We start from the raw sequence: 57,671 nt of genomic DNA on the forward strand, positions 1-57,671 counted from the left end.
ATCATGAACATCGACAATATGTTTAACAATTGCCAAGCCGAGCCCTGTACCACCCGTGTTGCGGCTTCGTGCCTTATCGACCCGGTAAAATCGTTCAAAAATTCTTGGGATAGCATCTTCAGAAATACCAATTCCATTATCCACTACTTGAATATGCACATTATTATCTTCCTCTGATATAGCCAAACGTACCTCACCTGACTCGGGCGTATAACTGATCGCATTTGAAAGCAAATTAATGAGAATTTGTTTGACTTGCTGAGCTTCAGCCTCAAGCATCACGTCGTCTGCAACATCCGTTTTCAAATCAATTCCTTTTTGTTCCGCTCGCTGTGTAATAATCGGCATCACTTCAGAAACCAAACTATTAACGTCAACTGTCGTTCGAACAAGTTTAAAATCGTCTTTTTCAAGTCGTGACAGTTTCAAGAGATCCTCAATCAGTTCCTGCAGCCGGGTGCTTTCATCATGAATTATCATCAAGAAATCCCGGAGCGTGTCTTTGTCATCCATGGCACCGTTCAGCAATGTTTCAGCAAAGCCGCTAATTGATGTGATCGGTGTTTTAAGCTCGTGCGAAACATTAGCTACGAAATCTTTACGCATCAGTTCCAGCTTCTTTAAATGCGTAATATCATATAATAACAGAACAGCACCCCTCAGCATGTTGCGTTCATTAAAAATTGGTGCCCCGATAATTTCGATATATTTCTTATCAACCCCGATAAACTGGGTGAAAGAATGAATGATATTTCTTTCATATAAGAACGTCTCCTGAACCGTCTCATGAATCGTTTCATTGGCCAGTACATCATAATACAAGTAACCATGATAATCATGAGTTTCCCCGCCGAACAAGGAAATAAATTTCCGGTTGACGAGATGTATGTAGCCTTTATCATCAATCAGAATCAGTCCGCTTTGCGTGTTATCTATAACCGTTGACAGCTGCTCTTCCTGTACTTGTTCTTGTATTTTGAATTCACTCATGTTCCGGGCAAGAACGTTCAGTTTATCACTGAGCTCACCGATGCTGCCTCCTGTGGAATGGTGGACACGGGCCCGGTAATTTCCCTTAATAAACTCATCAACGGTTTGGGCAGCTTTTTTTACCGGTTTCATATATTTATCATATACATGCAGCATAATCACAACCAGGATGAAATATTCTACAGCCAAAATTGAAAAGAGAATAATATATTCGGTTGTTAATTGGCTGATTACAATACCTGTAACTGCAACAAGCAGAAAAAAACCAGCGTGATAAGGCAATAGCGGTTTTGTAAATAAAGGTTTCATACTTTTAGACTCTCCAATTTATACCCTAATCCTCTGACAGTTTTTATATATGTTGGCTTTTTCGTATCAGGCTCTATCTTTTCACGCAAATGGCTGACATGAACATCAACAATTCGCGTGTCACCTGCGAAATCATAATTCCATACCGCGCTTAACAGCTTATCCCGGGACAAAACGATACCTTTATGAGAAACTAAATAATATAAGAGTTCGAATTCTTTTCGGGTAAACGTTAGTGGCTTTCCCTTCAATTCAGCTTCATAACGGTCAGGGTAGACCGTTAAATCGCCGATTTGTATTGACGAAGAAACCGAGTCTTCGGTTTTTGCGGCACGGCGCAAAATCGCCTTGATCCTGGCGACCACTTCCTTTGGACTGAACGGTTTTGTTAAATAATCATCCGCTCCCAGCTCCAGCCCCAATATTTTGTCGATTTCTTCATCCTTTGCTGTCAGCATTAAGATGGGCGTATCAATTTTATTTGATCGTAAATGTTTACATACTTCTGTTCCGTCCATTTCAGGAAGCATTAAATCAAGAATGATCAGATCGAAGTTTCCCTCTTCAGCTTTTTTAACGGCTTCAAGGCCGTCATAAGCAACATCTGATTCAAATCCTGCCTGTTCCACATTAAATTTCAGCAACGTAACGATTGATGATTCATCATCAACAATCAGTATTCGCTTTCCCATTCACAATCCTCATTTCTATGAAAATCTATTTCTAATTTAATCATACAATGAAATGCGAATAATGTGAACAGAATCGGATGTAAAGAATAATTTACAAAGTGCAAGCTTGACCGCTTTCCCCAGAGTTAGCTGCACGTTTATTTAAGTCAGAAGAAATTTTCCAACGAACGGCCGGTCAGCGATTCAGGCTCATAAGCAGGTTGAACGTTCAGCCTCCCGTGTAAAACGGGCTCGCCGCTATCATCATAACCATTGACAGACAAAGTAACTTCATTTTGATCCGCATCAATGGCTATTACTTCAAGTCTAAATGTTACTTCGGCATAGTGATAGACTGGTTTAGAAAATTTCATTTCGTGCTGTGTGATATGGCTGCCGGGACCCGGAAGATGCATGGAAACAATGGATGACACCATGCCAAAAAGCATCAGTGATGGAGCGACAGGCTGTTTATAGGGTGTTTGTGATGCATAATCATGCTGAATATAGAGAGGATTTGCGTCATTAGTAAGGCCTAGATACAATAATAACTCTTTATCTTCAATGGATCGTGAAGCCGTATATGTGTCACCGATCTGCAGTTCATCAACTTTCTTGCCCAATTTTCTTTTCTTGCCGATCATTTAACCACCTCCAAACAGTGTAAGCGCTTACTATTATACCATAAAAAGACTGAGTTTTCCTATTCAATTTAAAGCAACACCTTTTTAATATTTAAACCAAAAATGTGTTGATAATCGTTTTCCTTGGATTTTCACAGTTGATGTAAAGTGCGAACCAGCGAAAATTCCTCCTTCTGATTTCAGTTATTGCTATGCCACCGCTCCGGAAATACACTTGGTGCTCGTCGTGTTGCAAGCAAATTCGGTGCAGTCGGCACTCCTCGCAACTCGCAGCGGATTCGGTGGATGTTTTGGCTCGTCGCTTTTCGCGGGCGGCTGGTGAGCCTCCTCGGGCTGCGCCCTGCGGGGGTCTCACCTATGCCTATGTTCCCGCAGGAGTCGGCATGTATTTCCTTCGCTGGCGTTGCACTCTATAATTAACTTTCTTGGTACGTAACAAACAGCACGTGTGAATGTTGATTGGAGTGGAAGACAGTCGACTCCAGCGGGAAAAGCAACAGCTGAGGACCCCGCAGGAAGCGGTTTTCTTCCGAGGAGGCTGAAGCGTTGCCCGCGGAAAGCGACTGCCTGGAACGGAAATCAACAAGCACTACGTCGCAGTTTATGGTTTTCATGAAACAATAGCCCCTGGGAAAAGCTCGTTTCGGCTTTGCATTGTTGGTATGAATTTTATTAAACAAAAAACTTCTTTTCGCCTGATGGCAAAAAGAAGTTTTTCGCTGTCTGTTAATCCATATTTTTTATCAGTTCATCACCGAACTCTGACGTTTTTACTTCTTTGGCACCATCCATCATGCGTGCAAAGTCGTAAGTTACGACTTTAGAAGCAATTGTTTTGTCCATTGCTTTCATAATCAAGTCGCCAGCTTCCCGCCATCCGAGATGGTTAAGCATCAGAACTGCGGATAGAATAACCGATGACGGGTTAACTTTGTCCATGCCTGCATATTTCGGCGCTGTTCCATGTGTCGCTTCGAAAATAGCATGACCGGTATCATAGTTGATATTCGCTCCTGGTGCGATGCCGATTCCACCGACTTGTGCTGCCAGTGCGTCGGAAATGTAGTCACCGTTCAAGTTCATCGTAGCCACAACATCAAACTCTTTTGGACGCGTCAAAATCTGCTGCAGGAAGATATCGGCGATTGCATCTTTAACAAGAAGCTTGCCGGCAGCAACTGCTTCATCCTGTGCTTTATTTGCAGCATCTTTGCCATCTTTTTCAACAATGCGATCATACTCAGCCCATGTAAAGACTTTATCACCGTATTCTTGTTCAGCCAGTTCATAGCCCCATGCTTTGAAAGAGCCTTCAGTATACTTCATGATGTTACCTTTATGGACGAGAGTGACACTTTTGCGTCCCTCATTAAACGCATAGTCAATAGCAGCTCTTATAAGACGTTTGCTTCCTTCTTCTGAAACAGGTTTTACGCCCAGACCGGATGTTTCAGGGAAACGGATATTTTTGACACCCATCTCATTTTGCAGAAAGTTAACGACCTTCTTGACTTCATCAGAGCCTTTTTGCCACTCGATACCCGCATAAATGTCTTCTGTGTTTTCACGGAAGATTGCCATGTCAACATCTTCAGGGTTTTTTACGGGTGATGGGACACCAGTGAAATACTGGACAGGGCGCAGACACGTGAACAAGTCAAGTTCTTGCCGCAATGCCACGTTCAATGAACGAATACCACCGCCGATTGGTGTTGTGAGCGGGCCTTTAATCGCTATCTTATACTCATCGATTGTTTTTAACGTCTCATCCGGAAGCCATTCACCGGTTTTATCATAAGCTTTTTGTCCGGCATAAACCTCAGTCCAGTCAATTGCTTTTTCGCCATTGTATGCTTTATCAACTGAAGCCTCAATTACGCGGCGAGCCGCAGCCCAAATATCCGGGCCGGTCCCATCACCTTCAATAAATGGAACAACCGGACGATTTGGCACATTCAATTTCCCATTCTTTTCAACAGTAATTTTTTCGCCTTGTGTCATTGAAAATACCTCCTAGTCATCTTCTTACCTCATCAGTCTATCATATGGTTGGTGAAACTTCATTCAGCAAATGAATAGTCAGTGTTATTACCTGTTCTCGATTGAAACATACTGCTGTGTTTGTGGACCAACATATTCTGCGCGAGGGCGGATAAGCCGGTTGTTATCAAACTGCTCCAGAATATGTGCAAGCCATCCCGCCATACGGCTCGTTGCAAAGATTGGTGTGAAAAGGTCATGATCAATTCCCAAACTATGATAAACCGAAGCCGAATAAAAGTCCACATTAGCAGGCAGACCTTTTTCTTCTTTGATAAAATCTTCTATTTTGACAGACATATTGTACCATTTTGACTGTCCGGTAATCTTGGTCAATTCTTTGGACATTTCTTTCAAGTATTTTGCGCGTGGATCACCATTTTTGTATACACGGTGGCCCATGCCCATGATTTTCTCTTTGTTGGCAAATTTCTCTTTAATATACGGAATGGCGTTTTCTTCTTCGCCAATTTCTGTCAGCATCTCCATAACACGCTCGTTCGCGCCACCATGCAATGGTCCTTTTAGTGCACCGATAGCAGCGGTTATGCCGGAATAAATGTCTGACAATGTAGCAACACATACACGTGCTGTAAATGTTGAGGCATTTAGTTCGTGGTCGGCATGCAGTATGAGCGCCTTATTAATTGCTTCTTCTTCTGTATCCTGTGGCTCTTCACCGTTTAACATATACAAAAAGTTAGCAGCATAGCTCAGATTTTTCTTTGGTTTAATGGGATCCTTACCTTTACGGATCCTGCCAAATGCCGTTACAATCGTGGCCACTTTTGCTTGGAGGCGAATAGCCTTTCGTTTATTAGCAGCTTCATCCATCACATCTGCTTCCTCATCATGCAAGCCCAGAATAGATACTGCAGACCGCAGTGCCGCCATTGGATGTACAGTTGATAAATCATATGAACGCAGGTGCTCAATAACTGCCTCAGGAAGTTCCATTTCAGCTGCTAATTCAGCTTTAAATTCATCAAGTTCTGACTTTGTCGGGAGCTTTAAATTCCACAAAAGATAAACAACCTCTTCAAAACTGGAGTTTTCAGCCAGGTCATCAATTGTATAGCCAACATATGTAAGCTGGTCATCGATAATTGAACTGATGGACGATTCGGTTGCAATAATTCCTTCAAGCCCTTTTGCTGAAACCATAACAAACCCTCTCCTTTTTCTATGAATTTGCTCATTAATTTAGGATGAAAAGTAATCACTAAATTACATTCGACAATATTTTAACAAATAACATTGTCATCCCCACGGACAATTATAAAGTATTATTCGCCTAATGTGAATTGAAACCGTTTAAATTCAGCAACATTTTTGGTTTATTGTCATAACATTCAATAGTCTTTTTGGTTTTCCAGACGTGATTTTAGCTGGCTTACGTTCCATTTTCCATCTTTTGGACTAAGTCACCCTTATTAGCCCCTTTTCGCCGGAGAGGAAAGGGAAGCCGCAGGCGTGAGTTACCATCTGCGGTAAATTATCATATTTCTGTCTGCCCGTTTGCGCAAAAATTTTTCAATCATTCGTTTAAACGGGGTCCGGGTAAATGGCAGAACTAATATAAAACCAACTATATCGGTAATAAACCCTGGCGCGAACAGTAAAACGCCACCGATAAATATACAAATACCGTCCATCAGGGCCCACCCCGGAGGTTGTCCGTTATTTATCGCATCCTGTGCTCTTTTCCATGCTTGCAGGCCTTCCTTTCGGGCGAATGAAACACCGGCAACCCCAGTGAATATGATTAACGCAACAACCCACCATGGACCGATAAAACCTCCTGCCCAAATAAATACGCCTATTTCAATAGCAGGCAACACGATTAATGCAAGTAATAGCCACCTCATACATGCTCTCCCTTTCGTCCTTTGGAAAATGGTAATAGAGTGTCAGTCGACAGCGCTCAGGGCGCGCAACGTTAAAGCACCCGCGCGTGTCCTTTGTATATATCCCCTTTCGCACCATCGATTGTGATATCCGTACCATCCTGAATATTATTATAGACGTCTTCCACGCCTACGATAACCGGAATGCCGAGGCTAAGTCCGACCACAGCCGCATGCGAAGTAATGCCGCCTTCTTCGGTAACGATACCCGCTGCTTTTTCAACAGCTTCCATCATGTCTCGGTCGGTGCCGTACGTTACAAGAATATCGTTTTCGTTTACTTTTTCAATTGCCTCAGAGGCGTTTCGGGCAACAACGGCCTTGCCATAAGCACTGGTTCGGCCTATGCCTTGTCCCTTTGCCATTACATCTCCTATTACATGGACTTTCATAAGATTGGTCGTGCCCTTTTCTCCAATCGGGACACCTGCTGTAACGATAACTCTGCTTCCTCGTTCAAACAGGTTTGTTCCCAGGGCTTCATCAATTGCAATATCAAGCATTTCATCGGTCGTTTCAGCTTTGCTCCCCATTATCGCATGCACGCCCCAAACAAGCGCTAATTGACGATTAACCGTTTCATGGTACGTTACCGCAACAATTGGTGCTTCCGGTCGATACTTTGAAATCATTCTGGCAGTATGCCCGCTCTCTGTCGGCGTAATAATTGCACTTACCGACAGATTCATAGCAGTGTGCGTAACTGACTGACTAATGGCGTCGGTGATGGTCATGTCGACAGATTTAGAGCGATTTTCAAGGATGTGTTTATGATTCAATGCCGTTTCTGTTTTTATAGCAATATTTCGCATCGTCTCTACTGATTCAACCGGATATTCGCCCGCAGCTGTTTCGCCAGAGAGCATAAGAGCATCTGTCCCGTCAAAAATTGCATTCGCCACATCGGACGCTTCCGCTCTTGTCGGCCTTGGATTCCACTGCATCGAATCAAGCATTTGAGTTGCCGTTATGACGGGCTTTCCGGCTGTATTGCATTGACTGATTAATTCCTTTTGCACCAGCGGAACATCTTCAGCCGGTGTCTCGACACCAAGATCTCCCCTTGCTACCATCAGACCATTGCTCACTTCCAGAATTGATGCAATGTTATCGACACCTTCCTGATTTTCAATTTTTGGAATGATTTGAATGTGTGTTGCGTTATGCGCTTCAAGCAACTCCTGGATTTCTAAAATGTCTGATGGCCGCCTCACAAATGATGCCGCAATGAAATCGACGCCCTGTTCAATGCCGAATTCGATGTCTCGCGCGTCCTTGTCTGTAATTCCCGGCAAATTCACCCTCACGTTCGGAACGTTGACGCCTTTTTTGTTTTTAATGGTACCGGAATTTAAAGCTTGTGTTTTCAATTCGTTATTTTCTTTATCCACCTCAACAACTTCCAATTCAATTAAGCCATCATCCAGTAAGATTTTTGACCCTTCATGAACATCATTGATCAACCCGCTGTAAGTAACCGAAAATCGATCTGCAGTTCCTTCGACTTCATCCATCGTGACATAAACAATACTGTCTTTTTCAATCTCGGCTTCACCATTCAGGAAGTTGCCTGTTCTGATTTCCGGTCCTTTCGTATCAAGTAGAATGGCAATTGTTTTACCTGTTTGTGCAGCTGCCTGGCGGATATTTTGAATTCTTTGTTCATGTTCGGCAAAATCACCGTGAGAGAAATTCAGTCGGGCAACATTCATTCCGGCTTCGATTAATTCTGTCAACGTTTCAACAGATTCAGAAGCAGGACCAATGGTGCATACAATTTTAGTATTTCGCATTCTAGTGCCTCCTTAGCTCATTAAATCGAAAGTTCTTTAGACAATTGGTACATATTAAAATCAATCGTATGCTTTTCTTCCAGAATTTCAGGTATATCATGACTGACCAATTGATTATTTTGAATACCGGCTATTTTTCCTGCCTCACCATTAAGCAGCAAGCCCACAGCCTCCGCACCAAGACGGCTGGCGAGCACGCGGTCGGATGCAGTTGGAGAACCACCGCGTTGCAGATGTCCAAGCACTGTTACCCGCGTTTCAAGACCAGCTGCTTCTTTTATTTTTTCAGCATAATTAAATCCGCTGTCAACACCTTCAGCAAGGACTATGATACTGTGTTTCTTTCCGCGATCCTGGCCCCGTTTCAGCCGCTCGATCACTTCATTAAGTTCGTCTTTTTTCTCAGGTATCAGGATGCTTTCCGCACCATCTGCCAGACCAGCCCATAAGGCCAAATCACCGGCATCTCTCCCCATTACTTCAATGACAAATGTTCTTTCATGTGATGATGCCGTATCACGAATCTTGTCAATTGCTTCAATAACTGTATTTAATGCTGTATCAAAGCCGATTGTAAAGTCTGTACCAGCGATATCATTATCAATCGTGCCCGGTATGCCGATGCACGGGTACCCTTTTTCCGTCAGTTTTTCCGCACCGCGGAAGCTTCCATCGCCTCCAATGACGATCAGCCCTTCAATCCCATGTTTTTTCATCTGTTCAATACCCTTATTCTGGCCTTCCTCAGTCCGGAATTCTTTGCATCTTGCAGACCGCAATATAGTGCCGCCGCGTTGAATAATATCACCAACGGAGCCAATGTTCATTTTCTCTATATTGCCGTCTATCAAACCCTGAAAGCCATTTTTAACACCGTATACTTCAATATTATTAAAAATTGCTTTCCGTACTACCGCACGTATAGCGGCATTCATGCCAGGCGCATCGCCGCCGCTTGTCAAAACACCGATTTTCTTCATATTGTCACCTCTTGTCTGTTGCTTATGCCCGGCATAACTGTACCTATCCGTTTATCACAAAAAGAGCATGCCGAGTTTATAGTCACTACTTCCACGATAATTGTAAATAAAACAAATATCAATTATTTATACTGGAAGTTTAAAAGAGGCTGACCATGTCAACCTCTCTTCTAAATCTCTTTATAGTCACCCATTTTATTATACTTTTCCCATCTTTTTTCAAGCAATTCGCCGGCATCGACATCTTTCAGTTCCTTGAGTGACTGTTCCAGCACAATATCGATATTCTCCGCTTGCGATTTCACATCACGATGTGCTCCACCCCTGGGTTCCGGGATTATTTGATCAATAATCTCCAGCTGCTTCAAATCATACGACGTAATCATCATATTTTCAGCGGCTTGCTGAGCCAGACCGGAATCTTTCCATAATAATGCGGCAGCACCTTCAGGCGAAATAACTGAATAGGTGGAGTTCTCAAGCATATGAATCCGATCCCCCACGCCTAAACCAAGGGCGCCCCCGCTTCCGCCTTCACCAATCACGATACAGATGATTGGGGTTTTAAGACCAGCCATCTCCATGAGGTTGCGGGCAATCGCTTCACTCTGCCCCCGTTCCTCCGCAGCTTTTCCGGGGTAAGCACCTTTAGTATCGATAAAACAAACCACAGGCCGGTTAAATTTTTCAGCCTGATACATATGTCTTAGCGCCTTTCGGTAACCTTCAGGATGAGGCATGCCGAAGTTGCGTCGGATATTTTCTTTCGTATCTTTCCCCCGCTGGTGCCCGATAACAGTAACAGGGGTACCCTTATAATAAGCAACACCTGAAACAATCGCTTCGTCATCTCCATATAATCGGTCCCCGTGAAACTCAATAAAGCTGGTAAATAATTTTTCAATATAATCCAATGTTGTCGGACGTTCCTGGTGACGCGCCATTTGGACACGCTGCCAAGGCTGCAGGTTGCCATATATATCATTTTCCAGTACTTCCAGCCGATTTTCAAGGGTGCTGATTTCTTCGGTTAAGTCGATATCACTATCACTGGTAAATGACTTTAATTCCGCAATTTTTTCTTTTAAATCAACGATCGGTTTTTCAAAATCAAGTACGTGTTTCATAAATCCTCTCCGCCTTTCTGATGCATGGAAAGCAGCGTTGAAAGCATGGATTGCATCTCATGGCGGTGAATCACTTTATCAAGCTGGCCATGCTTTAATAAAAATTCAGCGGTTTGAAAATCATCAGGCAACGCTTCATTAATTGTTTGTTCGATAATCCGGCGGCCTGCGAAACCAATAAGAGCTCCCGGTTCAGCAAAGTTGTAGTCACCGATTGATGCAAAACTTGCCGACACACCCCCAGTAGTCGGGTGTGTCATCACAGAAATCATTAACCCTCCGGCCTCAGAAAAACGTTTTATAGCAACAGATGTCTTGGCCATTTGCATCAAGCTTAAAACGCCTTCCTGCATTCTCGCACCGCCCGATGCAGTAAATATAATGAAAGGAAGTGACTGCTCGTTAGCGCGTTCAATTGCACGGGCAATCTTCTCCCCCACTACCGATCCCATACTGCCCATACGGAAGCTTGAATCCATGACACTGAATGCGGTCATTTGACCACCAATCTGACCTTTTCCAGTAACAACACCTTCATTCAGCCCCGTCTTTTGCCGGTCCTTTTCTACCTTTTCCTCATAATCGGGAAATTGCAGCGGGTTTGTGCTTGTAAGTTGCTTGTCCCATTCCTCGAACGTTCCTTGGTCAAAGAGAGAATGGATTCTTTCCCAGGCTGTTAATGGATGATGGCAATCACAATTTGGGCAAACATTGAAATTCTTGTTCATCTCTTTCCGGTAATAGATTTTATGACAGTTTGTACACTTCTTCATTAACCCTTCCGGAATATCGAGTTTACTTTGTTCACTTGGGATGGCAGCATATTTTCTTTTCCTGCCAAAAAAATCCTTGAGCAAGGGTATTCCTCCTCCTTTATAACACGGGCGAGCTAATCACTATTTCTACAGCCGTACGAAAAACGGCCGGCAATCCATAACGAATCGGACATTAATGGCAGTCGCCCCCAACCGATGAGGGTCTTACTGCCAGTCAGATGCGGGATAAAATAGATCTTCAATTTTTTTAAAGTTTTTATTTTGGTATAGTTGGAGAAGTTGCTCATAGAACGATTCGTCATATGAGAGACTGGAAATGGTATACGAAAATTCATCCATCAGCTGCCACACTTTGGCAAGCAGCAAATTCTCCGTCTTATAAAATAAGTATTGAAAAAAAGCAACGTGCTTCTCCTCACTGCTTAACACATTATCTTGAACGATAGCCTTCAAGCTTTCGATATCTTCCTCATCAATATGGGTATACGCTATGCGGGCGGCTTCTTTTTCGATGATTTTTTTGGCAAACAACAGATCCTGCCGTGTATTCGCCCCTTGAAGAATAAACGATGACAGGACTTCGACAGAGTGATATGGGCGATATTGACTTAGAAATGTTCCTTCACCGTGTCTTGTTTCAATTAAACCCAATAATTCCATCGCCCGCAATGCTTCTCGAATCGACGAGCGTCCCGCCTCCAGAGTCTCAGCCAGCTCACGCTCAGAAGGAAGCTTATCCCCCGGCTTTAAGTCATGGGCATCGATATATTTGCGAAGTTCCTGTAAAATACCCTGATATACTTTTCGTTTTGGCGAAATGGACACAGCCGGCGTCACTCCTTTTTCGGTTCTCAGCAATTAATAAGCATCACTGGGAGAGGATGCTTATTTTCCGCCAACCCGGCATTCATCTTCTATTAACCTGCCGGAGGACCTGATTTATTCTTCATCGATTTTTGTCATAGCTCGTGTCTTCTCGGCTATTTCCTCAGGATCGACATTAATTCGTGCCACACCGGACTCCATTGCTGCTTTTGCGACGCTCGAAGCTACAAGCGGTGCTACCCTTGGATCGAACGGTGCCGGGATAACATAGTCTTCGGACAATTCTTCTTCGGTGATAAGTGAGGCTATTGCCTCAGCCGCAGCGATTTTCATTCTTTCATTTATGCGTGTCGCTCTGACATCCAGAGCACCACGAAAGATTCCCGGAAAGGCAAGGACGTTATTGACCTGATTTGGAAAATCAGAGCGGCCGGTACCGATTACTTTAGCGCCTGCTTCTTTTGCCTCACCAGGCAAAATTTCCGGATCAGGATTTGCCATAGCGAAGATTATCGGGTCGTCGTGCATTTTTTCCACCATTTCTTTTGACAGCAAACCACCAACTGACACACCGATAAACACGTCAGCATCTTCCAATATGTCTTCGAGGGAACCTTCTTGTTTGTCTTTATTAGTCATTTTGGCAACTTCTTCTTTTACATCATTCATGCCATACTGTCTGCCCTCATAAATAGCGCCTTTGGAATCACACATAATCATATCGCGAACACCTAAATTATGCAGCAATTTAATAATTGCAATGCCGGCAGCGCCAGCACCATTGGCTACTACTTTAATATCTGAAAAGGACTTTCCGGAGAGTTTCAAAGCATTCATAAGTCCCGCGACCGTTACAATTGCTGTGCCATGCTGATCATCGTGGAATATTGGAATGTTTGTTTCTTTTTTCAGTCTTTCCTCTATAATGAAACAGTTTGGTGCTGCAATATCCTCAAGGTTGACACCGCCGAAAGTGGGTTCCATCAGCTTTACAGTTTCCACAATTTTATCGATTTCATGTGAGTCCAGACAAATCGGAAATGAGTCCACTCCAGCAAAACTCTTGAAAAGTACAGACTTTCCTTCCATCACTGGCAAAGATGCTTCAGCTCCAATGTTTCCAAGACCAAGAACAGCTGAACCATCACTTACAACAGCAACCATATTGCCCTTCATCGTATAATCATATACAGCATCTTTCCGATCATAGATCTCCTTACACGGTTCTGCAACACCCGGGGAATATGCTAAACTTAAATCTCTTGCATTCCGGACAGGTACTTTTGCTTCAGTTGATAGCTTTCCTTGATTCACTTTATGAATGTGTAATGCTTCGTCTCTAAGGTTAGGCACACAGTTCACTCCTTATAAGGTTTCTGAAAAGTTATGCTCCAATCTTGCTGACATAGTAAATTTTAGTGCAGATAAGGCAAAAACCCCGCCTCCAGAAAGATAAGTTTGGCAGGGTGGTCTGACCACTTAGTGATTTCATTATAACAGATGGCTTTTATGTGTAAAGAAGAAAGATAGTCTGACATAGATTATCAGACCATCTTACGTTGCTTTTACCGTATCAAGGACAACATTACTGCTCCCAAAATAGCCTCTCAAAGCGTTCAACGCTCTCTCATCGGGCGCCACCAAATAAGCGTATGATAATTTGTATGTTTTCTTTTCAGCTTGGTTATAAACGATGATTGGTGTATTGCCGGGACTTTCCCTCGCTGTTTTTTTAATAGCAGTAAACGCATCCTCACTATTTTCATCTGTTATTCTGATAAACAAGCGCTTGTGCTGATCAACTTCCCAATTCGCTTCGTCAAATGTTCTCATCTTATTCAAAATCCATTGTATTTTGTTATTTCGGTTTTCAACTTTTCCGCTGAATTCGACAAGCGTCTCTTCGGCCAGCCATCGATGAACCTCTCTGTATAAGTCAGGAAAAACGACAGCTTCCATATCATCTGTTTCATCTCCGATTGTTAAAAAAGCCATTGGGTCCCCGCGCTTAGTCCGTATCGTTTTGATGTTTTGGACGATTGCTGCACTCTTCACGTCTCTTCTTCCCACCATTTTTGGTGCATCGGCCATGGTTATATAGCCGGCTGATTTAAGAAGTCCCCGGTATTTGGCGAAAGGATGACTTGATATATATATGCCAAGAAGTGCTTTCTCATCACTCAATTTCTTCATAAGACTGAAATCTTCTATGGCAACATAATTTTCTTCCAATTCCAGTTTATCCTGAAACAAACTTGATTGATTATTAAATTCCTTAAATAACTCACCTTGTTCCAAAGCCTGATCGATTGATGCCAAGAGGCTTGCCCGATTATCATATAATTCATCGAAAGTTCCTGCCATAATCAGCGTTTCCAATGTCCTGCGATTAATAACGTTAAGTGATACACGCAGACAAAAGTCGAATAAACTTTTAAAAACCCCGTTTTTTCTCTCCTCGATTATTTCGTTTATAACCTGATTGCCGATCCCCTTGATTGACATAAAGCCGATTCTGATTTGCCGATTCTCAACCGAGTACTTCCCAAAGCTTTTATTGATGGATGGCGGCGCTAAAGTTAAACCATGCCCGCCTAATTCTTTCATATACGCGCTTATCTTATCGTGCTGTCCTCCGGCTGAACTCATTAGTTCGGCAAAGAAACTCGCCGGGTAATGTGTCTTTAAATACGCAAGTTGGTATGATATTTGACTGTAAGCTACCGCATGACTTCGATTGAAACCATAATTTGAAAATTTAACGATCCATTGGAAAATCTCTTCTGCTACAGCTTGGGTGTACCCGTTCCGTATGCACCCTTCAATAAAAGCACTTTTTTGCTCTGCCATGATTTCTTGTTGCTTTTTGCTGACGGCACGCCTTAAAATATCTGCCTGACCCAGGGTGAAGCCGGCAATTTTATGTGCTATTTGCATAATCTGCTCCTGGTAAATCAGCACGCCGTAAGTATTACTTAAAATTGGCTCCAGATCGGGGTGCGGATATTTAACTGGCTCTTTACCATGTTTACGGTTAATATAGACTGGTATATTCTCCATAGGACCGGGACGATAGAGCGCATTGACCGCCACGATATCCTCAAATGTTGTCGGTTTTAGTTTCATCAGCACTTGTTTCATGCCCTGTGATTCAAGCTGGAAGATTCCGTTTGTCTTCCCCTGTTGCAATAAGTGATACGTCGGTACATCTTCCGACGGAATAGCCGGTAGTGTAATCGTATCTTTGGTCGAAAAGCGGATGGTTTTTAATATACGTTCAAGCAAAGTCAGATTTCTGAGACCCAAAAAATCCATTTTTAATAAGCCGATTGCTTCAAGGTCATTCATGGCATATTGCGTCAGATATGTATCATGACTCCCTGCAGTCAATGGGACGTGCTCTCCCAATGGATCCTCACTGATAACAACACCGGCAGCGTGTGTCGATATATGACGCGGAATTCCTTCAAGTTTGGATGCTATTGTGAATAAAGCTTTTAACTTTTCCGATTGTCGTATGTACGTTTGCAGATCTTCAGATTCACGCACATATGCAGTTATGGAATGTTTTGCCTGTACCGGGATTTCCTTTAAAATATAATAACTGTCGCCTTCATCAACATCCAATGTTTTAATCAGTTCCCGAAGTAATGAACGGGCAGCAAACGTACCAAATGTAACAATTTGAGCCACATGCTGCGTACCGTATTTATTGCGGACATAATCAATGACCTCATCTCTCCTGCGATCTGAAAAGTCGACATCTATATCAGGCATTGAAACGCGTTCCGGGTTCAAAAACCGCTCAAACAGTAATCCATATTTAATCGGGTCAACTTCAGTAATACCGAGCACATAGGCTACCAGCGACCCCGCAGCAGAACCACGGCCGGGCCCCACCAGGATACGTTGCTCCTTGGCATACTTAATAAAGTCCCATACGATTAAAAAATAATCACTGAATTGCATTGACTGGATGATGTTCAACTCATAGACAAGCCGCTCTTCAACCTCTTCAGTAACCGTCTCATATTTATCGTGTAAATTAGTGCGGCACAGTTTTTCAAGATACTTATTCGCATCCATCTCTTCTGGAACTGGATACGATGGCAGCATTCGCTTGTTAAAGTCCAACGTGACATTACATTTTTCTGAAATGATAGTTGTTTCAGATATAATCTCAGGCCAATCTATGCCCAAATGTTGCCGGACCTCTGTCTCCGAACGTAAATGCCGTTGTTTAGACGAGGAATGCACGATGCGCAGCGGCCATTTTCGATCTTGCTTCATCGCACGTAAACAATCAAAAGCAATGGCATCTTTTTCGTTTAAATATCGGACATCGTTCAATAATACGGCTTTCGTCTGATATGTTTCGCTGAATGCTTTTATTGCCTGGTTCACATGCCGTTCTTCCTCCAGCCCATGATCTTGCACACCGAGGTAAAAATTTTCCCGGTCAAACATATCCCACGCGTAATCTAAATATTCTTTAACCTGTGCATAAGACGCCTCCTGTAATTGAGCTCCAATACTGGACTCAACTGTGACAACAATACAAATCAGGTCCCCGCTAAAACGCTTCAAATCAGAGTGTTCAACACGTTCATTGCCGGATAATTGAATGTCTGTGCTCAGCTTCATCAGATTTTTATAGCCTGCATTATTTTTGGCCAGAAGAATGCATGTATCTACTGCCTCATTTGCCGCAATCTCGACACGCATTCCAATGATAGGCTTAATACCTTTTTCAAGACATGCCTTATAAAATGGGATAGCACCATACAAAACATGTTCGTCTGTTAAGGCCAGCGCATTAAGTTGCAGTTCATGCGCTTTTTCGGTGAGTTTTTCCACGGTAATGGTACTGTTCATGAAGCTGTAACCGCTTCGGATTTGCAAATGCGTAAACGACATGCTATCCCACTTCTCCCTTTTTATGGTTATACTCTTATTATAGCTAATCCAGTTTAAAACTGCATTCTATACATTTTTGCCAGTTCCGGTATATCTTGTCCGACTCATTCATAAAATGAACCAGTATACAGACAAGGAGTCTATAATGATGGAAGAACGGTTTATCGCTCAACTCATTCACTGTTTTTTTATCGCTTTTGGTGTCATTATCGGTGGATCAATTATTGGCAGCATCGGCGGGTTTGTCACCGGGGATGCCCCTTTCGCTCAAATGAGCAGAATTGCTGACAGGTTACGAATTTGGGCAATCGTAGCCGCAATCGGGGGGACCTTCGATGCGATCGCTAATTTTGAAAAAGGCGTATTGGACGGCTCCACATTTGATTTGTTTAAACAGATTATGCTTATTTTAACAGCTATGGGCGGGGTGAAAACCGGTATTATTATTATTAGCTGGCTGATTCAGGAGGATGTCGGATAATGCATATCCCCCCATACTATAAAAAGTCATCTTTTCAGCGCTTTCTTGTCGGTGCGTTTACCGGAGCAGTCGTTGCATATTTTATATTTGTTTATATGCACGGAAATATGTATGGAGAACTACTGCAGGAGAACCGCGATCTTAAATCTGAAGTACGTGAATTAAAACAGCAAAACGATGCATTGCTGGAAGATAATCAAAATCTTGATGAAAAGGCAAAGGAACCGGTAAAAGTGGAAACGATCGATATAACAATTGTTAATGAAGAAGATTTGCCGGATAAACTGATTATACACGACCTCGAAGAACTAATGAAGGAGGAAATTAATCATATTATCGGCAAAGATCTATCCATTATTGCAGAGAGTGATGGTCTGTTAGAAGCCACAATCGAAAACAAAGTTTTTTCGATTGATGATTTTGAATTCCAATTCACGATTGAAAAGCTATACCTGACTCCCACCGTAAAAATATCAGTGGAAGCCAACATAGCCGAGTAATGCGACACATTAATGAAGAAATTTTCGAGAAATGTGAACGTTTCATGAAACCTCGCTGTATAATAATACGATTCAGCGAATATTGGGTATAATATAAATAGAGGAAAACTTCCTCTATTCCAAAACTAAAAGGAGGCTGGATTGTTATGTTAGTTATTAACAAGCGACGGTTGCGTGACGCCAAGATCGAACGACTGAAAGAAGGCAAGAATGCTTATACCGAATCGGCTGAATTAACCCGTCTTGTACAGCAGCAGATTCAACGCGAAAACCTTAATGTTGTCTGCGATCAGACAAATACCGGTTGCTGGTTTATCCCGCTTCCTGCACAGAAAAGCTCCTAGAACATGTAATGCGGATTAACCCGCATGTGACAGAGCTGTCTCCGTATTAGGAAATGGCTCTTTCTTGGTCATTATGTGTTGTATTCCGCACACACTTCTTCTAAATCTTTTATAAGATTTGCAGTTTCGTCCCACGTGTAAACTGTCGCACCGGAAGCCATCGGGTGTCCCCCGCCATTATATTTAGCAGCTATTTCATTAATAGATGGGCCTTTGGAACGTAAACGGACTCTGATCAGTTCGTCTTCCTCAATAAACAACGCCCAGGCTTTTATGCCTTCAATATCACCGAGTACACCAACGAGCTGACCGGTTTCCGTTGAGCTGACACCATATTCGTCCAGAAGTTCCTTTGAAAGTTTGACCGAGCTTAAACCCGATTCGGCGAGTTGGTAATGCTGCAAAATATAACCGCGCAGCCGGGCGATGTTTTCTTTTATTCGATAAAGACCATCATAAAGGGCCGGGCGGTCAAAGTTATAAGTCACAAGTTCTGAAGCATATTGAAATGTTTTTTTTGTCGTATTCGGAAATAAAAATCTTCCCGTATCGCCGACAATGCCTGCATATATAAGACGCGCTGCTTCGTCCGATAAAGTGAGTCCATCGTTTTTTCCTGCAAGATACAGGTTATAAATCATCTCACAAGTTGAACTGGCAGATGTATCCACCCATAATGCATCACCGAATGCGTCCACATTTGGGTGGTGATCAATTTTAATAAGCTGATTCCCTAAATCAAAGCGCTGATCACTTATGCGGGCAGCATTAGCTGTATCACAAACAATTACCAGCGCATTTTTATATGTATCATCCCTTATCTCATCCATTTGAGCCAGAAATTCCAAAGAGGGCTCACTTTCACCTACGATATAAACATTTTTTTCAGGGAAAGACTTTCGTATCATTTCTTTCAGTCCTGCCTGGGAACCGTATGCATCCGGATCAGGCCGCACGTGTCTGTGGATAATAATCGTATCATATGCCTTTATCGCTTGTATGATTGCTTGGGTACTCATTATATTCTCCTTCTATTATCATATTTAATTATTGATATCACTTTCGAAAGTATTTAAAACGAGGTATAATTAAGAGAAACTTCATTCAGCAGAGCGCTTTTCCCTCTGAATGTTAAACTTATCAGGCATTCAAGAACAGTTCCTTGTTTACCGGTATTGTTTAAATTGATGAACTACAGGAGTCGATCACATGATTATTTTTCCTATTATTATTGTACTGTCACTTGTTTTCTGGGTTTATTACAAAGTCGCCATTTTAAAGACCGATGATGGTTTGACCCAAGCTTATTTTAACGCAAAATCCCGTGTTTGTCTTGGGAGTTTTATTTTCTTTTTCGCCATTAACCAATATATATTTTATGAAACAAGGCTGTCTTTATTTGTCGGCATCATATTTTTGATTTTCGGCGGCACGCATTTATATTCCGGAATCAAAGAGACGAAGCACTATAGACGTGAGTGGAGACGATTAAACCCGCAACAATGATCTTTGCTATTAATTGAGTCAATCAAAGAGGGTTGGGACAAAAGCGTTTTCGTTAAGGAAAACCCAATAATGTCCCAACCTTTTTTTTATGATAAAAATTCTGTTGCTTCTAACCTTCGCAAATAACGGCCCTATTCTACTTGTCGATCAGCTGTGCCATCAGCAAACCTTTCCCTACCATCTTTTTACCATTATAAACTTCAACGTCCATCTTGGCGTATATCCGACCTGCTTCAAGTATGTTCGGTCTGATCGTCAACTGACTGTCGATTTGGACAGGCTTCAAATAATAAACCGTCAAGTTTTCTACAACCAGGTCACCCTTTTTGTAATGACGCAGGATCCGGCTGCTCGCTTCCGTTATCAAAGCTGTAAACACACCATTTGACAACGTACCGAGTTGATTTGTCATCTGAGGGGTCACTTGCGCGTGAAAAATTGTGTCATCTTCCTCAGAAGGTAACAGATTGCTGGAAACGATGTCATCAATCGTTTCACCGGTTTGTGGCTGCCGCTGAATCTGCTGCAGCGCCTTCAATACATCCTGCCTGGATACAACCCCTTTCAGTTTGTTGGAATGATCCACAACTGGCACGACTTCAATCCCTTCCCAAACCATCATGTGGGCAACATAAGCCAGCGAAGTCTTCTCCTGAGCAGCAATAGGGTGTTTGGTCATAATTTTTTCGACCGGCATGGTCATATCTTTGCCAATCACATCTTTTGAAGTGATCATGCCAACGACACGTTCCTTCGCATCGACAACCGGATACCTGGTATGTGTCGACTGTTTATTTAGTTCATACCAGCGTTCAAGTTTGTCTTTCGTGTATAAAAATAACGATTCATCATATGGTGTATAGATGTCACCAATAAACACAATTTCTTTTTTAATAAGCTGATCATAAATCGCTCTGTTAATCATAGCAGCAACGGTAAACGTGTCATAGCTTGTAGACATAATCGGCAGTTCTTTCTCATCCGCCAGTTGTTTAATTTCACCATTCGTGTCAAAACCGCCTGTAATCAAAACGGCTGCACCTTCGTTCAATGCCAATTCGTGCGCCTTGACCCGGTTACCAACAATAAGCAGTGAACCGGCCTCAGTGTAGCGCATCATAGCGTCCAGTTGCATAGCTCCAATAACGAATTTATTCAACGATTTATGAAGACCTTTACGTCCCCCAAGTACTTGGCCATCCACTATTTTAATAACCTCTGCAAATGTGAGCCGTTCAAAATTTTCTTTCTTTTTCCGTTCAATACGGATCGTGCCGACACGTTCGATGGTACTGACGATCCCCTGGTTTTCTGCTTCTTTAATGGCACGATACGCTGTTCCTTCACTAACGTCCAGTGTTTTGGCAACTTGTCTGACCGAAATTTTGTGACCGATTTCCAGCGATAATATATGTTGTAATATTTGTTCGTGTTTCGTAGCCATTTGATTCACCGACTTTCAACTGTACTAGTCTTTAATCCTAACTATTATTATACAGTTGATACAGCGAAAGCTCAATGATTAAGCCCTTTCACGGGTTTTGGATTTCTCCTGTTCCATAATCGGAGGTTCAGTCATTTGCAAAAGTGTTGCAAAATTTGCACCAATCACCAGTATAAGGAACCCGAGCCACACACCCCAAAAAAGGACTGCTTCCTGAATGATGGCCTCCGGTATAAATGGCCATGCGATGTATAGGAAAAAACCTGCCAACAATAAACGTAAGATGGCATAATGCCGCATACATATCGCCTCCCTGCTGTTAACTTATGAAATTAGCGAGGGATAAAGAACTTGCATAAGGGATTATATTAGCTGAGAAAGTTAAAATACCACGCCACTATGGGCTCCCCGTAAAAATACGCCACAATAGCTGCAGCAGCAATATACGGGCCAAATGGCACCGGTTGTTTTCGATTAATGATTTTCAAGGATAGCAGCACCACGCCCACAACCATTCCAAACACACTGGCTAGTAATAAAGTGAGCAATGTATTATCAAGTCCCAGCACAATTCCTATAATTACAAAAAGCTTCATATCACCGCCTCCCATTCCTCCACGGCTGGCCAAAATGATTATAACGATGATTGCGCCTCCAGTTAAAGCCCCCATGATAGGAGACCACCAGGGTGTAAGCGGACTGACAATACGAATTAAAATAAAAAGAGGAAAAAAGAAAAGCAAAACGTTATTCGGAATAAGCATATAGCGCATATCTGAAACGAACACAATTACAAGCAGCGCTATTAATAATAATGCAGCGATTAATTCAATTTGCAGTCCCAGTTTTATGTAAGCGAAGGCAAAGAGTAAACCAGTTATAAGCTCAATGGCGGGATACATAATAGAAATGCCATGTTGACAGTGCCTGCACTTGCCTGACTGAAATATAAACGACAAAAGTGGGATTAGCTCACACCATGACAGTTGATTTTTACAATGGGGACATATGGAGCGGTCAGCCGTAAATGGAAGTTTTTGCGGGGCACGTAACCCGACGACATTAAAGAAAGAGCCAAACACAAGGCCAAGCAGAAAAAATAGAAGGGTTAGAGTTAGATGAGGTGTCATTTTAATACTCCTTATTAAATTTTGATACAATTCGTGAAGTTATTATAGCACGGTCCACACCTAAAAACGACAAAAAAATAAAAACGTGAGCACGCCGGCTCACGTTTTTTATTATAATTCGACTGTTTCCCCAATCTTCATTGGCTTGCCTTCACCGGTTTTTACCTTGGAAGCAAATGCTTCAGCATCCTGTTCGATTACCGGGAATGTATTGTAATGAACCGGAACGACAGTCTTGGCATTAATCCAATCGCTGGCAATAAGGGCATCTTCCGGTCCCATTGTAAAGTTATCTCCAATCGGCAGAAATGCAAGATCAATTTTGTTCATCTCACCGATCAGTTTTAAGTCACTGAACAACCCGGTGTCACCAGCGTGGTAAATCGTTTTGCCTTCAATTGTGAGAAGAATTCCGGCTGGCATGCCTGTGTAAATAATCGTTCCATCTTCTTCAGTATAAGATGAGCCGTGAAATGCCTGAGTGAGTTTCACCTTACCGAAGTCAAACTCATGCGCACCGCCGATGTGCATCGGGTGGGTATTCAGACCTTTCCCGCCTAAATAGTTAGCCAGTTCATTCGGAGCAACGACAAGTGAATCATTGCGTTTAGCAATAGCCTCAGTGTCCCCGACATGGTCATTATGACCGTGTGTCAACAGTATCACGTCTGCTTCGACTGATTCTGCATCGAGATCACAATCGTCTGTACCTGAAATAAACGGGTCTATTAAAATCTTATGATTGTTTGTTTCCACCCGAACAATTGAATGGCCATGATAAGATACTTTCATGTTTATCGCTCCTTTTATATATAATCTCCACGCTATACATTCGATAGACATGTTCCAAATTCCTTTACCCGCTTCGGCTTTTTTTTAATCATTAAAAGGATGGGTTTATGTAAAAAACGCTCAGATAAATAAATATCCAAACGTTTTTATGATTGAAATACAATTAATCTTTGCCCATTTTCTTTTTCAGCTCGGCCAATTCATCATTAACCTTGCTATTATTTGTATTCAATCGTTCAAACGCTTTGTCCAGCGAACGGCTTTCATGTGAATAGTCCTCACTCGTGTCTGCCTCAGCTTCATACTGCAACACTTTTTCTTCCATCCGCTCAAATCCTTTTCTGGAATCATCACTGCCTATGGCTGACATTGTACGATTCATTTTTGTCTTTGTTTTTGCAGTTTCAGCCCGGGCCTGAAGCGCATCTTTTTTTAATTTCATCTGCTGATACTCTTTTTTCATCTCATCGAGTTTATGCTGTAATTCGCTCGTATCTTGGTTCGCCTGCTCCCACGACTCCTTCAGTAATTCAGCCTGATGTTCTAAATCAGCTTTATCTTCCAATGCGCGTTTTGCCAAGTCTTCATCATCAGCCTCTATTGCTTGCTCTGCCTGATTCTGACGTTTCTCCACTTTTGCCTGTGCATCATCAGTTTTTCGTTTAAGCATTTTCTCGTTGGCGACCTGTTTGGCAACTGCTGAATCGGCTTCCCGTATATCGCTTTCCATGTCACGCATATACTGATCAAGCATTTTCACCGGGTCTTCCGCTTTGTCAATCATCGCATTCAATTCCGAACCAACAACTGTTGAAACTCGCTTAAAGAACTTAAACATGGCTTAGCCTCCTTAGCAAAGCATTTATTAAAGTTTTCCGTTAAAAGCCTTCCTTATACAATACGGACAGCTCTAACAAAGGTTTCAAAAAACTTTTTTTCCCAACTACTGACCGCTCCGGAAAAACACTACGCTAGTCAGTCTTTACCACCATAATTATCCACTCATATCAACCATAGATGTTTGTGTTGACCCCAATTTGTTACAATAGAAAAGATAACACTTTAAGTGAGGTGCTTGCATTGACAAAAAGACTGGCATCACTGCACGAGAAATTAAAGGAACACAATCTCGACAGTATGTTAATTACATCTACAGCAAATTTTTATTATCTGAGCAACTATTATACAGATCCGCACGAACGTTTCATTGCTGTATATATCAGCAGATTTCACGACCCATTAATGATTGTACCCGCTTTGGAGAAAGATGATGCCAAAAAAGCGGGCTGGGCGTATGAATTAATCGCTTATGGTGATGATGAGAACCCATGGGAAAAATTTTACCAATTCTTAAAACGTCACGATAAAATGCCGGAAACGATTGGGATGGAATATTCGCATTTGACATTGGATCGCTTTCAACAAATTAAGCAAATATTGCCTGAAGCTGTTTTTCAGGATGCAGGGGACATTTTATCCAGTTTACGCGTCATCAAAAGTTCAGAAGAATACAAATTGCTTAAAGAAGCTGCTGAATTTGCCGATTATGGTATTGAGACCGGTATAAAAGCTATAAAGGAAGGTACGAGTGAACTCGAAATAATTGCAAAAATCGAATATGAGCTGAAGAAGCAAGGCATCCGGGAAATGTCTTTTTCGACAATGGTGTTATCAGGCAGCAAAACAGCATCACCACACGGGACACCCTCAATGAAAATGATTGAAAAAGGCGACCTTGTACTGTTTGATCTGGGCGTCATTTATGAAGGTTATTGTTCGGATATATCCCGCACAGTTGCCTTTAACTCAATAACACCTGAACAGAAGTCCATTTATAATACAGTTCGTGAAGCCGAAACGAAGGCGATTGAATCATCAAAACCGGACACTGCTGTCAAGGATATTGATTTAACCGCCCGCAGCCATATAGAGGAAAAAGGCTACGGCCACTATTTCATTCATCGAATCGGTCACGGGCTGGGGATTGAAACACATGAATTCCCTTCGATGCATAGTGAAAATAAACTGCCAATAAAAAAAGGTATGTGCTATACGATTGAACCCGGTATCTATGTACCTGGTAAAGGTGGGGTAAGAATTGAAGATATGGTCTTCATCTCAGACAGCGGCCCGGAAACACTGACAAAATTCCCGAAAGAACTGCAAATAGTGGATTGACATTCTTTCCACCCAATGTGCTAAAAGCGGTCCACACATTAAGGACCGCTTCATTTTTTTCAGCAGCTTCTCCTCACACTTCTAAATGTGATTAAAATCTTATCGATACCTGTTGATAACATCGATGCCGCCGGTAATTTCGAAAATAGAACCTGTTATCATATCAGAGTTTTGGTCACACAAGTATAAAATTGCCCGTGCTATGTCCTCCCCGGTACCCGGTCTGCCAATCGGGGTTTTATCATCAGTCATTTTTCTGCTCTCTTCAATCTCAGCTTCTTTCATGTCCCCAACTATATTGCCTGGGCAAACCATGTTTGACGTAATTTGATTTTCAGCTTCTTCCAAAGCAATGGTTTTGGTCAATGACACAAGCCCGCTTTTAGCGGCTGCAAAAGCAGCACGATAAGGCCAGCCTGAGGCATTGTTCGCTTCTTGAAAACCATAGTTTATAATCCTGCCGAACCGCTGTTTTCGCATATGCGGAAGTATTTCCTTCAGTAAATAAAATACAGCATCCAAATTTCCATTAATCATCTCATGCCATTCTTCATCTGAATAGTCAAGAAGTTTCTTGCGTTCAAATACAAAGGGTCCTGCATTATTGATAAGATAATCAACGCCGCCATGTACGTCTGCAGCATTGTTGACTAAGTTTACGATATCGCCCTTTTTGGTCACATCGGTTTGTTCTATATGTAATAAATGGCTGTAGGCTTGAAATTCGTTTTGAACTGCTTCAGCTTTTTCAGCATTTTTGTGATAAGTCGTTGTAACGTTGAAACCGGCTTCCAGAAATTTTTTGACCACTTGTTTTCCAAGCCCGGAAGTGCCGGCTGTAACCAGTGCGTGCCCCATCGATTAATCCTCTCCTTTATTACAGTACATTTATTATAACTGAAGGCCTGTTGTGATTGGAATTATAACATATCAACCTGATTATAAGCTGAAAAACCCACCCGCCGAGGACATCGGGAGTGGGTTATTCACTCGGCTGTCAATTCTTTTGATTATTATGCGTGTGGATGCTGCGATTGTTGGAAAGTTTGTCCTTATCCTCAATAACACCACTTTGATAGCTTTCAAATAACTGGTTTCTTACAGCCGACACACCTTTTTCATCTTCAAACATTTTATTTTTCTTTGGCATGGAACCTCACCTCCACGCTTAGTATGTTCACATGAAAGACATAAAAAAGTAGTGCATCTTTCCATTTTTGGAAAATTTGATTGTCATTTCTTCTAAAAGGGTATTAATATAATAAGAAAAGGAGGGGAATACTGTGGATTTTGAATACAAACAAATTGTCGTTGCAGTTGATGGATCAGAGGCTTCGGAAAAAGCTTTCAAAAAGGCACTGGATATTGTGAAACGAAACGATGCGCGCATGATATTGGCGCATGTGGTTGACTCGAGAACATTCGCTACAGCTGAAGCTTATGATCGGACACTTGCTGAGCGAGCGGAAGAATATGCCAAAGATCTGGTGGACAGTTACGTGGAAAATGCTAAAGCTGTCGGCGTAACAAATTTGGTAAGATGCATTGAATATGGGTCACCAAAGGTTAAAATCGCTAAAGACGTGGCAGGGAGTTTCAAGGCTGATTTGATTATTTGCGGTGCGACTGGTATGGGAGCTGTCGAGCGCTTCCTGATCGGCAGTGTTTCAGAGAGTATAACCAGATATGCCGATTGTGATGTATTAGTTGTCAGGTAAAAGCCTCCTGCAAAAATCACACAATTCCCGATGAGATGGTATCAATGAAAAAGCGGCTAAGCTCACAGTATAGTGCTTTATGTGTTGAGAGCTTAGCCTTGGTTACGTGTGATTGTTACAGCAGATCCTTTTTAGCTTCATTGACGGTATGGACTAATTCTGGAATGATTAACTTAGTCATAGCTAATTTAACGGCTCCTGATGACCCAGGCGTTGCAAAAACCGGTGTGTGGTCAATGACACCTGCGATTGCCCGTGATAAAATTGCCGAGGAGCCAATGTCCTCCTGGTAACTGAGCATGCGAAAGATCTCTCCGAAGCCGCTCATCTCTTTAGTGAGCATCGGTTTGACCGTCTCGATGGTCACGTCCCGATAAGCAATGCCTGTTCCCCCATTTGTTAAGATAGCATTTATATTTGAATCTTTACAGCCATTCTCAATTTCTTTCTGTATAACTTCCTTTTGATCAGAAATTATTTTTCTGGCCTCAACTCGATGCCCCGCTTCTTCAAGAAGGTCCGCCATCAATTGCCCGCTTTTATCCGTGGCACTTGTTCGTGTATCACTGATTGTAATGATCATACAGTTTACAGGGGCTTTCCATTGTTTATGCTTCTGAACAGTCAAAATATCCTCCCCCTCAGGTTTGCTGTGCCCAACGCAACGTATCACGTGCAATCATGACTTCTTCATCAGTCGGTATCACCATTACTTTTACCGGGGAGTGCGGATAATTGATAAACGCTTCCTTTCCTCGCACTTTATTACGTGCCGGATCCCAGTATACGCCCATAAATTCCAACCCTTTCAGGACTTTTTCCCGGATTACATCACTATTTTCACCAACGCCCGCAGTGAATATGATCGCATCAACTCCTGACATTCGTGCTGCATATGAACCAAGGTATTTGTGAATTCTTCCTGCAAACACCTCCAGCGCTAATTCAGCACGGTCGTTTTCATCCGCATGTTGTTCAATGTCACGCAAGTCGCTGGAAAATCCGGATAAAGCCAGCATACCGCTTTTGTTATTTAATACATTCACAACGTCTTCCGCTTCTTTTCCTGTTTTTTCCATGATGTAGGGGATCAGAGCCGGGTCAATATTCCCTGAGCGCGTTCCCATCGTCACTCCTGCTAACGGCGTAAAGCCCATAGACGTATCAATTGATTTTCCTTTTTCAATTGCAGCAATGCTCGCACCATTTCCAAGATGACATGAAATCAGACGCAGCTGATCAAGGGGCACACCCATCATGTCTGCAGCCCGCTGCGACACATATTTATGCGACGTACCATGAAAACCATATTTGCGTATGCCATAGTCTTTGTAATACTCATAAGGCAAACTGTATAAATATGATTTTTCCGGCATCGTCTGATGAAAAGCCGTGTCAAATACAGCCACCATCGGAACATCGGGAAGAACTTCTCTAAACGCAAGGATTCCAGTCAAATTAGCCGGATTATGCAGGGGAGCTAATTCAGAAACCTCTTCTATCGTTTTAATTACATCATCCGTAATCAAAACAGAATCACTGAATTTTTCACCACCATGGACAACGCGATGACCTACCGCATTAATTTCTTTCATTGACTGAATAACACCGGAAGACTGAAGTTTATCCAGAAGTAATTTAACCGCAACTTCATGATCAGGTATGTTCTCAGTCTCCTTATTTTTTTCACTTACTTCGATTGAGAATACGGAGTCAGTCATCCCAATACGCTCTATAAGACCTTTAGCCAACACAATTTCATCGGGCATATCGATTAACTGAAATTTTAAAGACGAACTGCCTGCATTAATTGCCAATATCTTGGACATATGGCCAAGCCCCCTCATAAAGCTATTTGTTCATATTATCTTTGAACCATTGATTTATTTGCGTTAATATATCGTTCATGGCTTCAGTGTTCTTGAACGAAGGCAATTGAGCCAACAATGGCTGCTTCAATGCGACTGTTTCCGGTCCTGTCTTCTGGAGAATCAGAATACTTTTTCGATTTTTTTCTGATTTAAAGGCTGATTCCGGCAATTGCAGGACACCGATAATATGCGCATTTTCCTGAAGAAAGGCATGCAACTTGTCAGATTGATCGCTATCGAAAAGAAATTCAGGAATGACAAAAACCAAGAAGCCGCCTTCCTTCGTGTAATTCAAGCCCTGTTCGATAAACAAATGGTGGGCGTATGAATGCCCTTCGTCTGCTTTCAACTGGTAATCATTTGCACGAATATCATCCGGATAATAGCCAACCGGCAAATCACTGACGACAAGATCAACCGGGTCCATTAAAAAAGGACGCAAGCTGTCCTGATGGAAAAACTCGATTTCTTTTTGTTGCAGATTAGCACTTAAAACAGCAAGCTTAATAAGCGTTGGATCAACTTCTCCTGCTGTAATCTTCGCAATGCTCTTCAACTGTTCCGTGACCGTCATTAATAAATTTCCCGTACCGCCAGCCGGGTCAAACACCCGTATATCTGTTTGATCATTTGTTAGTTTTCCGGCTAAATAGCCAACAAACAAAGCAACCGTTTCAGGTGTCATCAGATGCTGTTCCTGGGTTGCCCCTTTCATTCCTTTTAAAATGGCGAGCTGGATAGCTTTACGTATTTCGATCACTTCATAAGATGCGGTTTCCGGTATATCTTTCAATTGGTCCTCCAAGCCTTGCTGTGGCTCGCCTTCAAAAACCGCTTCGAGTACCGTCGCCAAACTATCTAAATACGTTTCATTCATATATTGTTGAACGGTTTCCGTTAAATTATCAAGTCGTTCGAACAGTGTTTCTACATTTGATTGTTCCATGCCAAATCCTCCGATCCATTCTCTCAGAAAGCGTCTCTATTGTATCAAATGGCCGGCTGATCCTGAAATAAAAAGCTCCCCTGCCGCGTTTAGGGACAGGAGAGACGCAATAGAAAATATTTTATTCTGCTTTTTCCGCTGCTTGCAAGGCGCTGTCATAGTCAGGATGATCGGTTACCTCATCAACATATTCAACATATGTTATCTTATCATTTGAATCAACTACGAAAACAGCTCGTGCCAAGAGACGGAGTTCTTTTATCAAAACACCATACTTCTCCCCAAAGTCTGCATGACGGTGATCTGAAAGCGTGTCCAGGTTTTTAACACCATTTGCTGCACACCAGCGGCCTTGTGCGAACGGTAAATCCATACTGATGGTTAAGACGTGGACATTGCCAAGCTTGTCCGCTTCTTCATTAAAGCGCTTTGTCTCATCTGAACAGACGCCGGTATCGACTGACGGCACAGCTGCAATTAGCCGTACGCCTTTATAATCACTGAGGGATACTTCCTGAAGGTCGTTAGCCAAAACTGTAAAGTCAGGCGCCTTATCACCGACTGATAATTCATTTCCTAACAGTGTCACAGGATCCTGATTAAATGTAACATTTGCCATGTCAATCAACCCTTTCTGTATAAATTTAACACTACTTTTATTATGAACGGGCTAATCACATATGTCCAATGTTAAGACGCGGTAAATAGGTAACGTTTTGTAAATCAAATATCGTAACTTTGATCAAATCCATCATCATCATTCTCAGGGAGCTGCTGTGATTTACGGCGTTGTTTTCTGCCCTCCTGCTTTTCACGGCCTTGTTTTGACTCTTGCTTCTGTTTATCCTCCTTTTCACTGTTATTTTGATGACTGGATTGCTGCTTCATCATATCAGGAAGCCCGGATTCTTTTAATAGTTGCTGAATTTTTTCTGCTGCTTTCGGTGCAAAATCAAGTAACTTTTCATATATATGCGTGCTTTCATCAAGGTGAATCATTTTAATTCCTTTTGGACTGACTATCAGAAACGCAACTGGTGTGATCGAGACACCGCCGCCGCTTCCTCCGCCAAATGGCAGTGAATCACTGGAGCCTGATTCTCCGGAAGAGCTGCCATTGAATTCACTTCCGCCAGCGGCAAAGCCGAATCCAAGCTTTGACACCGGTATTATAACACTGCCATCCACCGGTGATTCAATCGCATCACCGATGATGGTATTAACTTCTGTCATATCTTTTAAATTTTCCATTGCTGTGGTCATCAGACCTTCTATTGGATGTTCCTGCATGGTAATCCTCCTATATTAAATAGTTGCTTCCTGATTCTTAGGGTATTTTTGTATGATTTTTAGTAATGCAACGATAGCTTGCCCTGTACGGATTGATATCATACAATTCACCTTCGATTCAATTTGTTTTTGATTAAAAAGAGGAACCACATCCAGCGCCGGTTTACGATAAAAGTGACTCTTAGACAATAACAGCCCCATTGCCATACCTTTAACCGACCAAACGCCGCCAGTGGCAATTCCAGTGGTATGTGCATTGCCTAGACCAACTTCTGTACGCCAGGAAAGCGTTTCAAACCGCAGTTTTCCTAATATAATTGTGGAGATTTCCTGGAAACTTCTCAGCCACTGAACAAAATTTTTGCTCATCTTATGTAGCATTGCCAATGTCTCTTCAATCGATTGATTCTGGTCTTTTGTTTCTTCCGACAAATCAACCGTTCGTTCAAAAATTCGAATCCGAAAATAATAAACAGCAAGCCAAAGTGTCTGCTGATTATTATCCAGTATTATTGAACATTCAATCTTTAATCGAAGCAATATAACCGCTAATAAGACGATAACAGCCACAACACAAATTAGCCCCAACACCATAAAAACACCCCTTCATAATCATATTCTGCTGCATTAATCGGTTTTTATTATTATTAGGATTAAAGCACCGGAAGTGATAAACTTATGGTAGAACTATAGTTGATATGGGGTGCATACAATGTCTGATCGAAATAATATGTTTTTTTACTATACATCTGACCAAGATCTTGAGGAAAAATTGAGACCGTTATTTGACTTGGCCCGTCAAAACGATTTTAATATTGTAAAAGATCCGGACGAAGCTAACGTCATTGTCAGCGTTGGCGGGGACGGTGCATTTCTGCAGGCAGTACGACAGACTGGTTTTCGTCAGGACTGTTTATATACCGGTATAACACGTTCAAATGAATCAGGCCTTTATTGTGATTTTAACTTGGACAATTTTGAAGAGATGCTGTACACCATGCAGCATGAGGAAATGGAAGTTCGCCGTTTTCCGGTCATAGATGTCAAAGTAAATGGCGGGGACTCAAATTTCTACTGCTTGAATGAAGTCAGTATCCGCACGACCATCATTAAATCAATTGTTATTGACGTGCATATTGATGATTTGCATTTTGAAACATTTCGCGGAGACGGGCTGGTAGTTGCAACGCCAACCGGGAGCACGGGATACAATAAATCGATTCAAGGTGCCGTCATTGACCCTAAAATACCTTGCTTCCAAGTATCTGAAATCGCATCGCTCAATAACAACCGTTACCGTACCTTGGGATCATCTTTTGTATTAAACAAAGACCGTCAGCTTACTTTAAAAGTTGTTCAAGATGGGAATGATTACCCGATTATCGGCCTCGATAATGAAGCTTACTCCATCCGAAACATTCAGGAGTTAACCGTTAATCTGAGCGATAAGGTTATTAAAACGGTTAAACTGAAAAATAATTCCTATTGGAACCGTGTTAAACGCACCTTTTTATAATCACGTGAGATTACTTTTCTGCTACACCAACCGCGGTTCTATCAATAAACAGGGCTATCCTTTAAGTAAGGATAGCCCATAGCCAATTGTATTTTTTTGTTATTGTGGCATATTGCCGCCAAATTGTTGCTCGGCCGTGTTTACAAGCCGTTTGGTAATCTCTCCCCCAACGGATCCATTCGCCCGGGAAGTCGTATCAGCACCAAGTTGTACACCAAACTCCTGTGCAATTTCTGTCTTCATCTGGTTCAAAGCTTGTTCTGCACCAGGTACTACCAGTTGATTTGAACTGTTGTTGCTTGGCATAGTCAATCACCTCCTTGGTACCCTTATGGTGTGTACGTGGAGATGATTTTAAAACTGGGAGTTTTTGTTAATTAAAGCAATTCATCAAATTCATTTTCGGCCTTTTGTTTACCGTTCAATGTGACAACCTCAATTCCATTAACCGCTTCCTCTATCAGTTCTGAAAAATCGGTTTGAGATTCAAATGCATTCACCTTCGACCGCTCCGGCTTGGTTTTCGGCGACTTTGGAACAAAAATGGTACAGCAATCTTCGTAAGGACGGATTGAAATGTCATACGTATCAATTTGCCTCGAGACTTTAATAATCTCATCTTTATCCATCGCTACGAGCGGCCGCAATATAGGGTAGTTTGTAACCTCATTGATTGTATTCATACTCTCCATCGTTTGACTCGCCACTTGACCAAGACTTTCACCGGTCGTAATTGATAAAATCGATTGCTGTTTACACACCTGTTCACTTATACGCATCATAATTCGGCGCATAATTGTCATGGCGTAGTTTTCCGGCATTTCCCGAAAAATATGCTGTTGCAGTTTCGTGAATGGGACCACATGAACATTGACTTTACTGCCATAATTCGTTAATTTCTCAGCCAAATCCAGTACTTTTTGTTTTGCGCGTTCACTCGTAAACGGCGGCGAATGAAAATGGATGGCTTCCACTTCCACACCACGCTTCATTGTAAGAAAACCGGCTACAGGGCTGTCAATTCCCCCGGACAGCATTAGCAGGGTTTTACCGGATGTGCCCACGGGCAATCCGCCAAGCGCGCTGATGACACGTGATGTAATATAGGTTGCTTCTGCTCTTATTTCGACCTTTAATTCCAAGTCAGGCTGATGCACATCCACCGTATAACCTGTGGTATTGGAAAGAAGGTGTTTGCCGAGCACCTGATTCATTTCCTGTGAGCGTATTGGAAAGTCTTTGTTAATACGTTTGACGGTTACTTTAAATGTTTTAGTATCTAAACTGTTTTCCAGGGCCCACAAAGCTGCGTCTTTAATTTCCGTTTCGTCGTTTTGAACTTTAATCGCAGGGCTGAGACTCTGGATACCAAAAATATTTCGGCATTTTTCGATAATTGGCTCGGGCTCGTGCCCATTCAGCAAGACAAACATTCTGCCTTGCGTTCGTTTTACCGTTGCATTCGGGAACGGCTCAAGCTGTTTTCGAATATTGTCTTGCAGCTGTAAAATAAACGTCTTCTTATTTTTGCCCTTGAGGGCCAATTCGCCGTATCGAATTAATATATGATCATATTGCATAAATATCTACTCCAGTACTGCTTTTAATTGATGAATGGCTTTTTCTAAAGCATTCAAAAAAACGCTGATTTCTTCGGCGGCCGTATCATATGAAAGGCTGATACGAAGCGCTGAAGACGCCACTTCTGAGGATTTGCTGCAAGCCGCGAGTATCTTACTCTCGTCAGTTTGTTTTGATGAACAGGCGGATTTTGTTGATATATAGATATCCTGTTCACCGAGCGTATGGATAATAACTTCTGGCTTTAAACCCGGAACTGAAATATTAATGATGTGCGGCGCCGCTTCTTTTGGTGTGTTAACCTCCACACCGTTCATTCCGGAAAGCTTGTTATAAAGTTCCTGCTGCAGTTCCAACATATGCTGTGTGCCGGCTTCTTGTCGTTCTTTAGTAAGCCTGAGCGCCTTTACCAATGAAACCGCGCCGGCAAGATTTTCGGTGCCGGACCGCAATCCATGCTCCTGATCACCGCCATGGAACAGCGGAAACAATGTTGCGCCTTTTTTGACATATAACAAACCTGTCCCTTTCAGTCCGTGAATTTTGTGTCCGGAAATCGTACAAAAATCAATTCCACTTTCGGCTAATTCTAACGGCACCTTGCCGAATCCCTGAACATTATCCACATGGAAAAAAAGTTTGGGATATTTTTTAGCAATGTCTCCAATTTCTTTAACAGGCTGAATTGAACCAAGTTCGTTATTGACATGCATGACGCTTATTAAAATTGTATCATGCCTTATAGCTTTCCTAACATCTTCAACTGACACAACACCATTTTCATCAACCGGAAGATACGTCACGTCAAATCCTAATTGTGAGAGACCTTGAAAAGTCTCATCGACTGAGGAATGTTCGATCTCAGTCGTGATAATGTGCTTGCCGCGCCCCTGATGTTTCAGGGCCGTTCCTTTTATAGCCAGATTATTCCCTTCCGTACCGCCTGAGGTAAATACGATTTCGTCTTGATGGACGTTAAGCAGTTCTGCTGCTTGCTTTCTTGCTTTACTCAACATTTTCTCGGCTTCACCTCCAAGGTGGTGAATGCTTGAAGGATTTGCAAAAAAGCGCTGAGAAGCCTGCTGAAAGCTTTCGAGCACAGATGGGTCCGGCTTGGTTGTCGCGCTGTTATCCAGATAGATCATGGCTATACTCCCTTATATCTTGTTCGTGAAACTAACCATTCATAATATAACAGAAAGGAAGGCTGACCTTGAAGCGGAAGGTTCTAATTTACCATTCCTACTAAGGCAGCCTTTACATCATTTAATATTAATTTTAATCCCTAATTTATCCCTAATTCGCAGTTTTTTGAAATTGCTCAATGTGTTTAAGCGCACCTGGCTCAATTCCCTCAACAGCCCGTGCTGCATGTTCAAGGGCAAGTTCATATTCATATGACCGGAACAAGCGCTCTGCTTCTGCAAGCTTAGCAGCCAATTCAGGGTATTGACTTCGATAGCGATTGGCATATTGGATGACTTGCTCCGTTAATTGAGCCTGGTCCAGAATCTTTTCTGTTTCTTCTATTACGTAATCAATCGCTGTTTTTGCTTCTGCGAGTGCGTTTTGAACCTCTGTCATGTCAAGTGGCTGTTTTTCCAGAGCAGTCATAACGTGACTGTTTTTACCTGCCGCTTCATCCATTTTATTCCATAGAAATGTTGGCACCCCTGGAATATTACTTTTATTTAACTTTCGATTGACTTGATACAACTGGTTCCTTAAATTCTGCAATGATTCTTTTGCTTCTAATTCGTCTTTGCGCAAATTACGTATCCGTTCCTTAAATTCTTCATGTTTCTCCTCAATCGTTTCAAGTTCGTTAAACCCGTTTTCAATCTCAAGTCGCAAGTCCGAGTGAGCCGAGCTATTATCTGCTTCAACTGCTTCAGCTGTCTCTTCAAGCTGTTTACGCAAGTGAGTAAGAGTTTTTTCCAACGTAAAATATTTTTCCATATCGCTGTCTTCCAGATAATACGATTCCTTTAATGTTTCAACTTCTTCTTTTGTTACATCAAACTTCTCAATCATGTTATTTAAAGCTTCCTGATATGGTCCTATTTTTGCTTCAACGTAATTTCTGGCAATTGCTTCTTTCTCAAGCAACTGATACATTTCAGCTATTCGTTCTTCAATTTCAGGCACAGCAGCTTTAGCTTGCGATATCTCCCCTGATTTCAAGTATTCCATGCACTCTTCCAGTTTATTTTTATGGTGCTGGACCTCTTTTTCAAAACCAAGGTGTTCAATTCTGTATCCGCCCTCTTTCATTTCCCGCAGACCACTAAGCAGTTCATTCAATTCTTGGGGCAGATCATACTTGCTCTTTTGGTAAATTGCCGGAAACTCTTCCATGGTTGATTTGAGATTATCCAGTTTGAGTTTCAGTTCCTCGACCACGTTTCGTGCCTGAGTATAATCTCCCGAGTTAACCATCTCGTGATAGTGCTCTAACTGCTGCACAAGCTCATCCAGCTCTGAATCAAATACTTTTTCAGCCTCGCCATACTGGTGACGGTTCTGCGAGAGGGTCTTCCTTAAGGCTTTCAAGTCAGGTTCTATCCGTTCAATCTCTTTCCGGCTTGATTCTTCTGAGTTCATGAGCTGATTAAGTTCTTCAAGTATATCTTCTATGCTTTGTTCAATCGATTGCATTGTCTGATCAACATTTCGCAATGTTTTTTTAGCGCTTGGAAAGCGAAATCGGTCCGCAGCTTCTTCCGCATCGAATAAATATTCCTCAATATCCGGAAGTTCTTTGGTAACGATACGTTCCCACCGAGCTTTCCAGGATTCAAACTTTTCCTGTGTTTCACCAGATAAGTTCAGTCCCTTAATTCTGGAGAGTTCTGAAGCTATGTTGCGATTCATAATTTCCATTTTCCACGATTCTAAACGGTCTACTTCGTCGTAAACCCTTTTTCGCATAATCAGTCCGGTGATAATTAACGCTATAACAATTAAAATACTTCCGATTAAGTATGCCATCAAGTACCTCCTAACTTATTATAAAAGAGGTTGCTCAAATAGGCAGGAATCTAAGTACACGTGAGGATTCAGACCGTTTTGAACACACCTTTTAATAAGAGGATTTATCAATTTATGTATAAACTAGCCTCAAACATTAAGTCATGCTATTAACATAATACCATGTAATTAGCATTTTTGGCTAAAAAAATTCAAATAAATTCAATATGCGCCATATTTTTTATGGATTTTCGTAATGAGAAGTTATAAAGACTTTTTATTTAGGGGTGATTGGCTGTTTAACAATATAATCCAGCCAATTAGCGATTGTTTGTGTGTAATTTTTCACGAACTGTTCGCGGGAATGGTTTCCAACAATCTTGTTTTTCAACTCCGGCTGCATTAAATAAGGTGTGACAAGCATACCTTTCATCTGCATCAACAGAAACTGATTTTCAAGTTTCATTCTGCGCTTTCCACTAAAAATCGCATAAAATGTGTTGCTTATTAAATAGTCCTCTTTTGCCAAATATGTCACGGTCATTTCGCGCACGAACACAGAATCCAGCGATATTTCCCGCTGAATAAAACAAGACAATTGATGGTGTTGCTGTTTGTACTGTATAATGACCCCAACTAATTTCTTCAGCTGATCTAATGGCAGAAGGGATTTATTTTCGTTAAGTGATATTTCGATCGCCTCAAGATACGCCTCATAGTATTGGATAACCGCGTACTCAAGCAGCCCTTGCTTGCTTTTGAAATAATAGCTGATTAATGACACATTAATGCCCGCTTTGTCAGCTATATCTCTTACGGAAGTTCCATGGAACCCTTTTTGATAAAACAATGACGATGCCGCTTCTATAACTTTTTGTTTCGTCGGATTATTTTTCATATCATCGCTTGCCTCCTTACCTTTCATTTACGACGAAATGAGGAATAATCCTGCAAGTTTCGCTCGACAATTGTCACTGCAATTTGTCGAAACTAACATACGGAAGGAATGGAATTTATTATGTTTGAAGCAACCGCTTATTCAGGTGAAAAAGTAAAAGATTACGAGCTGTTATTAAAACAGGCAGCTGCCCTGTTTGAAGATGAAACCGATGAAATTGCCAATTTATCGAACGCATCCGCGTTATTGAATCAGTTTTTAAACGACGTTAACTGGGTTGGCTTTTATATTTGGAAAGATGATGAGTTAGTCCTCGGGCCATTTCAAGGGCTCCCTGCGTGTGTCCGAATCGGGTATGGAAAAGGGGTATGCGGGACAGCTGTTAAAGAAGGCATGACACAGCGCGTTGCTGACGTGTTTGCATTTCCGGGTCATATTGCCTGTGATAGTGCGAGCCGATCAGAAATCGTTATCCCCTTATATGTCGATAATAAAGTGTACGGTGTGCTTGATATTGACAGTCCTATTACGAACCGCTTTGATGAAAGTGACCAATTTTATCTGGAGGCTTTCGCAAAAGAAATAGAGCGTTTCCTGGGCTGAATACCTTTGACCCAATCCTTAATGAATGAATTTAATAAAATGGTTGACTTCTGGTATGATAGCTTATATACTATTCGTTGTGTAAAATAAAAAGGTAGCCTATGTGAACCGGCATTGCCACCATTTTATTCCTCTAAAATAAGGTTCAAAAGGAGGATAAAAAGGACCAAGAAGTTCGAGGCAGCGAAGCTTTGAGTAGCGGAATGTATGACTTCTGATACATGAGCAACAGAAAAGCGAGCTAACGAAGAAATTCGATGTGTCATTTTTACCGGACTTTTGAACAATCCGATCATATAAGAGGTGTATCGCGTAACTCTCTGCTGCTGGGGCGAAGGTACATGAAAATAAAATGGACAATGATCAGGAACACGGTCGTTTATTTTATGCAAATAAACTAATAAAGGAGGAAATGTCCTATGGCACGATTTACCGGATCAGACTGGAAAAAATCACGCCGCCTCGGCATTTCATTAACCGGAACCGGTAAGGAATTGGACAGACGCCCTTACCCACCCGGACAACACGGACCTAATCAGCGCAGAAAAATTTCTGAATATGGTCTGCAGCTGCAAGAAAAACAAAAACTTCGCTTTATGTATGGGCTGAACGAACGTCAATTCCGCAGCCTTTTCGCACAAGCGGGTAAAATGAAAGGTGTTCATGGCGAGAACTTCATGATGCTGCTTGAATCCCGTCTGGATAACCTTGTTTATCGCCTCGGGTTGGCACGTACACGCCGCCAGGCACGGCAGCTGGTTGGCCATGGTCACGTAACTGTCGATGGTGGACGTGTTGATATTCCTTCATACACTGTCAAGCCTGGCCAGGTCATTGGTTTGCGTGAAAAATCACAGAACCTTGACATCATCCAGGAAGCAATCGAAGTCAATAACTTCGTACCTGAGTACTTGACATTTGATGAAGATAAAAAAGAAGGAACGTATTCACGTTATCCTGAGCGCACTGAAATGCCAGCAGAAATTAACGAAGCGCTTATCGTTGAGTACTACTCACGTTAATCGGATTGCTTTGAAAACAAGTATATTAAAACCCTCAGAATAGTCTATATTCTGAGGGTTTATTTATTGGGTATATTTTGTAAGAGATATATTATTCTCACAAAACTTTTAATACCATTGTACATATTGACAAATAGCTCAAGCCTCAACTAGTTGGGCCTCCGCTTCACCTATCCCATGTTCTTCCAGCTTTTTAACGTCATAATCATAAATGATGAATCCCCCGCCGAGCCCTTCGTTAATCATCCGGTCAATGTCATAATAATCACTTTTATCAAGTTTCGTTAAATTTTCCGATCTGTTAGTTTCCGCTCCCATATCCAGCCGCCTTGCATCATAGTCATCAATGATAAATCCGCCGCCAAGTCCCTCATTAATCATGCGGTCAACACCCCAATTATAATTTTTCATCGCCGGCATTGCCATCTCCTCCTTGACTCTATTATCTTACATAACAAACTGTATTTCTTTGACCCAGGTCAATTTTCAGTGGATGCAGATGATAAAGTAAAGACAGGCGTATTCAGCCATACAAAAAGAGTTTACGAAACGTTTCATTTCCGTAAACCCTCTAATAATTTAAGCATTTTGCGGCCAGTCTTTATACTGTTCTTCCGCTTCCTCCATGATAGCCTTGGTGATAAACTTCAGCTGCTCGCCCTTGATTCCCTCACGCATTAGTACGTGTTTGACGGACATGCTCACTTTGGCGTATATACTTTTCCGATGTTCACTCGTCCAGTCCTGGCTAAGATTCTTTTTCAGTTCTTTCACGACTTTATGAATCAGGTCTGCCAAAAACTTATTATTGAAAGCGTCCACTTCGAGTGATGTCACCGCTTTATAAAATTCTGCTTCCTCATCAGACAGTCCGAGCTCCTGGCGGAAGTCCGCTTCGTCATCGACTCCTTTTTTCATATCGACCATCATTCTGAGAACATCAGCGGCCTGGATAATCCGGTTGTGATAATCGGCCAGCGTTTTCTCGAGCATTTCCCGCATTTCTTTTTCTTTCGGGCTGTTCTTTTTAAAATTCACCTGAATATGGTCTTCCAGCAATTTCTTTAACAGTTTCAGCCTTAGATCTTCATGCTCTTCCTTTTCTTCCATGTCTTTCAAAAAAATCTTCATCCAAAATACTGATATCAGGTTTCTCAATGCCTGCGACCTGATAAATATCCACCGGCTCTTTCGTTTCCAGATGCCTGTCAATCATGGCATTGAGACGTTCTTCCACTGTCTGATCTGCTTTGGGACTGCTCTGTTGCGAGGTCAGATATTTTTTCACCTGAATTCGAACCATCTGATAGAGTGTGACCTCATCGGCAAAAGGCAGTGCATCATCAGTGTGTTTGACCAGTTTAAAAGCTTTCTCCAACTTGGTGCATGCTTCCACGAAGTTTTCCGGTTCACCATATGCACTGAGCTTATCAAAATTGCCCCGGTAAAATTGGACGACAGGCGTTGTTGTTGGTTTGTGTTTTGTTTTATTTTTGTTTATGTATTGTTTAAATAATGGGGCCGTACTGTGGACTTCATTGATGGCTTTACGGTTGGCCGAATTCCAGTCCGTCCAGCCGACCGCGTTGTTGTCTCCTTTTGCAGCGTCTTGCCTGGTGTTTAGTGAGGTTTTCGTCACATGTTGACTCAATTCATTGGCAAATTGATCCTTAGAGGCATCATTCGTTTGCGGTTGTGCTTCCTGATCCGCTGCTGCCGGCATTTCCGGGCAGTACTCTTCTCTGACAGGCTCCGTTTCCTCAGGCCGTGTTTCTGGTGCTTCCTGTCCTGCAAATTCACTTTCCTGTCCGTGCCTAACTTGTGAAATCATCCCATATGTGGCAGCCTGATTTCCGCTGCCCGGTGTGACGTGGATATAACCTTTCTCCTGCAGTTCCTGGCGTGCACGTTTAAAGGATGTGCCTTTGATACCTGATTTCAATTCAATTGCAGAGGCAGGTACGGTAAACGTCTTCTGCCACCCGCACAGATTGTTAAAATGCATCAGCGTGTTCCAAAGCGCCACGGCTGAGCCGGAAAGCGGATTGAAAATGATCTGATTATAAAACGCATTCAATTCTTTTAAATAATTCATCTTGAGTCACTCCTCAACGCCCTATTCTGTTTTAATTAAATCATCCTATTGGATTGTTTTACTGAATTCAGGGTCTTTTAATTTTTTTAAACCTGTTTGCCCCAGCTTTCCATAGCTTTGGCAGTTGCATTCGAAAATTTTTTTATAATTAAGAGGTTATATAATGTATGGCTTAATGGCTCTTTATTCCCCTTTCCAACAGTTAAGGTGCATAATCTGTGCGAGCACAACAGCGGCATTCGCCGCAACCAATACCCATGTCACTGTTTCTAAAGACTATTATAATGTTAGATTTGAGATTTAAACACGTCCTGGAGGACACCTTTGCTGAAAAGTTTTAGTTTCTTAGAAAACTGACATAAAAAAAACCATGCCTGAATTTCCCATTACCCTTATTTTTGAGATGGTTTTCTGAATATTTATGTTAAAATCAAAGAAGAACGTTCTTTAAGAATCGGGTCAAATTGTGGAATAAGGTTACTGAATTAATGAGCAGGTTAATAAGAAACATTAAATTATGATAATGTTAAAATGAAGTAAGGAGGCGATATTTATGAAAAAAGTTGACGGTCAAGCTGCAAAAGTTTTAGAAGATATTATTCAAGACAAAGATCAGTCATTTGAATTTAATGGGCGACAATATAAAATTGTTGCAATAGATAACAAAGGTGACTTAGAAACGACGGTAAAAGAAGATGTCGAAAAAGATCCAGAATTAAAGCAGAAGTTGTTACAGTCTAAAAAGGATATCGAAGAAGGAAATTATTTCACTTCTGAGGAAATGCGAGACATGATTCGGAGCGGTCAAATTTAAGATGGAATTTATTTGGATGAAAAATACGATGGAGTCATTTGAGAATATTACTAGTAAACATTTTTCTCATAATGAAACCATCGAATACAAATTAAGCTTGTTGGAACGTATTGAAGATAAGATTCAAACACTTGACACGAGTACAAGAGCAGACAAACCAGAGTGGAATGCCAGTCATAAAATCCTTGTAGACAGGTTTATTATTTACTACTCCTTTTCTGAAGATAAACAAACTTGTTATATTGAATATTTGAAATAGGTTTTTTTATATTTGTTGCTCTCGAGCCCATATTTCGTCTTTCCGGCCCATGTTTTGGCTCTCCGGAACATGTTTCCACTCTCCGGAACATAATTCCTCTCTCCGGCACTCTTCACTCTCCGGAACATATTCCTCTTCTCCGGCACATATCTTCACTCTCCGGAACATATTCCTCTCCTCCGGAACATATCTCCACTCTCCGGAACATATTCCTCTCCTCCGGAACATATCTCCACTCTCCGGAACATATTCCTCTTCTCCGGAACATATTTCCACTTTCCGGAACATATTCCTCTTCTCCGGCACATATTTCCACTTTCCGGCATATAATCCCGCTCTTCAGCTCATGTTCTCACGCCATTCCCTCAGCTGAACCGCACCAAAAAGTATTTTTTCTTTCCGCGTCGGATAACTGTAAATCGTCCATCAATGCGGTCCTCTTCACTCACCACATATTTCAGATCCTGCTGGCGCTCCCCATTGATATAAATCGCACCGTTCTGAATATCCTCCCGCGCCTGGCGCTTTGACGAGGAAATTGACGCATTAACTAAAAGATCAATCAGACCGGCATCTTCCTTCGTTGCATCATATGTCGGCACGTCCTTGAACCCTTGCTCAATATCGCTTGCAGAAAGGTTTTTCAAACCACCACTAAACAGGGATTCCGTAATTTTTTGGGCTTGCTCCAAAGCTTCCTTGCTATGAACCATGACCGTCATTTCTTCCGCAAGCCGTTTTTGTGCCTGACGTTTCTCAGGATGATTTTCAAGCTCATATTGCAGTTCGTTTAGTTCCGCTTCCTCGAGGAAGGTAAAATAGCGCAGAAATTTCATAACGTCACGATCATCCGTGTTAATCCAGAATTGATAAAACTCATACGGTGTTGTTTTTTCCGGATCAAGCCAGATTGCACCACCCGCTGTTTTGCCAAATTTGCTGCCGTCCGCTTTGGTGATCAGGGGCACAGTGAGTCCGAAAACATTAACGTCTTCATCTTCATTTTCGCGGGCCCTCCGAATCAGCTCCATGCCAGCCGTAATATTCCCCCACTGGTCACTTCCGCCAATTTGCAATGTACAGTTTTCCTGCTCGTACAGTTTCATATAATCGAGTGACTGCAAAATCATGTAGCTGAACTCAGTATAAGATATTCCCTGTTCTATACGGGCTGAGACCGATTCTTTTCCGAGCATATAATTAATGCCAAAATGCTTGCCGGCATCGCGCAAGAAATCAATCACGGTCATCTTTCCAAGCCAGTCATGGTTATTCCTGGCTACTGCCGCATTGGTACCTTTATCAAAATCAAGCAGTTTTGCCAATTGTTCTTTTATGCTTTCACTGTAACTGTGAACAACTGACGCCTCATTTAATGAACGTTCAGAAGATCGGCCGCTCGGGTCCCCTATCATTCCTGTGCCGCCGCCAATCAATGCGATCGGTTTGTGCCCTGCCCGCTGAAACCGTTTAAGCATGATGATCGGCAAGAGATGGCCGATATGCAGGCTATCTCCGGTCGGGTCAAAGCCGCAATACAATGTTACCTGATTTTCATTCAAATGTTGTTGAAGTGATTCTCTGTCAGTTGTTTGCTGAACTAAACCTCTATTTTCAAGGTCTTGTAAAATATCCATGCCAATTCCACTCCATTTCCAAAAGTAATAAAAAAACCCGTCCCTCAACTAAAATAAGGGACGAGTTATCGCTCGCGGTACCACCCTTGTTGCACATACAAAATGCCACTTGGGATTGTTAACGATGTTGCCACCGTCTTTTTAAAAATACACTTCTTAAAAAGAAAACTCCGGACTGTAATTCGCCTGCAAATATTTACTGACTCTCACCCACCGTCAGCTCTCTTAAAAAGTGATTTGCAATACTACTTCGGTCGTTCAACGCTAAAAATATAAGATTTTAATCTATTGATACCATAAACGTAACACAATTGCAATACTCGAACAACATAATTTAATTCACCCGTTTCTTTTGCTGTGCTATAATAGATTTGATTCAGGGGAGGGTTTTAATAAGTGGATTTCAAGCAATCATTCCAAAAACTTACAAAAAAGGTAAAATCACTTTGGACAAACCTCAAATCACATCCTTATACCGAAAAAGCAAAGTCGCTCTGGTCAACAGGAAAAATTCAAAGGTCATCACGTATCAGTTATGACGTTATTTGGAGCGTTCTTTTATTTTTCGTAATTATTGCAGTGGTTGGAGGTTTTTTTGCCGGCGGAGTCGGTGCCGGTTACTTCGCATCACTTGTAAAAGATGAGCCGGTGCGAAACTATGAAAGTATGGAAACCGACATATATAATTATGAAGAAACATCGTCACTTTATTTCGCAGGTGAGACATATATAGGTGATATTCGTTCTGATATATACCGTGAAGAAGTTTCATTGGAAAATGTTTCAGATGTCTTAAAAGATGCTGTTATCGCAACGGAAGATGAATATTTTAATGAGCATCAAGGGATTGTGCCGAAAGCAATCGTTCGTGCAATGGTTCAACAGGCAACAAATTCTGCAACACAATCCGGTGGGAGTACGTTAACACAGCAGCTTGTAAAGAACCAAATTTTAACAAATGAAGTCTCGTTTGAACGAAAAGCAAAAGAAATTTTAATCGCCATGCGTCTTGAGCGCTTTTTCGAAAAAAATGAAATTCTTGAAGCCTACTTAAACATTGTTCCATATGGCCGTGATGCATCAGGCGGAAACATTGCGGGTATTCAGACCGCAGCGCAGGGCATCTTCGGAATCGATGCTTCAGAAGTCAACCTTGCTCAGGCAGCTTATTTGGCAGGCTTACCGCAAAGCCCTTCAACTTATACACCTTTTAAAAACAGCGGCGGCCTGAAAAATAAAGAGGCTCTGAAACCCGGCCTAAACCGTATGCAGTCTGTTCTGGAGCGTATGTATGAGTCAGAGTATATTTCAAAGGAAGAATACGATAAAGCCATGGCGTATGACATCACAGCTGATTTCGCTGAAGAGTCTCAATCACCGATCGAAAAATACCCGTATTTGACATTTGAAGCAGAAGATCGGGCAAGTGATATTATAATGGAACACCTTGCTGAAGAAGATGGTTATTCAATGGAAGATTTAAATAATGATGACAATCTTAAAGAGGAATACCGTACGTTAGCTGATCGAGCTTTGCGCCAAAACGGCTATGACATTCATACCACCATCGATAAGAAAACACATGACGCTTTTAAAGAAGTCGCGCAAAACTATAAATATTACGGGCCCGACTGGACCGGTTACACAGAAGATCCTGAAACAGGTGAACAAGTTAAAGTTACCCAGCCGGTCCAAACCGGCGGTATTCTGATGGAAAACTCAAGCGGCCGCATTATCAGTTTTGTCGGCGGTCGTGATTATAATGCAGAAAACCAGCTGAATTTTGCCACTCAGGCTATACGCTCAAACGGCAGTACGATGAAGCCGATTCTGGCCTATGCGCCTGCGTTCGAAAAAGGTGCTGTCCAGCCGGGAACACCGATAGCGGACGTTCCTACAACCTTTTCCGGCGGCTACACACTTAACAACTATGGCGGTGGGTATCATGGGATTGTTTCGGCTCGAAAAGCTCTTTACAATTCATATAACATCCCGGCAGTTGAGGTGTACAGCCGTATCTATAACCAGGATCCTGTCAGTGAATTTCTCGAACCAATGGGCTTCACAACTATAGGGGATAAAGAATATGCCAACCTTTCACTTGCAATTGGTGGTACAACCAGAGGTGTTACAGTTGAAGAAAACGTGAATGCCTTCTCGACACTCGGCAACAACGGCAAATTTGCCGATGGTTATATGATTGAAAAAATCACTGACCAGGATGGCAATGTCATATATGAACATAACCCGGATCCTGTCAACGTTTTTTCACCGGAAACATCGTACCTGACACTGGATATCATGCGCGATGTTATTAATCAGGGAACAGGCGCATATTTGAACTCGCAAATTAAACATAGCGGGGTCGATTGGGCAGGCAAAACCGGCACATCACAAGAATACAAAGACGCCTGGTTTGTCGGCGTGAACCCAAATGTTTCGATGGGCGTTTGGCTCGGCTATGAGGAAGGAAAAAGTATTCAATGTCCATCATGTTCATTGAGTTATAGCCAGCGTACTCAGAAACTATGGGCGGAACTGGTAAATGCCGCGTCAGACATTAACCCGGATTTGGTTGCGCCTGAGAAAAACTTCGAACGCCCTGACGGCATCGTATCACGAAGCTATTGTGCCATTTCCGGCATGTTGCCCTCAGAGTTGTGCCAGGAAGCCGGACTGGTCAAAACCGACTTATTCAACGCAAAATACGTCCCTACCGAGCGAGATGACAGTCTAATCAGGGGCGGGTCCACTGTCACAGTTAACGGCAAAACGGTAGCAGCCGGCAGCAACACGCCGGAAGAGTTCATTGAAGGTGAGGGATTGTCCTTTAATCCGGAATTCCTGGAACGGAATGGATATGACCGATTCAGCGATCTTTCCATCCTCTTCCCGCGAACCAACCGGGATGCATGGGAGAAAATTGGGTTTCCGGAATCCGGTTCCGCAAGCGGCAGTATTGAAAACGACGGCGAAAACCCTGCTGCACCGGGTAATGTCTCTTCATCCGGGAGCACAATTTCCTGGAGCAGTTCAGAGAGCAGTGACACTGTAGGTTATCGGATATACAGCGCCGGCAGTCCGGATGGTTCATTCAGCCGTGTCGGCAGCACAACGGAAACAAGTTTTACAGCTCCCGGCGATGATGCTGTATATCACGTCAAATCCGTTGACTATTTTGGGCTTGAATCATCCGCCTCTGAGGAAGTTGTCGTTGGGGAACTTTCAAATCCTGAAGATGATTCAGGAGAAAGCGATAGTTCCGGTGGCCAATCAGAGTCAGAGGATAATTCAGATTCAAACAACAACAACGGTAATACAGACGAAAACTCTAATGAAGATAATAACAATGACTCCGGAAGCGAAAATAACAGCGGTGGATCCACTGAAGACAACTCCAGCGATGACGGAACTAACGAAGATGATTCGAACAGCGACGAATCCACCAGCAATGAAAATGGCGACGGAGAGAATGACAGTGGTAATGGGACTGACAATGATGGTGAAACTGACGACAGTTGATCCAACAATAACAACAATTGAAATATTATATGATTAATGTAAAAGACGAACTAAAAGAAGGATTAGCGGAGAATATTTCCGCAGCTGCGTTTCCAACTTTCCTTCTTAACCATAGTTCGTCTTTACATTTACTTTAACCCCTTTTATCTTCCCCTTTTAATTCTTTTATTCTATTTTCCATCTTCTACTAAAAATCATAATCAAAATAAGGTATAATGAATGTAATGAAAACGCTATTATTTATTGTCACAGAAGGTTGGTGAATGATATGGACCATATTAAAACTTCTTATTCGGAATCGCGTAATACACCTAATGGTCCCATTACGATTGAAGGCCCGCTGCCATCTTCAGAGCTTAAGAAATACCATTTCCATGAAGATTTAACAGCATTTCGGCCTGCACCAAAGCAATTCGAAGCTATCCTCGGCATTGCAGATTTTACCGAAGGCCGCATTATTGTGGCCAGAACAGAAGACACCATTGTCGGATACGTGACATATTTACACCCGGATCCGCTTGAGCGGTGGTCAAAATTCAATATGGAGGATCTGATCGAACTGGGAGCAGTTGAAGTCATTCCTGCCTTCCGCGGCGCAAAAATTGCCTCAGGGCTGCTCGAAGTTTCCATGATGGATGATTATATGGAAAACTATATTGTGATTTCAACCGAATACTACTGGCATTGGGATTTGGATGCAACGCGTTTAAGTGTATGGGATTACCGGAAAGTTATGGAGAAAATGATGGCTGCCGGCGGGCTTTTGCCTGCTCCGACAGATGACCCTGAAATCATTTCACATCCGGCTAATTGCCTTATGGTTCGAATTGGTAAAAATGTTCCGGAAGAGTCAGTAGCACGCTTTGATAAATTACGCTTTTTGCAACGGCACAAATACCGCAATATGAGGGAGGGACTCTAATGCTTGTAGAAGAAATCATGAAAACCGATGTATTGACACTGCCGCCGGAAGCGACTGTAGCTGAAGCGCTGCAGCTTCTGCGGGATAACCAAATCCGTCATATACCAATAATCGATACGGAGAATCAGGTCATCGGAATTGTATCCGACCGCGACGTCCGTGACGCATCACCATCTGTATTTGATCAATTTACGGATCATCAGGCATTAAACAAGGAAATTCAGGCGATTATGAGTTCACCGGTCGTCACCGTCCACCCACTTGATTTTGTTGAAGAAATTGCACGTGTGTTCTATGATGAGGAGTTTGCTTGTCTCCCTGTTGTAAGCGACAACAAATTAATTGGGATTATCACCGAAAAAGACATGTTGTATACACTGATTCAATTGACCGGCACCAATGTACAAAGCTCACAAATTGAGTTGAAAGTTCCGCACAAGCCGGGTATCCTGCCTAAAGTAGCAGCTATTTTCGGAGAACGAAACTCAAACATTACATCTATTCTCATGTACCCATATAAAGATGATCCGAACTACAAAATTTTGGTTTTTCGCGTCCAGACAATGAATCCTCTTCCATTGATTCAGGATTTGCGGAATGCTGGCTATGAATTGATGTGGCCCAATAATATGGTGGAGCCAAGAACATGACATGTCACGCCGCTTTTATCTATTCAAATGATTTCCTGAAGTATCACTTTCATTCGGATCATCCATTTAATCAACAACGCGTGAAGTTATCGAAGGATTTGCTGGAGAAGCAAAACCTTCTGTCCGGGAATGATGTCGTACCACCCCGAATCGCTGATGAGGAGGAACTTGCTCTCTTTCATGATAAAGCCTATATTAATGCTGTTAAACAAGCAAGCTTCAGCGATTTAACCGAAGATGAATCTGCAGAGTTTGGTATTGGAACAGAAGATACACCCACATTTTCAAATATGCATGAAGCTTCTTCTATACTTGTTGGCGGGACTCTGACAGCTGTAGACACCGTCTTGAAGGGCGATGCTGAGCATGCCTTGAACCTGGGAGGCGGGCTCCATCATGGTTTTAAGCGAAAAGCGAGCGGTTTTTGTGTTTATAATGATGGTGCCATCGCCATTAAATACATACGGAAGCACTATGACTTGAAAGTGCTTTATGTTGATACAGACGCTCACCACGGTGACGGTGTTCAATGGGCCTTTTATGATGATCCCAATGTATGTACATTATCCATTCATGAGACCGGACGATACCTTTTTCCCGGAACGGGTCAGATTAATGAAAGAGGTATTAAGGAAGGCCATGGCTATTCATTCAATTTACCGATTGATGCATTTACTGAGGATGAATCGTTTATACACGTTTATGAAACAGCTCTCAGGGAAATTGCTGAGTTTTTTCAGCCTGATGTCATCTTGACCCAAAATGGCGCGGATGCTCATGTGAATGATCCCCTGACACACTTATGCACAACGATGGAAAGCTTTGAACGCATCCCGTTGCTGGCACACGAGATGGCGCATCAATACTGCAATGGCCGCTGGATAGCTCTTGGCGGGGGCGGGTATGATATGTGGCGTGTCGTCCCCCGTGCCTGGGCGCAAATATGGAGCGTCATGAAGACAGGAAACGTTCAAAACGGGGCTCTGCCATCTGATTGGGGCAATGAATGGCAACACCTTTCACCTGTCACACTGCCTGAAAATTGGCAGGATGATAAAAAGATCGTGCCAAATATTCCCCGTAAAGCCGATATCAACGAGAAAAATGATAATATCCTGCAAAGTTCACTGAAGTATGCCCGAAATAAACTCGGTGGAACGCTTTAGCAAAAAATAAAGGGAAAAGCCACGCCGCCGGGCTTCTCCCTTTATTCTGTGCTTTCGTTCTCTTTTTCGAGTATAATCATTTCAACCCGCCGGTTCTCACGCCAATTTTCAACCGAAGTGTTTGGAGCTGCCGGTCTTGTGGATCCATAGCCGATAGATGAAAACCGTGATACATCAAAATCATTTTCATCAATTAAATAACGAATGACACTGCTGGCTCTGGCTCCGGATAATTCCCAATTGGAGGGATATTTATAGCTGGAAATCGGGCGGTCATCAGTATGCCCTTCAACACTTACATCGTTAGGCAGATTCATCAGAAGCTCGCCCACCCTATCAAGAAACGGTTTACCTGAATCAAGGATTTTTGCTTCCCCGGTGTCAAACATGATCCTCTCCTGGAGCACCAAAACCACCCCGCGGTCGTCTCTGCTCGCAGAAATAACATTATTAAGGTTATTATTTTGCAAATATTGCTCAACCTGTGCCATCAATTCGTCCAATGAATCCTTATTTTCTTCTTGCGTCATGTCATCCCGGTCATTTACATTTTCAGTTGCTGTCGGGTTTTCAAATTCATTGGAATTTTTGCCGCTTTCTTCATTACTCGTGTGCTCCGTCGGGTTTTCCATTGGCACCGGCGATGGATAAAAATCAAAAATCATCCGATTTCTAAATGATTCTGAAACGGCATCGAACTTAACCATATCGATTTGCGAAACAGAAAATAGCAAAATAAAGAAAACTAGAATTAACGTTACCATATCCGAATATGTAACCATCCATTTTGGCGCGCCTGACTGACCATTGTCCCTTATTTTTCTAGGCTTCATTTACGCTCTCTCCGGTAAAAACAGCTTCATCTTCCGTTTCTTCTTTTTCTTCTTTTGGCAGAAAGGCACCCAGCTTTTCCTCAAGAATACGGGGGTTCTGGCCTGACTGAACACCAATGACACCTTCGATAATTATTTGCTTTGTAAACATTTCTTCTTCAGTTTTTGCTGCAAGTTTATTTGCCATCGGAAGAAAAACCAGATTAGCCATCACTGTCCCATACAAAGTGGTCAAAAGCGCTACAGCCATTTTTGGACCCAGTGTTGCCGGGTCCGTTAAACTGTTCAGCATTAGAACAAGGCCGACTAATGTACCGATCATTCCCCAGGCAGGCGCATATTCCCCAGCTTTTTCAAGGATGGCTCGTCCTTTATAATGACGTTCCTCCATCGCTGTTATTTCTGCATTCATAATATCATTGATTACCTCAGGTTCTACCCCATCAACCGCAAGCAGTACACCTTTTTTAATAAATGGATCGTCTTCTTCATCCATTTCACTTTCCAAAGCCAGTATGCCTTCTCTGCGTGCGCGTTCTGACAGCCTAATGAACATACCAATTAGATCTTTTAGACGATGGTCATTTTGATGGAACGCTTCCTTCATAACCTTGCCTGTCAGCTTAATTTGCTCAAGTTTAAAGTTTATCAATAAGGATGCGGCGAGTCCGCCTAATACGACAAAGATTGACGCAATATCCAAGAAAGAATTGAAGCCTTCCATTCCACCCTTGAACAGAATTGCCAGCATAATCATGATAAATCCAAGTGTAATGCCGATGGGGGTCAAGATGTCTCGTTTTCTCATATTCCCGCTCCTCTGGTAAAGCTTGTTGAAAAAATAAGTCATCTTTTATATCGGCAAAAATCTTATTTTGTTGAATCTCTTTCAATAATTCGGTGCGGCAAGACCACTTTTTTCTCTTCGACTTCTTCTTTGTTCATATATTTAGTCAATAACCGCATTGCAACCGCACCAATATCATACATTGGCTGAACAATTGTTGACAGGGTCGGTCGTACCATGGTTGCCAATCTGGTATTGTCAAAACCAAACACTTCAAGGTCTTTTGGTACCTCATAGCCTTTGTCCTGTGCTCCATGAATGACCCCAAGCGCCATCTCATCTGCCGCTACAAATACTGCAGAAGGTTTTTCCTCCATTTTGAGAAGTTGATTGACTGCATCCATTCCTGAGTCATACGAATAATCCCCTGTAAGAATATAGTCTTCATCAACTTCTGCATTCCCTTCGTTTAAGGCACGTATATAACCGTTATACTTGTGCTTGTTGATTAGTGTATCGTCAACCCCCGAGACAAACGCAATTTTCCCATTTCCCTTTTCAAGTAAATACGACGTCGCTTCAAAAGCTGCAGCCTCATAATCAATGTTCACAGACGGAATCTCATTTGTTTCATCCTGTGTTGCAGCCACAACAACAGGAACTGATGATGACTTAAATTGGTTGACATGATCCTCAGTTATATCGCCGCCCATGAATAAAATGCCATCAACCTGCTTCTCAAGCATCGCATTAATTAATTGCAGTTCCTTGTCTTTATTCTGGTCCGAGTTACTTAAAATAATATTATATTTATACATAGTGGCAATATCTTCAATCCCTCTTGCCAGCTCAGCAAAAAAGATACTGGATATATCCGGTATAATCGCGCCGACTGTCGTCGTTTTTTTGCTTGCCAGACCTCTGGCCACGGCATTTGGACGGTATCCAAGTTCTTCAATTGTCCGCAAAACTTTTTTTCGGGTTACTGGTTTCACATTCGGGTTTCCGTTTACAACACGGGAAACCGTTGCCATTGAAACGTTTGCCTCGCGTGCTACATCATATATTGTTACAGTCATTTTCAACTACCTCCTCATTCATCGCCAAAACGTTTTCCTTTTCATTATGATACGCTAACACAACTAAAAACACAAAAATTTAAAGGCTGACCGTTGAAATGGTCAACCTTTAATGAAATATCTTACTGATTAATTTTGATTCAATTATTTTTGAACTGCAGGGCGTGGTGCAAATTCGTCAAGTTGTTTCATGAAATTATCGAATGTTGGTATATCCATTTGCTGGGCTGCATCAGACAGTGCAACTGCAGGGTCTGGATGGACCTCAGCCATGATACCATCAGCTCCAATAGCAACCGCTGCTTTAGCTGCAGGAAGGAGCAAATCTCTGCGTCCTGTTGAATGCGTTACATCAACCATAACAGGCAAGTGTGTTTCTTGTTTCAGAATTGGTACAGAGGAGATATCCAACGTATTGCGTGTAGCTTTCTCATAAGTACGAATACCGCGCTCACACAATATGATATCACCATTGCCGCGTGACATAATGTATTCTGCAGCATTAACAAATTCTGAAATTGTAGCTGACATACCGCGTTTCAAGAGAACCGGTTTATTCGTTTCACCGACAGCTTTTAAGAGTTCAAAGTTCTGCATATTGCGGGCGCCAATTTGAATGACGTCAACATAGTCTAGCGCTTTTTCCACATGTTCCGGATTGACAATCTCACTGACAACGGCCAAGTCGTGTTCATCAGCGGCTTTTTTCAAAATTTCCAATCCTTCTACACCAAGACCCTGGAAATCATATGGGGACGTTCTTGGCTTAAATGCACCGCCGCGCAATAATTTAATGCCGTTGCGTTTCACAGCTTGTGCCACTTGAGCCACCTGCTCATAACTTTCGACTGAACATGGACCCATTACATGCTGCACACCACCGTTGCCAATCGCAGCACCCTTAATGTCGATAATTGTATCGTCCGGTTTCTTCTTTCGTGAGACGAGTAGCGCTTTACGATGATCATCTTCTTGAAGCTCAAGACTAGCTTTAAAAATTTCTTTAAAAATATGTTCAATGGTCGAGTTTTCAAATGGACCATCATTTTTGTCAGTCAGCTCGTTCAGCATTTTTCGCTCTCTTACCGGGTCATAACGGTTAATGCCTTGTTTTTCTTTTACTTCACCAATTTTCTGCACTGTTTCAGCGCGCTGGTTTATTAATTTTAATAGCTCCACATTAACATCATCCAGCTTTTCACGAAGACTTTCTAATTCTTTATTCAATATGATCCCCTCCTGTTAGCATTCATATATTCTTGAAATTATATTAGGCATTATTATACATAAAAGTACAACGTTTGTCACCCTTATAAATACAATTTTTAAAAAAAGGGCTATTCTCCTATTTTATTTACCATTGTTTCAGTATATCAAAAAAAGTCAGTGAGTACTCACTGACTTTTAGCAACTTATTTTGTTTCGGGTTTTTCGACTTCTGCCGCAGCTTCTTCCGCTGCCTCTTCTACTGCATCAGCGACAGCGTCGTTCGGTTCATTGTTTTTTTTGCTCCACTTATCCTGAAGGTTCTGGCTCAGCTCCTGTGTTTTTTCCTGTGTTTTGCGGGAAAGTTGTGAAGTTGAATCCATCGCTTTTGTCCGCAAATCCGAACCTTTTAAATACGCTCTTTCTTTTAATTCAGAGCCTTTCGTATAAGCGGTATCTTTCAATTCGTTTCCTCTTTCAAGGGCAGTATTTCCCCACTCACCTGCACGGCCTTTTAACTGTATGGCACCGTCGTTAATATTGCTCCTGATTTCTCTTCCGGATTTTGGAGCAAGTAATAAAGCAGTGACAGCTCCCGCTATGGCACCCATAAGTGTTCCAATCATGAAATCCTTAGTATTAATGCTTGTTTCCTGATTGTTATTGCTGTTATCGTTTCCCATTCCAATTCCTCCTCTTAAAAATTATTTATTTTTTTTCTTTTTCCAAAATTCCACAGCCGAATTCCCCCATTTAAGAACTTCGGCAACTTTCTCCTGATTTTTTGATGCAGCACTTGAAATACTGGTAGACAGCTTTCTCAGTGATTCATTCAATTCATTGACAGTATTGCCGACACTTTTAATACCATCAAACAGGATATTCAGCTTGTCCGACTTTTGATTAACGTCGTCAGCAAGACTGTTCGTTTTCTCAAGCAACTCAGTCGTTTCTGATGTGACGCCTTGCATTTGTGACTCAAGATTCTCCAATGTGCTGGAAACATTATCCATCGTTCGCTGTGCTGCCTTCAGCGTGATAACAACATAGACAACGAGTACTGCAAGGGCAGCAGCAGCAATAATAGCAGCTATGTACAATAAAATCTCCATTGCCTGATCAACTCCTTCGATTAGGGCATATTTAAATAAGCGATGTGTTGCAGTGGATTACAAATAATGAGCCCGGATTAAGTATCTTTACTTTATATTCCCCAAATAACATTGTGTAAACGTCAATTCAGTTTAACAATCGGCCGAATTCGCTCATACACCTATTATATTTATACTATAACGGATTTTAACAATAATTTCGACAGCTATGGTGAAAAAATATATTTATGAAAAAAGAGCCAAGATATAGTTGACTCTTTTTCTACGCTTTTTTAATTTGCTCATAATTGACATAATCAAGCTCATTTTCATAGGCGGCCTGAAATTTCTGGATATCGCCTGCACCCATGAATAACAGCACGCTGTCAGCATGTTCTGCTAATACGTTCGTATGGGACAGATCTAATATGGCGCTGTCATCCACCAATTTCTGTAAATCCTCGATTGTTAATTTGCCGCTTTCTTCTCTGGCCGAGCCAAAAATATCACACAAATAGACCTTGTCAGCCAGGTTTAAGCTCTCTGCAAAATCCTGCAGAAATGTTTTGGTACGTGTGTACGTATGCGGCTGAAATATAGCCACTACAGGTTTGTTCAGATATTTTTTCCGTGCTGTTTCAATCGTTGCTGTTATTTCACGCGGATGGTGAGCATAATCATCTACCAGGATTTGATTTCCAACCGATTTCTCAGTGAAGCGTCGTTTAACACCTTCAAACGATTCGAGTGCTCTTAGCTTCTGAGCTTTTATATCTTCATAATGGCAAATGGCAACAACTGAGAGAGCATTCAATACGTGATGGTCCCCATACATCGGAATCCTGAATGTATCATAATACGTATTGCGCACGAATACATCAAACTCCGTGCCATATTCAGTTTCAGTTACGTTTTGTGCCTGAAAATCGTTGGTGCTTGAAAAACCATAATAGACAACCGGCACTTTCGCTTGAATTTGCTGAAGTTGTTCATCATCTCCACAGGCAATGATGCCTTTTTTCACTTGGTCTGCCATCGATTGAAACGCGTTAAAAACATCATCAATACTTGTAAAATAGTCCGGATGATCAAAATCAATATTGGTCATTATCGCATAATCAGGTTCATAGCTTAAAAAATGGCGCCGGTATTCACAAGCCTCAAACACGAAATATTTGCTGTCAACATGTCCTTTTCCTGTACCATCACCTATTAAATAAGAGATTGGATATGATTGATCGAGAACATGCGCCAGCAAACCTGTCGTAGATGTTTTGCCATGTGCACCTGTAACTGCAATACTTGTATATTGCTTGAGCCATTCACCTAAAAAATCATGATATCTGTAAAACGTTAAACCTTGTTTTTTTGCTTCTTTAATTTCAGGGTGATTATCTGAAAAAGCGTTACCCGCTATGATCGTATAGCCTTCTTCGATGTTTTCTTCTGAAAAAGGGAGTATAGGAATGTCTTTTTCCTCTAATGCTTTTTGTGTAAAAAAATACTTATCAATATCAGAGCCCTGCACCTTCTCCCCCGAGTCGTGCAGGATATGAGCGAGTGAACTCATTCCGGTTCCCTTAATACCAATAAAATGGTAAGCTGTCATAAAAATGAACCTCCAAATTTATATCCGTCTAACTGAACGATTTATTAATTCCAAATCTGCCATTTTGACATTATAGCAAATATTAATGAAGAATAAAATTACTGACCGGGAATTTGTAAAGTTTCATTGTTTACAAATTAAATCTGACCGCTTTTACGTCATTATATACATTAATGGGCAAGGATGTTCTTCATTGCAGCAACTTTGAAACACGGCCTTTCAGCGAATTGCT

The 57,671-nt window shown here is 42.0% G+C and carries 59 protein-coding genes and 1 other annotated feature (1 of these 60 only partly in view); of the genes, 15 read left to right on the forward strand and 44 right to left on the reverse strand.

Translation table 11 applies throughout. The annotated features are described in order from the left end of the window. From pnpS to dnaE, 13 genes are all read right to left on the reverse strand, one after another. Positions 1–1,299, reverse strand: the 5' portion of a protein-coding gene (gene pnpS, locus BMZ22_RS04035) for a two-component system histidine kinase PnpS (protein WP_090081796.1). It extends 96 nt beyond the left edge of the window; the window shows 1,299 of its 1,395 coding nt (coding positions 1–1,299); it begins with the start codon at positions 1,297–1,299; its stop codon lies beyond the left edge, outside the window. Continuing rightward, a complete protein-coding gene (locus BMZ22_RS04040) occupies positions 1,296–1,991 on the reverse strand; it encodes a response regulator transcription factor (RefSeq protein WP_090081800.1) in 696 nt (231 codons plus the stop codon). The genes pnpS and BMZ22_RS04040 overlap by 4 nt, the downstream gene beginning before the upstream one ends. 146 nt (positions 1,992–2,137) lie before the next feature. Beyond that, positions 2,138–2,614, reverse strand: coding sequence for a MaoC family dehydratase (locus BMZ22_RS04045; RefSeq protein WP_090081803.1), 477 nt, complete (start codon positions 2,612–2,614; stop codon positions 2,138–2,140). Between the two features lie 726 nt (positions 2,615–3,340). After that, positions 3,341–4,615 (reverse strand): NADP-dependent isocitrate dehydrogenase, encoded by a 1,275-nt coding sequence (gene icd / locus BMZ22_RS04050; protein ID WP_090081807.1) that lies wholly within the window; start codon positions 4,613–4,615, stop codon positions 3,341–3,343. 87 nt (positions 4,616–4,702) lie between these two features. Continuing rightward, complete coding sequence (gene citZ / locus BMZ22_RS04055) at positions 4,703–5,818, reverse strand: citrate synthase (RefSeq protein WP_090081810.1); 1,116 nt, start codon at positions 5,816–5,818, stop codon at positions 4,703–4,705. 314 nt (positions 5,819–6,132) lie between these two features. Then, on the reverse strand, positions 6,133–6,522 hold the full coding sequence (locus tag BMZ22_RS04060; RefSeq protein WP_090081813.1) for an FxsA family protein: 390 nt from the start codon (positions 6,520–6,522) through the stop codon (positions 6,133–6,135). A 71-nt stretch (positions 6,523–6,593) separates the two neighbouring features. Beyond that, positions 6,594–8,354, reverse strand: a complete 1,761-nt coding sequence (gene pyk, locus BMZ22_RS04065; protein WP_090081818.1) for a pyruvate kinase — start codon at positions 8,352–8,354, stop codon at positions 6,594–6,596. A gap of 20 nt (positions 8,355–8,374) precedes the next feature. Further along, positions 8,375–9,334 carry a 6-phosphofructokinase gene (gene pfkA, locus BMZ22_RS04070; RefSeq protein WP_090081822.1) on the reverse strand — a complete coding sequence of 320 codons (960 nt, stop codon included), beginning with the start codon at positions 9,332–9,334 and terminating at the stop codon, positions 8,375–8,377. A 170-nt stretch (positions 9,335–9,504) separates the two neighbouring features. Then, positions 9,505–10,461 (reverse strand): acetyl-CoA carboxylase carboxyltransferase subunit alpha, encoded by a 957-nt coding sequence (locus tag BMZ22_RS04075; RefSeq protein WP_090081826.1) that lies wholly within the window; start codon positions 10,459–10,461, stop codon positions 9,505–9,507. Beyond that, a complete protein-coding gene (gene accD, locus BMZ22_RS04080) occupies positions 10,458–11,318 on the reverse strand; it encodes an acetyl-CoA carboxylase, carboxyltransferase subunit beta (RefSeq protein ID WP_090081829.1) in 861 nt (286 codons plus the stop codon). Before accD ends, BMZ22_RS04075 begins: the two co-directional genes overlap by 4 nt. A 123-nt stretch (positions 11,319–11,441) precedes the next feature. Next, positions 11,442–12,095 carry a FadR/GntR family transcriptional regulator gene (locus BMZ22_RS04085; protein WP_245745192.1) on the reverse strand — a complete coding sequence of 218 codons (654 nt, stop codon included), beginning with the start codon at positions 12,093–12,095 and terminating at the stop codon, positions 11,442–11,444. Between the two features lie 81 nt (positions 12,096–12,176). Next, positions 12,177–13,415, reverse strand: coding sequence for an NADP-dependent malic enzyme (ystJ, locus tag BMZ22_RS04090; RefSeq protein ID WP_090081835.1), 1,239 nt, complete (start codon positions 13,413–13,415; stop codon positions 12,177–12,179). Positions 13,416–13,616: 201 nt separating this feature from the next. After that, positions 13,617–16,979 carry a DNA polymerase III subunit alpha gene (dnaE, locus tag BMZ22_RS04095; protein WP_090081839.1) on the reverse strand — a complete coding sequence of 1,121 codons (3,363 nt, stop codon included), beginning with the start codon at positions 16,977–16,979 and terminating at the stop codon, positions 13,617–13,619. Positions 16,980–17,127: 148 nt separating this feature from the next. On the opposite strand from dnaE, the gene ytrH reads away from it, so the two are divergent. From ytrH to BMZ22_RS04110, 3 genes are all read left to right on the forward strand, one after another. Then, complete coding sequence (ytrH, locus tag BMZ22_RS04100) at positions 17,128–17,460, forward strand: sporulation membrane protein YtrH (RefSeq protein WP_090081844.1); 333 nt, start codon at positions 17,128–17,130, stop codon at positions 17,458–17,460. Next, positions 17,460–17,960 carry a sporulation membrane protein YtrI gene (gene ytrI / locus BMZ22_RS04105; protein ID WP_090081849.1) on the forward strand — a complete coding sequence of 167 codons (501 nt, stop codon included), beginning with the start codon at positions 17,460–17,462 and terminating at the stop codon, positions 17,958–17,960. Before ytrH ends, ytrI begins: the two co-directional genes overlap by 1 nt. Positions 17,961–18,106: 146 nt before the next feature. Further along, entirely contained in the window at positions 18,107–18,304 is a 198-nt protein-coding gene (locus tag BMZ22_RS04110) for a YtzJ family protein (protein ID WP_090081851.1), read from the forward strand. Positions 18,305–18,375: 71 nt separating this feature from the next. Here BMZ22_RS04110 and BMZ22_RS04115 read toward each other — a convergent pair whose 3' ends face one another. Next, positions 18,376–19,323, reverse strand: coding sequence for a DHH family phosphoesterase (locus BMZ22_RS04115; protein WP_090081855.1), 948 nt, complete (start codon positions 19,321–19,323; stop codon positions 18,376–18,378). Between the two features lie 190 nt (positions 19,324–19,513). Between BMZ22_RS04115 and BMZ22_RS04120 the strand changes: the two genes are divergently transcribed. After that, positions 19,514–19,810 carry a YtpI family protein gene (locus BMZ22_RS04120; RefSeq protein ID WP_090081858.1) on the forward strand — a complete coding sequence of 99 codons (297 nt, stop codon included), beginning with the start codon at positions 19,514–19,516 and terminating at the stop codon, positions 19,808–19,810. A 136-nt stretch (positions 19,811–19,946) separates the two neighbouring features. On the opposite strand, the gene BMZ22_RS04125 is transcribed toward BMZ22_RS04120, so the two are convergent. The 5 genes from BMZ22_RS04125 to BMZ22_RS04145 all read right to left on the reverse strand — a co-directional run bounded on the left by BMZ22_RS04125 (position 19,947) and on the right by BMZ22_RS04145 (position 24,014). Further along, positions 19,947–21,254 (reverse strand): DRTGG domain-containing protein, encoded by a 1,308-nt coding sequence (locus tag BMZ22_RS04125; RefSeq protein ID WP_090081861.1) that lies wholly within the window; start codon positions 21,252–21,254, stop codon positions 19,947–19,949. Between the two features lie 78 nt (positions 21,255–21,332). Beyond that, a complete protein-coding gene (locus tag BMZ22_RS04130) occupies positions 21,333–21,554 on the reverse strand; it encodes a hypothetical protein (protein WP_090081865.1) in 222 nt (73 codons plus the stop codon). Positions 21,555–21,622: 68 nt separating this feature from the next. Next, positions 21,623–22,384 carry a prepilin peptidase gene (locus BMZ22_RS04135; RefSeq protein WP_090081868.1) on the reverse strand — a complete coding sequence of 254 codons (762 nt, stop codon included), beginning with the start codon at positions 22,382–22,384 and terminating at the stop codon, positions 21,623–21,625. Positions 22,385–22,495: 111 nt separating this feature from the next. Continuing rightward, positions 22,496–23,176 carry a metal-dependent hydrolase gene (locus tag BMZ22_RS04140; protein WP_090081871.1) on the reverse strand — a complete coding sequence of 227 codons (681 nt, stop codon included), beginning with the start codon at positions 23,174–23,176 and terminating at the stop codon, positions 22,496–22,498. A gap of 163 nt (positions 23,177–23,339) precedes the next feature. Beyond that, positions 23,340–24,014 carry a PspA/IM30 family protein gene (locus tag BMZ22_RS04145; RefSeq protein ID WP_090081873.1) on the reverse strand — a complete coding sequence of 225 codons (675 nt, stop codon included), beginning with the start codon at positions 24,012–24,014 and terminating at the stop codon, positions 23,340–23,342. Positions 24,015–24,256: 242 nt separating this feature from the next. Here BMZ22_RS04145 and BMZ22_RS04150 point away from each other — a divergent pair, with 242 nt between their 5' ends. Further along, positions 24,257–25,354 carry a M24 family metallopeptidase gene (locus BMZ22_RS04150; protein ID WP_090081877.1) on the forward strand — a complete coding sequence of 366 codons (1,098 nt, stop codon included), beginning with the start codon at positions 24,257–24,259 and terminating at the stop codon, positions 25,352–25,354. A gap of 99 nt (positions 25,355–25,453) precedes the next feature. Here the strand turns inward: BMZ22_RS04150 and BMZ22_RS04155 are convergent, their stop codons facing one another. Together BMZ22_RS04155 and BMZ22_RS16865 are read right to left on the reverse strand one after the other, a co-directional pair. After that, on the reverse strand, positions 25,454–26,212 hold the full coding sequence (locus BMZ22_RS04155) for an SDR family oxidoreductase (RefSeq protein ID WP_090081881.1): 759 nt from the start codon (positions 26,210–26,212) through the stop codon (positions 25,454–25,456). 139 nt (positions 26,213–26,351) lie between these two features. After that, positions 26,352–26,504, reverse strand: a complete 153-nt coding sequence (locus BMZ22_RS16865) for a hypothetical protein (protein WP_177183343.1) — start codon at positions 26,502–26,504, stop codon at positions 26,352–26,354. A 133-nt stretch (positions 26,505–26,637) separates the two neighbouring features. Here BMZ22_RS16865 and BMZ22_RS04160 point away from each other — a divergent pair, with 133 nt between their 5' ends. After that, on the forward strand, positions 26,638–27,072 hold the full coding sequence (locus BMZ22_RS04160) for a universal stress protein (RefSeq protein WP_090081885.1): 435 nt from the start codon (positions 26,638–26,640) through the stop codon (positions 27,070–27,072). Between the two features lie 115 nt (positions 27,073–27,187). On the opposite strand, the gene BMZ22_RS04165 is transcribed toward BMZ22_RS04160, so the two are convergent. From BMZ22_RS04165 to BMZ22_RS04190, 6 genes are all read right to left on the reverse strand, one after another. Further along, a complete protein-coding gene (locus tag BMZ22_RS04165) occupies positions 27,188–27,700 on the reverse strand; it encodes a MogA/MoaB family molybdenum cofactor biosynthesis protein (protein WP_090081887.1) in 513 nt (170 codons plus the stop codon). 13 nt (positions 27,701–27,713) lie between these two features. Next, positions 27,714–28,901, reverse strand: a complete 1,188-nt coding sequence (locus BMZ22_RS04170) for an acetate kinase (protein WP_090081889.1) — start codon at positions 28,899–28,901, stop codon at positions 27,714–27,716. A 22-nt stretch (positions 28,902–28,923) separates the two neighbouring features. Beyond that, on the reverse strand, positions 28,924–29,889 hold the full coding sequence (locus tag BMZ22_RS04175; protein ID WP_090081891.1) for a class I SAM-dependent methyltransferase: 966 nt from the start codon (positions 29,887–29,889) through the stop codon (positions 28,924–28,926). A gap of 121 nt (positions 29,890–30,010) precedes the next feature. Further along, a complete protein-coding gene (gene tpx / locus BMZ22_RS04180) occupies positions 30,011–30,508 on the reverse strand; it encodes a thiol peroxidase (RefSeq protein WP_090081893.1) in 498 nt (165 codons plus the stop codon). A 104-nt stretch (positions 30,509–30,612) separates the two neighbouring features. Beyond that, positions 30,613–31,179 carry a GerW family sporulation protein gene (ytfJ, locus tag BMZ22_RS04185; RefSeq protein ID WP_090081895.1) on the reverse strand — a complete coding sequence of 189 codons (567 nt, stop codon included), beginning with the start codon at positions 31,177–31,179 and terminating at the stop codon, positions 30,613–30,615. Positions 31,180–31,194: 15 nt separating this feature from the next. Then, on the reverse strand, positions 31,195–31,773 hold the full coding sequence (locus tag BMZ22_RS04190; RefSeq protein ID WP_090081897.1) for a DUF2953 domain-containing protein: 579 nt from the start codon (positions 31,771–31,773) through the stop codon (positions 31,195–31,197). Between the two features lie 118 nt (positions 31,774–31,891). Here BMZ22_RS04190 and BMZ22_RS04195 point away from each other — a divergent pair, with 118 nt between their 5' ends. Further along, on the forward strand, positions 31,892–32,695 hold the full coding sequence (locus tag BMZ22_RS04195; RefSeq protein ID WP_090081900.1) for an NAD kinase: 804 nt from the start codon (positions 31,892–31,894) through the stop codon (positions 32,693–32,695). A 99-nt stretch (positions 32,696–32,794) separates the two neighbouring features. Here the strand turns inward: BMZ22_RS04195 and BMZ22_RS04200 are convergent, their stop codons facing one another. The 5 genes from BMZ22_RS04200 to refZ all read right to left on the reverse strand — a co-directional run bounded on the left by BMZ22_RS04200 (position 32,795) and on the right by refZ (position 38,171). Continuing rightward, the gene (locus BMZ22_RS04200; RefSeq protein ID WP_090081903.1) at positions 32,795–33,001 is read right to left on the reverse strand and encodes an alpha/beta-type small acid-soluble spore protein; all 207 of its coding nucleotides are present in this window, start codon (positions 32,999–33,001) and stop codon (positions 32,795–32,797) included. 71 nt (positions 33,002–33,072) lie between these two features. After that, on the reverse strand, positions 33,073–34,275 hold the full coding sequence (gene thiI / locus BMZ22_RS04205) for a tRNA uracil 4-sulfurtransferase ThiI (protein WP_090081906.1): 1,203 nt from the start codon (positions 34,273–34,275) through the stop codon (positions 33,073–33,075). A gap of 6 nt (positions 34,276–34,281) precedes the next feature. Continuing rightward, positions 34,282–35,421: a cysteine desulfurase family protein gene (locus tag BMZ22_RS04210; protein WP_090081910.1), complete on the reverse strand. Its 1,140-nt coding sequence runs from the start codon at positions 35,419–35,421 to the stop codon at positions 34,282–34,284. A 151-nt stretch (positions 35,422–35,572) separates the two neighbouring features. After that, positions 35,573–37,267 carry a septation ring formation regulator EzrA gene (gene ezrA, locus BMZ22_RS04215; protein ID WP_090081913.1) on the reverse strand — a complete coding sequence of 565 codons (1,695 nt, stop codon included), beginning with the start codon at positions 37,265–37,267 and terminating at the stop codon, positions 35,573–35,575. A 256-nt stretch (positions 37,268–37,523) separates the two neighbouring features. Continuing rightward, complete coding sequence (gene refZ / locus BMZ22_RS04220; protein WP_245745193.1) at positions 37,524–38,171, reverse strand: forespore capture DNA-binding protein RefZ; 648 nt, start codon at positions 38,169–38,171, stop codon at positions 37,524–37,526. Between the two features lie 93 nt (positions 38,172–38,264). Here refZ and BMZ22_RS04225 point away from each other — a divergent pair, with 93 nt between their 5' ends. Both BMZ22_RS04225 and rpsD read left to right on the forward strand, forming a co-directional pair. Then, entirely contained in the window at positions 38,265–38,747 is a 483-nt protein-coding gene (locus BMZ22_RS04225; protein ID WP_090081921.1) for a GAF domain-containing protein, read from the forward strand. Positions 38,748–39,166: 419 nt separating this feature from the next. After that, positions 39,167–39,769, forward strand: coding sequence for a 30S ribosomal protein S4 (gene rpsD / locus BMZ22_RS04230; RefSeq protein WP_090081925.1), 603 nt, complete (start codon positions 39,167–39,169; stop codon positions 39,767–39,769). A 138-nt stretch (positions 39,770–39,907) separates the two neighbouring features. Here rpsD and BMZ22_RS04235 read toward each other — a convergent pair whose 3' ends face one another. From BMZ22_RS04235 to BMZ22_RS04245, 3 genes are all read right to left on the reverse strand, one after another. Beyond that, on the reverse strand, positions 39,908–40,189 hold the full coding sequence (locus BMZ22_RS04235; RefSeq protein ID WP_090081929.1) for a hypothetical protein: 282 nt from the start codon (positions 40,187–40,189) through the stop codon (positions 39,908–39,910). 159 nt (positions 40,190–40,348) lie between these two features. Beyond that, positions 40,349–40,900: a type I restriction enzyme endonuclease domain-containing protein gene (locus BMZ22_RS04240; protein WP_090081932.1), complete on the reverse strand. Its 552-nt coding sequence runs from the start codon at positions 40,898–40,900 to the stop codon at positions 40,349–40,351. Then, positions 40,857–41,864, reverse strand: a complete 1,008-nt coding sequence (locus tag BMZ22_RS04245; protein ID WP_090081935.1) for a type I restriction enzyme endonuclease domain-containing protein — start codon at positions 41,862–41,864, stop codon at positions 40,857–40,859. Before BMZ22_RS04245 ends, BMZ22_RS04240 begins: the two co-directional genes overlap by 44 nt. Before the next feature lie 553 nt (positions 41,865–42,417). Between BMZ22_RS04245 and BMZ22_RS04250 the strand changes: the two genes are divergently transcribed. After that, the gene (locus BMZ22_RS04250) at positions 42,418–42,678 is read left to right on the forward strand and encodes a hypothetical protein (RefSeq protein ID WP_090081939.1); all 261 of its coding nucleotides are present in this window, start codon (positions 42,418–42,420) and stop codon (positions 42,676–42,678) included. Position 42,679: 1 nt separating this feature from the next. Further along, positions 42,680–42,937, forward strand: coding sequence for a hypothetical protein (locus tag BMZ22_RS04255; RefSeq protein ID WP_090081942.1), 258 nt, complete (start codon positions 42,680–42,682; stop codon positions 42,935–42,937). Positions 42,938–42,943: 6 nt separating this feature from the next. Here the strand turns inward: BMZ22_RS04255 and BMZ22_RS04260 are convergent, their stop codons facing one another. Both BMZ22_RS04260 and tyrS read right to left on the reverse strand, forming a co-directional pair. Next, positions 42,944–43,225 carry a hypothetical protein gene (locus BMZ22_RS04260; RefSeq protein ID WP_090081946.1) on the reverse strand — a complete coding sequence of 94 codons (282 nt, stop codon included), beginning with the start codon at positions 43,223–43,225 and terminating at the stop codon, positions 42,944–42,946. Between the two features lie 77 nt (positions 43,226–43,302). Next, positions 43,303–44,574, reverse strand: coding sequence for a tyrosine--tRNA ligase (gene tyrS, locus BMZ22_RS04265; protein ID WP_090081949.1), 1,272 nt, complete (start codon positions 44,572–44,574; stop codon positions 43,303–43,305). Positions 44,575–44,627: 53 nt separating this feature from the next. Next, positions 44,628–44,845: a binding site (T-box leader), on the reverse strand. A 125-nt stretch (positions 44,846–44,970) separates the two neighbouring features. Here tyrS and BMZ22_RS04270 point away from each other — a divergent pair. The 4 genes from BMZ22_RS04270 to BMZ22_RS04285 all read left to right on the forward strand — a co-directional run bounded on the left by BMZ22_RS04270 (position 44,971) and on the right by BMZ22_RS04285 (position 50,834). Next, positions 44,971–48,096: a transglycosylase domain-containing protein gene (locus BMZ22_RS04270; protein WP_090081953.1), complete on the forward strand. Its 3,126-nt coding sequence runs from the start codon at positions 44,971–44,973 to the stop codon at positions 48,094–48,096. A gap of 268 nt (positions 48,097–48,364) precedes the next feature. Beyond that, positions 48,365–49,018, forward strand: coding sequence for a GNAT family N-acetyltransferase (locus BMZ22_RS04275; RefSeq protein ID WP_090081957.1), 654 nt, complete (start codon positions 48,365–48,367; stop codon positions 49,016–49,018). After that, positions 49,018–49,668 (forward strand): acetoin utilization AcuB family protein, encoded by a 651-nt coding sequence (locus BMZ22_RS04280; RefSeq protein WP_090081960.1) that lies wholly within the window; start codon positions 49,018–49,020, stop codon positions 49,666–49,668. The genes BMZ22_RS04275 and BMZ22_RS04280 overlap by 1 nt, the downstream gene beginning before the upstream one ends. Continuing rightward, positions 49,665–50,834 (forward strand): acetoin utilization protein AcuC, encoded by a 1,170-nt coding sequence (locus BMZ22_RS04285; protein WP_090081963.1) that lies wholly within the window; start codon positions 49,665–49,667, stop codon positions 50,832–50,834. The genes BMZ22_RS04280 and BMZ22_RS04285 overlap by 4 nt, the downstream gene beginning before the upstream one ends. Before the next feature lie 41 nt (positions 50,835–50,875). On the opposite strand, the gene motS is transcribed toward BMZ22_RS04285, so the two are convergent. The 7 genes from motS to murC form a co-directional block, all read right to left on the reverse strand. Beyond that, positions 50,876–51,667, reverse strand: coding sequence for a flagellar motor protein MotS (motS, locus tag BMZ22_RS04290; protein ID WP_090081966.1), 792 nt, complete (start codon positions 51,665–51,667; stop codon positions 50,876–50,878). After that, a complete protein-coding gene (motP, locus tag BMZ22_RS04295) occupies positions 51,657–52,475 on the reverse strand; it encodes a flagellar motor protein MotP (RefSeq protein WP_090081970.1) in 819 nt (272 codons plus the stop codon). Before motP ends, motS begins: the two co-directional genes overlap by 11 nt. 62 nt (positions 52,476–52,537) lie before the next feature. Continuing rightward, complete coding sequence (gene ccpA, locus BMZ22_RS04300) at positions 52,538–53,533, reverse strand: catabolite control protein A (RefSeq protein WP_090081972.1); 996 nt, start codon at positions 53,531–53,533, stop codon at positions 52,538–52,540. Positions 53,534–53,677: 144 nt separating this feature from the next. Next, positions 53,678–54,760, reverse strand: coding sequence for a bifunctional 3-deoxy-7-phosphoheptulonate synthase/chorismate mutase (locus BMZ22_RS04305; protein ID WP_090081975.1), 1,083 nt, complete (start codon positions 54,758–54,760; stop codon positions 53,678–53,680). A 185-nt stretch (positions 54,761–54,945) separates the two neighbouring features. Next, a complete protein-coding gene (locus BMZ22_RS04310; RefSeq protein ID WP_090081978.1) occupies positions 54,946–55,422 on the reverse strand; it encodes a YtxH domain-containing protein in 477 nt (158 codons plus the stop codon). A gap of 21 nt (positions 55,423–55,443) precedes the next feature. Next, positions 55,444–55,851 (reverse strand): DUF948 domain-containing protein, encoded by a 408-nt coding sequence (locus BMZ22_RS04315; RefSeq protein WP_090081982.1) that lies wholly within the window; start codon positions 55,849–55,851, stop codon positions 55,444–55,446. A gap of 262 nt (positions 55,852–56,113) precedes the next feature. Continuing rightward, a complete protein-coding gene (gene murC / locus BMZ22_RS04320; RefSeq protein ID WP_090081985.1) occupies positions 56,114–57,439 on the reverse strand; it encodes a UDP-N-acetylmuramate--L-alanine ligase in 1,326 nt (441 codons plus the stop codon). Positions 57,440–57,671: the final 232 nt, after the last annotated feature.

This window comes from Lentibacillus persicus, from assembly GCF_900112705.1.
GTDB lineage: Bacteria > Bacillota > Bacilli > Bacillales > Amphibacillaceae > Lentibacillus > Lentibacillus persicus.

Coding starts and splice junctions, on each gene's coding strand:
- BMZ22_RS04040 (WP_090081800.1), bottom strand. CDS start 1,991: ATGGGAAAGCGAATACTGATTGTTGATGATGAATCATCAATCGTTACG.
- BMZ22_RS04045 (WP_090081803.1), bottom strand. CDS start 2,614: ATGATCGGCAAGAAAAGAAAATTGGGCAAGAAAGTTGATGAACTGCAG.
- icd (WP_090081807.1), bottom strand. CDS start 4,615: ATGACACAAGGCGAAAAAATTACTGTTGAAAAGAATGGGAAATTGAAT.
- citZ (WP_090081810.1), bottom strand. CDS start 5,818: ATGGTTTCAGCAAAAGGGCTTGAAGGAATTATTGCAACCGAATCGTCC.
- BMZ22_RS04060 (WP_090081813.1), bottom strand. CDS start 6,522: ATGAGGTGGCTATTACTTGCATTAATCGTGTTGCCTGCTATTGAAATA.
- pyk (WP_090081818.1), bottom strand. CDS start 8,354: ATGCGAAATACTAAAATTGTATGCACCATTGGTCCTGCTTCTGAATCT.
- pfkA (WP_090081822.1), bottom strand. CDS start 9,334: ATGAAGAAAATCGGTGTTTTGACAAGCGGCGGCGATGCGCCTGGCATG.
- BMZ22_RS04075 (WP_090081826.1), bottom strand. CDS start 10,461: ATGAAACACGTACTTGATTTTGAAAAACCGATCGTTGATTTAAAAGAA.
- dnaE (WP_090081839.1), bottom strand. CDS start 16,979: ATGTCGTTTACGCATTTGCAAATCCGAAGCGGTTACAGCTTCATGAAC.
- ytrH (WP_090081844.1), top strand. CDS start 17,128: ATGGAAGAACGGTTTATCGCTCAACTCATTCACTGTTTTTTTATCGCT.
- ytrI (WP_090081849.1), top strand. CDS start 17,460: ATGCATATCCCCCCATACTATAAAAAGTCATCTTTTCAGCGCTTTCTT.
- BMZ22_RS04110 (WP_090081851.1), top strand. CDS start 18,107: ATGTTAGTTATTAACAAGCGACGGTTGCGTGACGCCAAGATCGAACGA.
- BMZ22_RS04115 (WP_090081855.1), bottom strand. CDS start 19,323: ATGAGTACCCAAGCAATCATACAAGCGATAAAGGCATATGATACGATT.
- BMZ22_RS04120 (WP_090081858.1), top strand. CDS start 19,514: ATGATTATTTTTCCTATTATTATTGTACTGTCACTTGTTTTCTGGGTT.
- BMZ22_RS04125 (WP_090081861.1), bottom strand. CDS start 21,254: ATGGCTACGAAACACGAACAAATATTACAACATATATTATCGCTGGAA.
- BMZ22_RS04130 (WP_090081865.1), bottom strand. CDS start 21,554: ATGCGGCATTATGCCATCTTACGTTTATTGTTGGCAGGTTTTTTCCTA.
- BMZ22_RS04135 (WP_090081868.1), bottom strand. CDS start 22,384: ATGACACCTCATCTAACTCTAACCCTTCTATTTTTTCTGCTTGGCCTT.
- BMZ22_RS04140 (WP_090081871.1), bottom strand. CDS start 23,176: ATGAAAGTATCTTATCATGGCCATTCAATTGTTCGGGTGGAAACAAAC.
- BMZ22_RS04145 (WP_090081873.1), bottom strand. CDS start 24,014: ATGTTTAAGTTCTTTAAGCGAGTTTCAACAGTTGTTGGTTCGGAATTG.
- BMZ22_RS04155 (WP_090081881.1), bottom strand. CDS start 26,212: ATGGGGCACGCACTGGTTACAGCCGGCACTTCCGGGCTTGGAAAACAA.
- BMZ22_RS16865 (WP_177183343.1), bottom strand. CDS start 26,504: ATGCCAAAGAAAAATAAAATGTTTGAAGATGAAAAAGGTGTGTCGGCT.
- BMZ22_RS04170 (WP_090081889.1), bottom strand. CDS start 28,901: ATGTCCAAGATATTGGCAATTAATGCAGGCAGTTCGTCTTTAAAATTT.
- BMZ22_RS04175 (WP_090081891.1), bottom strand. CDS start 29,889: ATGGAACAATCAAATGTAGAAACACTGTTCGAACGACTTGATAATTTA.
- tpx (WP_090081893.1), bottom strand. CDS start 30,508: ATGGCAAATGTTACATTTAATCAGGATCCTGTGACACTGTTAGGAAAT.
- ytfJ (WP_090081895.1), bottom strand. CDS start 31,179: ATGCAGGAACATCCAATAGAAGGTCTGATGACCACAGCAATGGAAAAT.
- BMZ22_RS04190 (WP_090081897.1), bottom strand. CDS start 31,773: ATGGTGTTGGGGCTAATTTGTGTTGTGGCTGTTATCGTCTTATTAGCG.
- BMZ22_RS04195 (WP_090081900.1), top strand. CDS start 31,892: ATGTCTGATCGAAATAATATGTTTTTTTACTATACATCTGACCAAGAT.
- BMZ22_RS04200 (WP_090081903.1), bottom strand. CDS start 33,001: ATGCCAAGCAACAACAGTTCAAATCAACTGGTAGTACCTGGTGCAGAA.
- thiI (WP_090081906.1), bottom strand. CDS start 34,275: ATGCAATATGATCATATATTAATTCGATACGGCGAATTGGCCCTCAAG.
- BMZ22_RS04210 (WP_090081910.1), bottom strand. CDS start 35,421: ATGATCTATCTGGATAACAGCGCGACAACCAAGCCGGACCCATCTGTG.
- ezrA (WP_090081913.1), bottom strand. CDS start 37,267: ATGGCATACTTAATCGGAAGTATTTTAATTGTTATAGCGTTAATTATC.
- refZ (WP_245745193.1), bottom strand. CDS start 38,171: ATGAAAGGTAAGGAGGCAAGCGATGATATGAAAAATAATCCGACGAAA.
- BMZ22_RS04225 (WP_090081921.1), top strand. CDS start 38,265: ATGTTTGAAGCAACCGCTTATTCAGGTGAAAAAGTAAAAGATTACGAG.
- rpsD (WP_090081925.1), top strand. CDS start 39,167: ATGGCACGATTTACCGGATCAGACTGGAAAAAATCACGCCGCCTCGGC.
- BMZ22_RS04235 (WP_090081929.1), bottom strand. CDS start 40,189: ATGCCGGCGATGAAAAATTATAATTGGGGTGTTGACCGCATGATTAAT.
- BMZ22_RS04240 (WP_090081932.1), bottom strand. CDS start 40,900: ATGAAGATTTTTTTGAAAGACATGGAAGAAAAGGAAGAGCATGAAGAT.
- BMZ22_RS04245 (WP_090081935.1), bottom strand. CDS start 41,864: ATGAATTATTTAAAAGAATTGAATGCGTTTTATAATCAGATCATTTTC.
- BMZ22_RS04250 (WP_090081939.1), top strand. CDS start 42,418: ATGAAAAAAGTTGACGGTCAAGCTGCAAAAGTTTTAGAAGATATTATT.
- BMZ22_RS04255 (WP_090081942.1), top strand. CDS start 42,680: ATGGAATTTATTTGGATGAAAAATACGATGGAGTCATTTGAGAATATT.
- BMZ22_RS04260 (WP_090081946.1), bottom strand. CDS start 43,225: ATGTTCCGGAAAGTGGAAATATGTTCCGGAGAAGAGGAATATGTTCCG.
- tyrS (WP_090081949.1), bottom strand. CDS start 44,574: ATGGATATTTTACAAGACCTTGAAAATAGAGGTTTAGTTCAGCAAACA.
- BMZ22_RS04275 (WP_090081957.1), top strand. CDS start 48,365: ATGGACCATATTAAAACTTCTTATTCGGAATCGCGTAATACACCTAAT.
- BMZ22_RS04280 (WP_090081960.1), top strand. CDS start 49,018: ATGCTTGTAGAAGAAATCATGAAAACCGATGTATTGACACTGCCGCCG.
- BMZ22_RS04285 (WP_090081963.1), top strand. CDS start 49,665: ATGACATGTCACGCCGCTTTTATCTATTCAAATGATTTCCTGAAGTAT.
- motS (WP_090081966.1), bottom strand. CDS start 51,667: ATGAAGCCTAGAAAAATAAGGGACAATGGTCAGTCAGGCGCGCCAAAA.
- motP (WP_090081970.1), bottom strand. CDS start 52,475: ATGAGAAAACGAGACATCTTGACCCCCATCGGCATTACACTTGGATTT.
- ccpA (WP_090081972.1), bottom strand. CDS start 53,533: ATGACTGTAACAATATATGATGTAGCACGCGAGGCAAACGTTTCAATG.
- BMZ22_RS04310 (WP_090081978.1), bottom strand. CDS start 55,422: ATGGGAAACGATAACAGCAATAACAATCAGGAAACAAGCATTAATACT.
- BMZ22_RS04315 (WP_090081982.1), bottom strand. CDS start 55,851: ATGGAGATTTTATTGTACATAGCTGCTATTATTGCTGCTGCTGCCCTT.
- murC (WP_090081985.1), bottom strand. CDS start 57,439: ATGACAGCTTACCATTTTATTGGTATTAAGGGAACCGGAATGAGTTCA.